Source organism: Streptomyces sp. NPDC107562 (assembly GCF_055657325.1).
Genome location: NZ_JBVKBE010000024.1, coordinates 1 through 55,157, shown reverse-complemented (window position 1 = coordinate 55,157; position 55,157 = coordinate 1). Strand labels below are relative to the sequence as shown.

The following is a 55,157-nucleotide window of genomic DNA, read 5'->3' as shown; positions in this document are numbered from 1 at the left end:
CGGCCGTCGGTCAGCTTGGTGCGGCTCGCCCAGCGCCGCACGTCGTGCAGGGCGCGGATCGCCATGGTGCCGTGCGCGGCGAGGGTGACGCGTTCGTGGTTGAGCTGGTTGGTGATCAGCCGCCAGCCCTGGTTCTCCTCGCCGACCCGGCGGGAGACGGGGACGCGGATGTTCTCGTAGTAGCTGGCCGTGGTGTCGTGGCCGGCGAGGGTGTTGATGAGGGTGCAGGAGTAGCCGGGGTCGGCGGTCGGCACGAGGAGCATGGTGATGCCCCGGTGCGGCGGGGCCTGCGGGTCGGTGCGCACGGCCAGCCAGACCCAGTCGGCGGTGTCGCCGTTGGTGGTCCAGATCTTGTGACCGTTGACCACGTACTCGTCGCCCTCGCGCACCGCGCGGGTCTTGAGGGCGGCGAGGTCGGTGCCCGCGTCGGGCTCGCTGTAGCCGATCGCGAAGTCGATCTCGCCGGCGAGGATCTTCGGCAGGAAGTACGCCTTCTGCTCCTCGGTGCCGTACTGCATGATCGTCGGCCCGACCGTGTTCAGGGCCATCAGCGGGAGCGGTACGCCCGCCTGGGCGGCCTCGTCGAAGAAGATGAACTGCTCCATGGCGGTCAGCCCGCGCCCGCCGTACTCCTCGGGCCAGCCCACGCCGAGGCGGCCGTCGGCGCCGAGCCTGCGGATGGTGTCGCGGTAGAAGCGCTTCTGCGCGGTGGGATCGGCGTGCCGCACATGCGCGTCGTCCGGCACCAGTTCGGCGAAGTAGGCGCGCAGTTCGGTGCGCAACCGCTGCTGGTCGGGCGTGTATTCGAGGTGCACGGCGCCTCCAGGCTCCCCAGGGCCGGTCCTGCCTGACGGCGCACACCGTAGAACGTGTTTCAGAAATTGGGAATGGCGGCGGTGCGGGAAGTCGCGCCGGCCGGACCGGGGAGTGCGCCGGCCCGGGGCGTGCGAGGGCGGATCAGCCCAGCGTGCCCAGGAACTCCGTGCACGCGCGGGCGCAGGCGCGGCACGCCTCCGCGGCCCCCTCGGCGGCGGGGTGGCCGTCGAAGACGTGTGCCGCCTCCAGGCACACGGTGCGGCACCACTCCAGCTGGATCCGCAGTCCGTCCTCGTCCACGAGGGTCTGCTCGGACAGCATCCGGCACGTCGCGTCACAGATCTCCGCGCACATGATTCCCTTGCGGCGCAAGAGTTCCTGGTCCTCGGTGCCGTCCGGGTCCACCAGGCTCGCGCGCAGCGCACACGCGCGGGCACAGTCCGTGCACGCCTGCGCACAGGCGAAGCGGTCCTCCAGGAAGCGGAAGACGTCCTGCTGCGAAGTCGTCGTCACACCGCGCGGGTAGCCCTGGAACGCCCCGCCAAACCCATACGCGCGCGGGCGTTCCCGGTGACCCGGTTCACTGTCCGATTTGAGGGTATTCATGCGATATGAACACTGCCCCCATGCAGCTGGCAGCGCCGAGTGGACTGCTCAGCCTCGTCCTGTTCGTGGTCGCCATCGCCGTCGTCGGCGTGCTGGCGGGAAGTATGTGGCTCGGCAACCGGATCAAGTTCAACGAACCTCCGCGTCCGCGCCCCGAGGAGCAGCCGCACCTGCCGCCGGAGGGAGCCGTCCACGAGGTCCGGCAGATGCGGGAGCCCGACGACGTGCCCGTGATACCCAAGGGCGGCCGCCCGCTCACCCCGTACGAGCTGACCAACATGCGGACCAGGCCCAGTACGTCCACGGACCGGCCCCGCTGGGGCAGGGGCACGACGGGCTCGTTCGGCGGCGGCGGGCTCGGCGCGCACTGACCGCCGCGGCGGCGGGCGGGCCGCCGTGGGAGAACGGCGCAGGCGGCCGCGAGGCTTCGGTCTCGCGGCCGCCGACGTGTGTGTCAGGGCATGGCCCGGATGTCGTCCAGCTGTTCGATGCGGATGACGTTTCCCCGGTCCTCGGCGTCCTCGCTGCGCTCCCCGGCGAACCAGGCGTCGAGGATCTCCTTCAGGACCGGCCCGGAGGTCAGCCGCAGACTCAGCGCCAGCACGTTGGCGTCGTTCCAGCGGCGGGCCCCGTCGGCCGAGTAGGCGTCCGCGCACAGGGCGGCCCGTACGCCCGGCACCTTGTTCGCCGCGATGGACGCGCCGGTGCCGGTCCAGCAGCACACCACGGCCATCGCCGACGTTCCGTCGGCCACGTCGCGGGCGGCCGCCGACGAGCACGCCGCCCACTGGGGGTCGTCGCCCGGGCGCAGCGCGCCGTGGGTGAGCACCTCGTGGCCACGGTCCTGCAACTCCGTGACGAGCAGGCGGGCGACGGGTTCGTCCATGTCCGAGGAGACGGAGATCCGCATGTCTGGGAGCCTACGCCGACCCCGGCTCAGGTGGAGGCCTGGTCGCTGTCCTTCAGGGCGCCCCAGCCGTGCCAGCGCTCGACCGCGACCCAGGCGCTGACCCGGCCGCGCACCCGGTCCGGATAGGCCCTGCCGTTGTAGTGCCGGGACAGCCGGTCGATGTCGGCCAGCCCATCGTCGGCACGCATCTCGGTGACGCGCCCGACGAGGGTGACGTGGGTGTACCAGTCGTCCGCGTCCAGGACGGTGAGCGTGACGCGCGGATCGCGCCGCAGGTGCTTGAGCCGGACCCGGCCCTCGTCCAGGTTGATCAGCGCCCGCCCGTCCTCCCACAGGTACCAGGTGGGCGTGGAGACGGGGGTGCCGTCGGAGCGCAGGGTGGCCATGACGCAGGGGTTGGCACGGGCCAGCAGGGCCTCGGCCTCGGGCGGCAGCGGGGGCTTCGACATGAGCTCTTTCTCTCTCCTCGGTCGCGGGGGACGGGATCGGACGGGGGTGATCGTTCGGGGGGGTCAGGCGGGCGGTGCCTCGTCGAAACTGGCGAAGTAGGCGGCGGCCATGTCCTCGTCGCCGTGGCCCTGCTCGGCGGCGCGGGCCAGCCGCCGCGCGCCGGCGGCGGCGACGTCGAGCCGCACCCCGCTGCGCTCCCCCGCCTCGACGATCAGACGGGCGTCCTTGGCCGCCGTGGTCACCGCGAACTGGGGCGGGGACAGCCGCCCGTCGAGGATCATGCCGCTCTTGACGCGCAGGTAGCCCATGTCGAGCGGACCGCCCGCGATGGCGTCGAAGAAGTGCTGCGGGTCCACCCCCAGCGCCTGGGCCAGGGCGAGCGTCTCGCCGGCCGCGTTGGTCGCGGCCAGGACCCAGCTGTTGGCGACCAGCTTCAGCCGGGTCGCGGTGCCGGCGGCGCCGTCGTCGCCGGTCCACACCGTGCGGGCGCCGACGGCGTCGAAGACGGGCGTGACCGCCGCCCGGCCGTCGACGGGTCCGGCGGCGAGCACCAGGAGCTTTCCGTCCTCGGCGGGCTGGCGGGTGCCGAGGACGGGGGCGTCGTAGAAGACCAGGCCGTGCTCCCGGGCGAAGGCGGCGAGCTCGGCGACGGACTCCAGGCCCGCGGTCGTCGACTGCGACCAGGCGGTGCCGGGGCGCAGGGCGGGGGCGGCCTGACGCATCACGTCCAGTGCGGTGTCCCCGTCGTACAGGATGGTCAGGACGACGTCGGCGCCCTCGACGGCCTCCGCGGGGCTGTCGGCGACGTGCGCGCCGACGGCGGCGAGCGGTTCGGCCTTGGCGCGGCTGCGGTTCCAGGCGCGGACGGTGTGTCCCGCCCCGGCGATGTTCCGGGCCATGGCGGCGCCCATGATGCCGGTGCCCAGGACGCTCACGGTGAGTGTGTCGGTCATGCGTCAACTTCCCTGTCGGTGCGGTGATCGGTGCCCCGCTCGGACTGTCGTTCCCGAAGGTGCCACTCCTCGGTCGCGTCGCGCGCGGCCGGGTACCCCGCGGGGCCGGGGGTGCCACATGGCGATGGTCGCCTCACCGCGCTCACTCCGGCAGCACCAGTTGCCCCGTCTCCCCCGGCATCAGGCGCACGGCCCGGTCCGGGAGGCGTACGTCGACGGGGGTGGCGTCGGACGAGGGCACGGTGACCTCCAGGCGGCCGTGGCGCAGGCGCAGCCGGACGCCCCAGTTGCCCTGGTAGCGCAGCGAGAAGCCGTAGGACGACAGCTCCGGCAGCGGCACCGGGTCCAGCCACAGGGCGCCCTCGCGGGTCTCCAGGCCGGTCAGGCCGCGCTGGACGAGGTCGAGGGTGCCGGCCATGGCGCCGAGGTGGATGCCCTCGCCGGTGGTGCCTCCCTGCACGTCCGCGATGTCGCCGCGCAGGGCCTCCTGCACGAACTGCCATGCCTCGGCCCGCCGGGCCCGGGCGAGGATCCAGCCGTGCACCAGACCGCTGAGGGTGGAGCCGTGGCTGGTGCGGTGGAGGTAGTAGTCGACGGTGCGCTGCCAGGTCTCCTCGTCGAGCCGCAGCCCCAACCGGGCGAACAGGCCGCGCAGTTCGGCCGGCGAGAACAGGTAGCCGAGCATCAGCACGTCGGCCTGCTTGGAGGCCTGGTAGCGGTTGACCGTGTCGCCCTCCGCCTCCAGGATCCGGTCCAGCCGGCGGATGTCGCCGTACTCCGTGCGGTAGCGGTGCCAGTCGAGCTCGTCGAGGGCGCCGAAGCCCTCGAACTGGCTGATCACGCCCTCGTGGAAGGGCACGTGCAGGGCGCGGGAGATCTCCTCCCACCGGTCGAGTTCGCCGTCGTCGAGGCCGGTGCGCTCGGCGAGTTCGCGGCGCCGCGGCTCGGGCAGGCCGCCCAGCAGCTCCAGCGTGCGGGTGAGCACCCAGGAGGCGGTGACGTTGGTGTAGGCGTTGTCGTCCAGGCCGGGCTTCTCCGCACCGGGGTAGGCGTCGTGGTACTCGTCGGGCCCGACGACGCCCCGGATGCGGTACCGGCCGAGGGCCTTGTCGTAGCGTGCCGCGTCGGCCCAGAAGCGGGCGATCTGGAGCAGCATCTCGGCGGCCCAGGTGTGCCGGAACTCGATGTCGCCGCTGGTCTCGCAGTACTGCCACACGTTGTAGGCGATCGCCGAGCCGACGTGGTGCTGGAGGTGGGAGTGGTCCGCGAGCCAGCGCCCGGAGCGCGGGTTGAGGTGCAGCTGCGGGGCCTCCTCACTGCCGTCGCTGCCGCTCTGCCAGGGGTACATCGCGCCCTGGCGGCCGGCGTGCAGAGCGGCGGTGCAGGCCTGTTCGAGCCGGCGGTGGCGGTAGCGCAGCAGGGCCCGGGAGACCTCGGGAAAGTGCAGGTTGAGGAAGGGCAGCACGAAGAGCTCGTCCCAGAAGACATGGCCGCGGTAGGCCTCGCCGTGCAGCCCGCGCGCGGGGACGCCGACGTCGAGGTCGGCGGTGTGCGGGGAGAGCGTCTGCAGCACATGGAACAGGTGCAGGCGCAGGACGCTTCCGGCCTCGCCGGCCACGTCGAGGTCGGCGCGGCGCCACAACTGGGCCCAGGCGGTGCGGTGGCCGCGCAGCAACTCTTCGAAGCCGGGGGCGCGGCCGACCCGGGCCACGGCGGCGTGCAGCGGGTCGCTGATCGCCGGGTCGCGCGAGGTGTGCAGGGCGACGGTCTTGTCGACGGTGGCGGTGCGGCCGGACACCAGGTGCAGCCGGATCCGCTGGGTGGTGCGCGGCCGGGCGTGCCGGACGGTGACGGGCGCGTCGGCGGCGAGCCGGGAGGCCATGCCGACGCGGATGTCGGAGGTGCGGGTGCGGCAGCGCAGCCACACCGTGTCGTGCTCGGCGGTGCCCGCGTGCTCGTGGGTGAGGTGCCGGCCGTCCAGGTCCCGGTAGCGGGCGACCCCGGCGTTGCGCACGCCGCCGTCGAGGCCGGCCTCGACGTGCAGTTCTCCGGAGAAGCCGTCGGCGGTGAACTCGGTGCGCAGCGCCGCGAGATGGGGGTCGCCCATGTGCACCAGCCGCTGCTGGCGCACCGTCAGGGCCCGTCCGTTGCCGAGTCCGAAACGGGTCAGCCGCTCCAGCACTCCGGAGGACAGGTGCAGCACCAGGCGGTGTTCGAGGACGGTGGCGGTGTCCGGGGTGAGCCAGGGCCGGCCGCGCAGCCGGAAGCGCAGTTGCAGCCAGTTGGGCAGGTTGACCATGTCCTCGTTCTCGACCCTGCGTCCGGCCACGTCGGAGCCGAGCCGGTTGTAGCAGCCGGCCACATAGGTCCCGGGGTAGTGCACATCGTCCGCGGAGCACTCGGGGAGAGCGCCGCGGGTGGCGAAGTAGCCGTTGCCGAGTGTGCACAGCGACTCTCGCAGCCGCTCGTCGGCCGGTTCGTAGCCCTCGTACTCCCAGGTCCAGCCCGTCACCTCGGTGCTCCTCCCGCAGCGGGCGGCTCGCCGAGATCGGGTACGGCCGTCTCGGCACCGTGCGGAAGCAGTGTCTCCCCGACGCGTCGCCCAGGCGCGCGGCCCACGCCGGTGACGAGGGGGAACCGCGCCGAAGGGCCCGTCCCTAGGGAGCCGGCTGCGCCACGCCGGCCGGGTCGCGGCGCAGCACCGTGACCCGGTGGAAGTTGCACCCGGCGGACGGGGCGGGATCGCCCGGAGGCTGGTCCTGGGCGTGCAGGGCGACGCTGACCAGGCTCAGCAGCAGGTCGACGTCCGTGTCGCAGTCGAGGTGGACGGTCACCCAGCGGGAGCCGGGCACCAGCCGGATCGCCGAGGAGACGGTGAGGTCCTGGGCGAACCGCCCGACGGCCCGGCTCGTGAGGTTGAGGTCCACGTCGTGGCCCGTGTGGAAGTGGGCGATCTCGCTGCGGGTGGAGCGAACTGCCCGCCCCGTGCCGCAACTGGCCGGTCCCGCCGTGAGGTCGGGCCAGGATGCCAGTTGCTCCAGGGCGCGCTGGGCCAGAGTCATGTCTCCATCGTCACCGCATCACCCCACGGATACCAGTGGTTGGAGACTTCGTAACCCAGGCGTGAGGATCTCACGCGGGCAGCCGCCGTGCCGGACGCGCCCTGCGGGCCGCCGCCAGGGCGTTCAGATGGGCCTCGACGTACGGCACGGCCGCCGTCTCGACCTCGCCGTCGATGAAGGCGGGCTGGACGTTCACCTCGAAGACGACCCCGCCGTTCTCGATGGCGAGGTCGACCCCGGCGAAGGGCAGTCCGACCGACGCGGTGGCCGCCACGGCCAGCTGGGCCAGGCGTGGCGGGAGGTCGGCGGGGGCGATGGGGACGGCGGTGGCGCCCTGGCAGGTGTTGCAGGGGATGTCGGGCTCGGGCTGGAGGTGCTCGCGGGCGTGGATGACACGGCCGCCGAGGACGAAGACGCGGAACTGGTGGCGGGAGCCGTCGGCGGTGACGTTGCCCGCGTCCCGCGACAGCAGCCAGTCGGTGCCGCGGTCGGCGTAGAAGGCGGTGGCCCGCTCCACCCCGTCCTCCGTGGTGAGGTGGAAGGTGTCGCCGCCGCCGGTGCCGACGACGGGCCTGGCCCAGGTGTCCCGGCCGAGCTTGTCGAAGGCGGCCAGCGCCTCGGTCAGGCCGGGCCGGGAGAGCACCACGGTCTCCATGTGGGCGATGCCGTCCCGCCGGAAGCGCTCCACGGTGAGGTCCTTCTCGGTGGCGGTCCGCCAGGCGGCGACGCCGGTGCCGAGCGTCACCACGTCGTGGTGTTCGAGCAGGCGCTGGAAGGCGACCAGTTCGCGGCGGCGGTGCGGGGGGATCTCGTAGAGCACGATGATGTCGGGCACGAGGTCGAGCTGCTCGGCGGGGACGTGCAGCCGTAAGCCGTCCCCGGCCGGGAGGCCGCGCCCGGTGCCGCCGGTCGCGAAGTGCCGGGAGTCGATGGGTACCGGGGCGGCTCCGGTGAGGAGTTCCACCGCGCGGGTGAGGTACTCGGCGCAGCCCTCGGGCGAGGTGGGGTCGGTGATCAGGGCGATGCACGGGCGGGACACGGCGGCCTCCAGTGGTTCTCGACGCGCACGGGTGCCGCGCCACACTCGGTCGCGCGGTCCGAGCGAACTCACGGGGTGATCCCGGTCGCGCGGGCGGTCGGCGGCGGCCCGTGCTGCGGGGGCCACGCGTGCCGAACACCCGGCGCGGACCGGGGCGCCACACTGTAGGCGCAGGGCGGAACGCCACAACAGGGCGCACACCTACCCGCCACCTGCTCCGGTCTCTGCGCCGTCCGCCCCCTCCTGTGCGCCTTGCGGGCCGCGTCAACCGCGGCTGCCGGACGCCGAGTCGGTGAGGTCCTCTTTGCGGGCGACGCACAGCGCCCAGATGACGAACCCGGAGAACGCGATCATCAGGACCGACCACACCGGGGAGTACGGCAGCGAGAGGAAGTTGGCGAGGACGATGAGCCCGGCGATCACCACGCCCGCGACCCGCGCCCACGTGGCCGCCTGGAACAGTCCGACGCTGACGGCCACGGCGACCACTCCGAGCAGGAGGTGGATCCAGCCCCAGCCGGTGAGGTCGAACCGGAAGACGTAGCTCGGTGTGACGGCGAAGACGTCGTCCTGGGCGATCGCCATGATGCCGCGGAAGACGGCGAGTATGCCGGACAGCAGGAGCAGGATGGCGCCGAAGACCATCAGCCCCGCGGCCCACTCGTGCCGTGCGGTGTGGGTGCTCCTGCCCGGGGTGTGTGCGCCCGGCGTGTGCGTTGCGGCCATGTTCTGCCTCGTCTTCCTGTCGTTTCGTGCTCTCAGTGCCGTGCTTCGGTGCCGGTCGCGGTGCCGGTGCCGGTCGCGGTGCCGGCGGGCGGCCCGTAGTCGGCCAGGACGAGCTCCTTGGCGCGGCGGAACTCCTCGTCGGAGATGTCGCCGCGGGAGCGGATCTCGGACAGCTTCGCGAGCTCGTCGACGCTGCTGCGACGGCCGCCGCCGCCCGCGGTGTCCCGGATGTAGGAGTCGAGGGCCTGCTGCTGCGCCCGGGCGTGCTTGATCTCCCTGCCGCCCATCTCCTTGCCGCGGGCGATGAGGTAGATGAACACGCCGAGGAACGGCAGCAGGATGACGAGCACCAGCCAGCCGGTCTTGCCCCAGCCGCTGAGGCCGTCGTCGCGGAAGATGTCGCCGATCACGCGGAACAGCAGGATGAACCACATGATCCACAGGAAGAACCAGAGCAGGGTCCAGAACATGCTCAGCAGCGGATAGTCGTAGGCGAGGTAGATCTGAGTGCTCATCGGTCGTCTCCGTTCGGAGCAGGGCACGACGGGCGTCGCCCGCCGATCCAGACTGCGCGTGACCGCGCGCGGCGGCCTCACCCCGGCGGGGTGAGCCGGGGCCTCGCCCGGGAGTCAGGGCGCGCGGGTGGCGGTCCGCCCGGGGCCGCCGGCCGCCGCGAGCACCGCGAGGACGACCAGGACCAGGAGGACCAGGCCGACGACCAGGGCCACGGCTCCGACCGTCGGGTAGTTCCAGAGCACGAGGGCCAGGGCACCGCCCGCGATGACGATGCCGGTCGTCCACGCGCGGTGGGTCTCCAGCCACTGCCCGGCGCCGCCGGTGCGCAGCCCCCGGCGCCGCAGCGCGTGACCGCTCGCGGTGGTGGCGCGCGCCACCAGGCGGCGCACCCCGCGGGCCGCGCGCCCCGGGCCGTACAGGTAGGCGGCGAGCGCGGTGATCACGGCGACCACGAGCAGGGTGCGCGTGCTGTCGCGCAGGAAGCGCACGAAGGTGTCGTAGATCGCCTGGGCGGCGTCGGGGGGCAGTGTCGAGGGGGGTACGGCATCCAGGTAGACCCTGCGCATGACGGCCAGGCCGATCAGCAGCAGCACCATCATGAGCGCCACGCCCACGGCCGTGACCAGCAGCATCGCGCGGTGTGCCGGGGCGGTCCACACGGCGAGGGCGGCCAGCACGACGGTCAGCACGGGCAGCCAGAGGCCCATCACGTCCAGCAGGCGCATGCCGGCCTGCGCCTCGGAGAGTTTGTCGCTCTCGAACAGGGTGATCTGCCGGTCCGGGGCGGGAATGGCCGAGGCCCGCTGGAAGCCCGCGTCGACGAGCCGCTTCTTGACCTCGTCGACGACGGTCCCGAGGTCCAGGACGACCTTGTCCTGCTCGGCGCGCACGGCCCCGCTCTGGCTGCCGGTGAGGACGTTCACCACCGCCGTGTGGGCGCGCCGGTTGGCGGCGACCCACGCCTGCTCGAAGACCTCGCTGGTGACCACGCGGTTCACGACGCTGTGCACGGCGCTGGTCACGGCGGCGCGGAGCGGCCCGGCGAGCGCCCCGGTCCGGTCGACGACGGCGGGCGGTGCCCCGGCGTCCGTGAGCGCCTCGCCCAGCCACTTCGTGACGGCGTCGACGTTCACCTCGGCGACGACCCGGTCGGTGAGCCGGTCGGTGACCGCCGACTGCACCGCGGGGTCGGAGCCGAGCGGCGCGACGGTCTGGACGTAGCGGTCGGTGTCGGCGACCTCCTCGTCCAGCCAGGTGGCGACGACGGCGAGGGGGGAGAGCAGCAGGGCGATCAGGAGCAGCAGCGACGCGCCGGCGTAGCGGGCCTTGCGGTGGTGCACGGCCGCGGCGCGGCGGAGCCGGCGGTACTCGGCCTGCTCGTCGGCGGTCAGGGTGACCCGGTTCTCCGCGTCGCCGCCGGAGGGTGGGGGAGGTGCGGGGGGCTGGGCCATGGGGGTCTCCTCCTCACGCCTTCGTCGGCGTGCCGGCGCCTTGGTCCGCGGCCGCTCTGCGCAGCGCGGCCCGCCAGGCGAAGGCGACCGCCACCTCGACCAGGCCGAGCAGCACCAGCCACAGGCCGAGCAGCCGGGTCAGCGCGACGGCGGACTCGGTGGGCAGGGCCAGTACGACGACCCCGGCCACGACGCCGAGCGCGCCCGCGCCGAAGAGGACACCGCGGTGGGGCAGGGCCTTGACGGCGAGGGCCGCGTAGGCGGTGAGCATGCCGGTGACGAGCCAGACGATCCCGACGATCAGGGACAGCGCGGCGATCGTCTGCAGCGGATTCCTCAGGCACAGCACCCCCGCCAGCACGTACAGCACGGCGAGCAGCAGCCCGGGCAGCCTCTCGCCGTGCTGTTGGGCGAAGACGGCGACGAACCGGAAGCAGCCGGCCACCAGCAGGTACAGCCCGACGACCACCGCCAGGACGTGCAGTGTGCCGTCCGGCCAGACCAGGAGGACGACACCCGGCACCAGCGTGACCAGCGCCGAGCCGAGGAGCCACGTCCACGAGCCGCCGAGGCTCCCCAGAAGGTCCGCGGGATCGCCTCCCGGGGTGAAGGGCGCCTCGGCATGGCGGCCGGGCCGGGGTCCCGGATCAGGCGAATCGGTCATGGCTCCTCCTCGGGCGTTCCGGCCGGGCGTGTCCGCACCGCCGGCGCAGGGGATGTGTGGTGCCCGCCTGTCGTGCCCACCCGGCCAGCGTCGCGCCCGCCGCCGGGCTCCGGGTCACCCATGACGGGTGATCCGCGGGCGTCGCCGAGGCGATGAGGTGGTTGCGGAGAGGGCACCGGTTCCCGGCGGAACGGAGCGGAGATGAACATGCCGTCGCGTCCCGGCCGTCGACTGGCGCTCATGGCGCTCGCGCGCGGGACGGTCATCACGGCCGGACTGGTGAGCGCCTACTTCCTGATTCCGATGCAGAGCGTCGACGCGGAGACCGTCGCGTGGCTCGTGTGCGGTCTGCTGGCCGTCGCGGTGGTCTTCTCCTGGGAGGTGCGCACGATCATGCGCTCGCCCCATCCGCGGCTGAAGGCGGTGGAGGCGCTGGCCGCCACCGTGCCGCTGTTCCTGCTGCTCTTCGCGAGCGCCTACTACCTGCTGGGCCGCTCCTACCCGGCCGCGTTCAGCGAGCCGCTGACGAGGACGGACGCCCTGTACTTCGCCCTGACGACGTTCGCCACCGTGGGGTACGGCGACATCACCGCCCGCTCCCAGGCCGGGCGTGTGCTGGCGATGTTGCAGATGGCCGGCGGGCTGCTGCTGGTGGGGGTCGCCGCGCGGGTGCTCGCGGGCGCGGTCCAGGCGGGGCTCAAGCAGCGGCACAACGGCGCGCCGGACGGCGCGGGAGGTGAGCGACGATGACCGTGGCGACGGCGTACTCCGTCCCCCTGACCGTGGCGGAACGGGCCGCGTACGGAAGAGCGGCACGCGCCCGCGCCTCGCGCTCCTGCCACGGCTGGTTCGAGGCGGATCAGCAACGGCCCGATCCCGTCGAGGTCCTGGAGCGGCAGTCCGCCACCCGGGTCCCGGAGCTGGTGCCGGTCCGGTACGCACGGATGCTGGAATCCCCGTTCCGCTTCTACCGGGGAGCGGCGGCCGTCATGGCGGCGGACCTCGGCCCGCTGCCCAGCACCGGACTGACCGTGCAGCTGTGCGGTGACGCCCACCTGCTGAACTTCCGGCTGCTCGCCTCCCCCGAGCGGCACCTGGTCTTCGACATCAACGACTTCGACGAGACGCTGTCCGGTCCCTTCGAATGGGACGTGAAACGCCTCGCGGCGAGCTTCGTGATCGCCGGGCGGGCCAACGGGTTCTCCGCCGAGGAGCAGAACCGCGCGGTGCACGCCTGCGTCCGCGCCTACCGCAAGCGGATGCGCGCCTTCGCCGGCATGGGGACACTCGACGTCTGGTACGCGCAGGACGACTTCGGTCACCTGCGCGCGTTGCTGGACGCCCCGTTGGACAAGGAGGCACGGCGGCGTGCCGACCGGGCCACGGCGAAGGCCCGCACCCGCACCCATCTGCAGGCCTTCGAGCAGCTCACCCGGGCCACGGCTCAGGGGCGGCGCATCGCACCCGACCCGCCGCTCATCACGCCGCTGCGCGACCTGGCGCCCGGTACCGGCGAGGACGCCCGGGCCAAGGACCTGGGCGCGCTGCTGGACACGTACGCCCACACGCTGTCCTCCGAGCGCCGCCACCTGCTGCGCCGCTACCGGCTGGTGGACGTGGCCCGCAAGGTGGTGGGGGTGGGCAGTGTCGGCACGCGCTGCTGGATCGCGCTGCTGCTCGGCCGGGACGACGACGATCCGCTGCTGCTGCAGGCGAAGGAGGCCCAGGAGTCGGTGCTCGCCCCGCACACGGGCGGCGAGCGGTACGACAACCAGGGCCGTCGGGTGGTGTCCGGGCAGCGGCTCATCCAGACGTCCAGCGACATCTTCCTCGGGTGGACGCACACGGTCGGCCTGGACGGGCGTGAGCGGGACTTCTACGTCCGTCAGTTGCGCGACTGGAAGGGGATCGCCCGCCCGGAGACCATGGATCCGGGCCTGTTGGCGGTCTTCGGCGGGCTGTGCGGGGGCTCGCTCGCGCGTGCCCACGCGCGCTCCGGGGATCCCGTCGCGATCGCCGCGTACCTCGGCGGCAGCGCCCGCTTCGAACGGGCGCTGACCGAGTTCGCCCAGTCCTACGCCGACCGCAACGAGCGGGACCACGAGGAGCTGCGGGCGGCCGCCCGGTCCGGCCGTGTCACGGCCGAGGGCGTCTGAGCGCGTCTGATCGCGTCTGATCGCGTCTGAGGGCCGTCGTCACTCCGCCAGCCGGCGCATCTCCACCACGGTCAGGCCCAGCGCCTGGAAGCGGGCCAGCAGCCCGTACAGGTGCGACTCGTCCACGACCGGACCGTAGAAGACCGTCTGACCGGCCATCACCACGTGTTCCAGCTCGGGGAACGAGGCGGTCAGCGTCTCCGACACCTGCCCGTCGACGCGGATCTCATAGCGCATGGGCTGCTCTCCCGCGGGCGACTTCGTCCGGGCCGATCTGCGGCCACCCTGCGATCGTGCGCCCGCGCGGCCCGCGCGGCCTCACCCCGTACAGGTGACCTGGCGCATTCCCGCCGTCAGTGCGTCACGGCGAGCTTGAAGCCGACGATCAGCATGCCGATCAAAAGGTTCACGACCGCGGCGCCGGCCACCATGCGCGGCCCGGCCCCGGTGCGACGGGCGGCGGCCACCGACCAGCCCACCTGCCCGGCCACGGCGACGCCGAGCGCCAGCCAGGCGGCTCCGCGCACGTCCAGACCCAGCAGCGGGCTGAGCACCACCGCCGCCGCGGGCGGTACGGCGGCCTTGAGGATCGGCCACTCGTCACGGCACACGTGCCCGAGCACCCGGCGGTTCAGCGGGTGCTGCGCCAGCCGGGCCCCGAACAGCTGGGCGTACACGTGCGCGATCCAGAACACCGCGCCCGTCAGCAGGAGCAGCAGCGCCAGCTCCACCAGCGGGAACGAACCGAGGGTGCCGGCCCCCACCACCACCGAGGCGGCGAGCATCGATCCGTAGACGCCGCCCGTGTAGTCGGCGTGCGCCCGCCGCTCGGCGGCCCGCGTGGCCCGGGCAGGGGTGCGGCGCGGCGTCTCCATCAGGGCCTCCGTTCCGGATCCGTCCCCCCGGCCGTCGGCGCCGTCCCCGACCGGCGCCGGGCCGTCCCGGCGTCCGGCAGATGCCGCGTGACCAGGAAGCTGGCCAGAGTGATGCCGCCGACCGCGAGGACGGCCACCCGCAGACCGCCGAGCTGCGCCTGCGCGTAGGAACTGGTGAGTGCCTCGACCTCGGTCGGGGGAAGCCCGGCCCGTTCGGCGGCCGAGCGCACCTCGTCGGCGGGGACGAAGCTGACCCCGGCCTCCAGGGCGATGCCGGTCTCCTGCCGGGCCTGGTCCGACAGAAGGGGGTCGTCCTCGACCTGGGTCGTGAAGGCGTGGGCCAGCGCACCCACGAGGAGGGAGCCGATGAGGGCCGTGCCGAACGCGGAACCCAGGTTCTGCGCGGTGAACTGCAGCCCTCCGACCTCGCTGCGTTCCTCCTCCCCCGCGCCCGACTGCACGGCGTTGCCGAGCTGCGAGGCGAGCAGGCCCATGCCGACGCCCAGGACGGCCATGGCCCAGAAGAACTGGGCGTCGTCGATGACCGGGTCGATGGTGGCCAGCAGCCAGACGACGGCCACCAGCAGCGTCACGAGCGCCAGCCGTACCACCCTGCGCGCGGCCAGCCTGCGGCCTAGCCGGGCGGCCCCGAGCGAGGTCACGAGCATGGTGACCGAGACCGGCAGCAGGCGCAGCCCGGTCTCGAAGGCGTCGAAGCCCTGTACCACCTGCAAGTACAGCGGGATGGCGAAGAACAGGCCGAGCAGGATGAGGTTCTGGCTCAGCAGGACCATCAGGGCCGACCGCAGCGGTGGCCGCCCGAGCAGGGACAGGTGGACCAGGGGGTCGTCGCCGTGGGCGACCCGGTGCCGCTCCCAGGCGGCGAAGAGGGCGAGCACGACCGCTCCGGCCGCGATGACGAAGAACGTGGGCGCGAAGCCCAGCAGGGTGAACGGGGGATTGCGTGGCTCGACCCATCCCCAGGTGCCGCTCTGCAGCACGCCGAGCACGCACAGCCCGAGGCCGGCCGCCGAGAGCGTGGCACCGAGGAGGTCCATCCGGGGGCGCGGGCCGGCCGGGGCGCTCTCGGCGATCAGCCGGTGGAAGCAGAGCACGGCCACGACGACGACCACCTCGCCGGCGAAGACCAGGCGCCAGGTGAGGTACGTCGTCACCCAACCGCCGAGCAGCGGGCCCACGGCGATCCCGGCACCCGCCAGGCCGCCGATGACGCCGTAGGCCACCGGGCGGTCGCGTCCCCGGTAGGACTCGGCCACCAGCGCGGCCATGGACGGCAGCACCATGGCCGCACCGAGCCCCTCGATCACGGACCAGCCGAGCGCCAGCACCCCCAGGGTGGGTGACAGGGCGGTCACGGCCGATCCGATGCCGTAGACGACCATCCCGAGGAGGAAGACCCGTCGGCGGCCGAGGATGTCGCCGAGCCTGCCCCCGACGACCATGAAGGCGGCCATGACCAGGGCGTACAGCGTGATGACGGCCTGGATGGCGGTGACCTCGGTGTCGAAGTCCTCGACCAGTCGGCTGATGGACACGTTCATGACGGACGTGTCCAGCACCATCAGGAACTGTGCGGTGCCGAGGACGATCAGAGGACCCCAGTGCTTCACGGGTCCATCGCAGCAATCGGCGCCCCGGGCCGCCTCACCCGCTGTGGGCGAGGCGGGCCGGTGGCGGGGGGAGCCGTGCGGGGGTTCACAGGAGCCGCAGTGCGCGGGCGCGGCGCACCGCTTCGCCGCGCCGGTTGACACCGAGCTTGCGGTAGGCGCTCTTGAGGTGCGTCTTCACCGTGTTCACGGACACCTGGAGGTCCGTGGCGATCTCCTCCGTCGACATCATCCGGGCCAGCCGTCGCAGCACGTCGCGTTCGCGTGCGCTCAGTTCCTCGACGACGAGCGCCGTGGGCTCCTCGGCCGTGGGCCGGGTGGCGGGGCCGCCGCTGCCGGGGGCGTCGGTGAGCCAGCCGTAGGTCAGTTCCCGCAAGGGGTCGGCGCGCAGCAGCGGGCGGATCCAGGGGCCGGCCTCCGCGAACGGTCTGCGCAGCCGCTCGCGCCGGGCGTCGAGCAGTGCCCGGGCGACTAGGCGCCGCGCGGTCGCGAGGTCCCCCGCCTGGTGCGCGGCCTGGGCCCGCAGCAGGGTGGCGCGCACGGTCACCGCCGGACCCGGACGGCCGTCGGCGGGCAGGTGGTCGATCAGGTCCCGGGCCTCGTCGAGGCGCCCGGCGGCCAGGCAGGCGCGTGCCGTCGCCACCGCGGACACCGCCCCGTGGCCCGGGCCGTCTCGCAGGTCCTTCAGGGCCGAGTCCGGACTGTTCTGCGCCAGGTGGGCCGCCGAGACGATCAGAGCGACCTGCTCCTGCGCCCAGGGCGAGGGGACGGCGGCCGTGACGGCGCGGCCCGCCGTCTCCAGCGCGGCCCGCGCGTCGCCCTGCGCCAGGAGAAGGCGCCCTTCGGCGATGATCCGTCCCGCCGCGGTCACCGGGTCCCGCGACCCCGGAGGTTCGGCCACCTCCTTGAGCAGCGCCCGGGCCGGGGCCAGTTCGTCACGGTCGACGGCGACGGCCGCCAGGACCAGTCGGCCGATGCCGGAACCGGCCCCCTGCGGCAGGCCGTGCCGTTCCGCCTCGGCCGCCGCCGCCCGCGCCCTGCGCTCCGCCAGGCCCGGTCGGCCGGTCAGGTGGTCGATCAGTGCGAGGTGGCCCAGCGACTCCAGCCGGGGCAACGCCGTCGACGCCCCGCCCGGACACTCGGCGGCGACGCCCAGGGCGGCACGGGCGGCGTCGAACCGGCCGGCCCACAGCCGCGCGCAGCCCAGGTGCGTCAGCAGCAGCGCGGTGAACTCCGGGTGGGCGTCGAGGAGATCCGCGGGTACGTCCGCCCTGGCGTCCTCCGCCGCACGTGCCGCCTCCTCCGCCTCGTCGGGCGATCCCTGCAACCGCGCGGCCAGCGCTTCCAGCAGGGCACGGCTGAGCCGGAGCGCGGCGGATCCGGGGTCCGGGGCGAGGTCCGCTCGGGCTCTGCCGAGGGCGGCGAGCGCGTGCGGGAGGTCGTGCCGGGCCAGCGCGAGGGCCGCGCGGACGAGGTCGGCGGCCGGGCCCGCTGTGGTGGGGGGCATGCGCTCGAACAGGACGCGGAGGTCCTGGGCGCGCAGGCCGGTGAAGAGCTGCCCGATCGCCAGGTCGTCGACGAGGGCCCGCGCCGTGAACTCCCAGTCGTCCGCCGCCGCGCCCTGGGCCAGCGCTTCGGGCAGGGCCCCCGAGCCGCGGAGCCAGCGCGCGGCCCGGCGACGGAGTTCCGGCTCCAGCCCGGGCGACCGCTCGCGCAGATGAGCCCTGAGGATCTCCGCGAACAACGGGTGCAGGCAGTACCAGGAGTGGCCCAGTTGCTGGAGGAACGCGTTCTCGCGGTGCAGCGCCGCCAGGTGGGCCTCCGCGTCGGTCCGCAGCGTCAACGCGTTCAGCAGATCGGGGCAGAACCGGTCCAGGACCGCGGCGCGCAGCAGCAGGTCCTGTCTCTCGGCGCCCTGCTGGTCCAGCACCTCGGCCAGCAGGAAGTCGGCCACGGTGCTGCGGCCGGCCTCGAACTCCTTGAGGTAGGTCTGCGGGTCCGGACTCTGTCCGGCGGCCAGCGCGCACAGCCGCAGCCCCGCCGCCCAGCCCTGGGTGCGCCGCACCAGCGCCCGCACGGTGCTCGGGGGCAGGGAGAGCCCGTGCAGCGTCAGCAGCTGCGCGGCCTCCTCGGGGGTGAAGGCGAGGTCCGCGTTCCGGATCTCCGTCATCCGACCCGAGGCGCGGTACCGGTGCAGCGGCAGCAGCGGCTCGGCGCGGGTGACGAGAACGAGCCGGAGCCCGTGGTCCGCGTGGTCGAGGACGAAGCGCAGCTGCTGCGCGACGTCAGGCGTGGTCACACGGTCGTACTCGTCGAGGACGAGCACCACGGGGCGGTCCCGGGCGGCGAGCCCGGCGGCCAGGCGGGCCAGCAGCCCGCCCTCGACGCGTCCGGCCGCCGCGGGGCTGCCGATCTCGGACGTCACCGGCATGCCGGCGCCGTGCAGTGCCTCCAGCACGTAGGCCCAGAAGACACCCGGAGCCCGGTCGGCGGCGTCGCAGGTCAGCCAGGCGACGGGGTGCCGCAGGCCGGCGGCCCAGTCGGCGACCAGGAGGGACTTGCCGCCGCCGGCCGCCCCGTTGACCATGGTCAGCGGCACGGAGAGAGCCTGGTCGAGGCTCCGGGTCAGGCGCTCCCGGCGCAAGAACGTGGCGGGCCTCGCGGGCGGGGTCAGCCGGGTGCGCAGATACGGCATCCCCGCGGGATCGACGCGCGCGGGCGTCGACTCCTCGTCGTTGTCTTTCCTCACCGTCACGGCGCTCACCACCGTCGTTCGCCAGGTGGTCGGGGCAGCGCTGGCCCCCTCATGATCCCAGCGTTCGCGCGCACCCGCATGCCCGGCCGGTCCGCTCGCCGCGCCCGCCCGGGTCAGGCCGGTGCGCTCAGGCCGTCCAGGCGGGCGTACTGATCGAAGGACAGTTCGAGGCCGGCCGCGGCGACGTTGTCCTCCAGGTGGTCGACGCGTGCGGTGCCGGGGATGGGGCAGATCACCGGCGAGTGGGCGAGCAGCCAGGCGAGCGCCACCTGGGTCGGTGTGGCGCCCAGTTCGTCCGCCACAGCGGCGATCTCCGTGTGCGCGCCCGACGTGCCGTGCGCCACGGGGCGCCAGGGCAGGAACGCGATGTCCGCCGCCTCTCAGGCCCGCAGCACCGGCTCGTGCGCGCGGTCGAGCAGGCTGTACCGGTTCTGCACGCTGACGACGTCGACGACGGCGCGCGCCCGGTCGAGCTGGTCGACGGTGATCTCGGACAGGCCGATCCGGCCGACCTTGCCCTCGGTCTGCAGCTCCCCCAGCGTGCCGAGTTGTTCGGCGAGCGGGGTGTCCGGGTCGACGCGGTGGAGCTGGAGCAGTTCCAGCCGCTCGACGCGCAGTCGATGCAGGGCCTCGTCCACCTGGTCGCGCAAGACGGCCGGGCGGCCGTCGAGGCGCCACTCCCCGCCGGCGCCGGTGCGAGCGACGCCGACCTTGGTGGTGACGAGCAGGTCGTCCGGGTAGGGGTGCAGTGCCTCGGCGAGGAGTTCCTCGTTGGCGCCGCCGCCGTAGAGGTGGGCCGTGTCGACCAGGGTGACACCCAGTTCGACCGCACGGCGGGCCACGGCGAGGCCGGTCCGGCGCTCGGCGGCGGGCTCCGTCGGCAGGTGCATCGCCCCGAAACCCAGTCGCCTCACGGTCAGTTGCCCGCCGATGCGGAACACGTTCGGCACCATGCGCCCCTCCCCCCTCGTCCGGGTCGGAACACTACCGACCGCCCAGCACCTGAGGGGCGTTGTCCTTGAGGTGGGCGTTCGCCCAGCGCAGTTGGCGCAGGGTGTCGGGGTGACACTGCCGCACCAGGTCCAGCAGCCGTTCGTCGGCGCTCGCCTGGGCCGCCTGGGCGACCAGTTCCCAGTCGAGGCTGACCTCCGACGCCCGGACGTGGACCTCGCGCAGGTCACGCAGCAGGAGCAGGCCCGCGTCCGGTTCGCCCTCCTGGGCGTGCCGGCCGTGCGCGGGTTCCTGGTCCTGGACGAGGTCGACGCCGTAGCGTCCGCCGACGGCGGCCAGTTCGCGCAGATGACGACGGGACCAGGCGGCCAGGTCGAGGGCGAGATGGTGGACGTCGTGGGCGGACCGGTGGTGCTCCGCCGTACGCAGCAGGGTGCGCACCAGTTCCACCTCGGCGTCGTGCAGTTCGTGTAGTGCCAGGCCGATCCTCATCAGCGGTCTTCCGTCCCTTCCCGTCCAACGTCCTCGCCGGCCACCGCCGCCGTGCCGCCGTGTGCGGGCAAGGAGCGGCGAGCCCGGGGTCGTTCGGCCCGCCCGCCCCTGATTTCCCCCGCCCGTAAGGCGTCGCCGGGCGCGTCCCGGTGGGAGTGCGGCACCGGGGTCGAGCGCGGGCCCGCCCGACGTCCTCGGCCGGGCGCGGGTCGGCCCTCGACACCATGTGCCGGGGCCGGGTTCCCCACGCGGCGGTGCCGAACCACCTCCCGGCTCAGCGGGCCGCCGCGCGCCCCTCCAGCCGCCGCAGCGCCAGCTCGCACCAGCGCAGGTTCTCCCGCTCGAAGGACATGCCCCGCAGCAGCGTGAGATACGGCCCGATCCGCGTCGCGTGCGCGAAGTACTCGTCCTCCGTGCGCCCGTCCAGCAGCCGCTCCTTGGTGCGTTCGTAGCGGGCGAGCTTGGCGGCGGACCACTCACGGCGCCCGGTGATCGCCGCGCGCACGGCCTCCGGGTCGCCGACGTCCGCGCACTGCACCTTGACGAGCAGTTCGTCCCGGATCGCGGTCGGCCGGGCGGGGGGCTCGGCGACGTAGTCCCTGACGGCGGCGAGCCCGGCCTCGGTCAGGGAGAAGAGCCTCTTGTTGGGGCGCCGCTCCTGCTCGACCACCCGGGCGGCGACGAGGCCCTCGGCCTCCATGCGTTCCAGCTCCCGGTAGAGCTGCTGGGGCGTGGCCATCCAGAAGTTGGCGACGGACGCGTCGAAACCCTTGGCGAGGTCGTACCCGGAGGCCTCGCCCTCCAGAAGCGCGGCCATCACCGCGTTGCGCAATGCCATCGCGCCAAGCTAGCACCGCGTTGACCAGTCAACGAGTTGACTATGGGCTGAGCCCTGGACAAGCGCGGCGCGGCGCCCGTAGCCTCGCAGCCACCTATTCAATTCGTTGACTATCTCGTCGACTACCCGAGTGCCCGAGGTGAGCCGGATGCATCCCTTCCGTCAGGCGGTCGAACGCAAGGACATGGACGCCGTGGAGGCCCTGTTGGCCGACGACGTCGTCTTCACCAGCCCGGTGGTCTTCAAGCCGTATACCGGCAAGGCCGTCACCGCCGCGATCCTGCGCAACGTCGCCGAGGTCTTCCAGGACTTCACCTACGAGCGGGAGATCGGCGCTCCCGGCGCCCGCGACCACGCCCTCGTCTTCACCGCGACGGTCGACGGGAAGCAGCTCCAGGGCTGCGACTTCCTGCGGGTGGACGAGTCCGGGAAGATCGAGGAGCTCATGGTCATGGTCCGCCCGCTGTCGGCCGCCAACGCCCTGGCCGCGGCGATGGGCGCCCGCTTCGACGCCATCGCACGCGAGGCGGCCGGAACCTGACACGGCGTCCGGGTCCGGCGCGGCTTCAGGACTGGTAAGGCTGCTGCTGCGGCTGTCCGTTCGGCCGGCCGCCCTGACCGCCCTGCCCTTGCTGACCGCTCGCGGCCTGCGCCGGCAACTGCTCCGCCTGCTCCTTGGTCACCGGCTGTTCCGCCCCGCAGAAGGTGCACTGCGTCGCGTACTTGGTCGAGAACGGGAACAGCGGGACGAAGAACAGGGTGAACTTCGTGACCCGCTTCCTGAGGGTGTGCGCGGCGGGGTTGCCGCACCGACCGCACAGCAGGGTCAGTATCGCGAGCTGGTACAGGTATCCCTTGGTACCGAAGATGATCATTCGGTCGTTCCTTCCCGGGGCGGCGACGGCGGGCGGCGAGCGGCACGGACTGTTCACCGTACACACAGGGTGCGTGTTCAGGACGGTTCGGGGAACGCGATCGTGGACCGCACAACCGTGACCTGGGAGATCCTCATGATGATCGCCGGCATCGTCGTCGCCTGCGTGGTGCTCGCCGTCCTCGCATTCCTGCTCCCCCGCCTGTCCAGGCATCCCCAGAACGGCGCTCAGCGCACCCTCGGCTTCGGGTCGCGCGCCGGTTCGAAGGCGCCGGGCGTGCTGGGGCGGCTGTTCAGCAAGCCGTTCCAGTCCAGCTCCCGGGCGCTCGGCCGCAGTGGATCGGCGGGCCGCCGGGCACGCGGCCGTATGCCGTTCTGACGTCCGGCCCGCGCCGCGATGTCCGGGAGGGTGCTGTTAACCCGCCCTGATCGGGTACTCGCCGCACGTGCCGAGATCCGCACGGCAGGCCCGCGGCCTGCCGCACACGATCGCCAAGGAGGTCGGACATGAGCACCGTCAAGGAAGCAGTCGAGGTCGAGGTCCCCCTGCACACCGCCTACAACCAGTGGACGCAGTTCGAGGAGTTCCCCCAGTTCATGGAGGGCGTCGAGGAGATCAGGCAGCTCGACGACACCCACAACCACTGGATCACCAAGATCGGCGGCGTACGCAGGGAGTTCGACACCGAGATCGTCGACCAGCTCGCCGACGAGCGGATCACCTGGCGCACGACGTCGGGTGACACCCACCAGAAGGGCACCGTCCGTTTCCAGCGCCTGGACGACTCGCACACGCGCGTCGAACTGGTCATGGACGTCGAGCCCACGGGTGTCGCGGAGAAGACCGCGGACATGGCCGGTGTCATCGACCGGCGTGTGAAGGGCGACATGCGGCGTTTCAAGGAGTACATCGAGCACCGCGGCGGCGAGAGCGGAGGCTGGCGCGGGCGCGTCACGCCCGGCCCCTCCTGACCCCTGCCGACCAAGCCCCCGAGGTGGCCCGCCGTACGACGCGCGCGGGCCGTCTCGGGGGCCTTCGCATGCCCGCGGACGCGGCCCGACGCCGACGGGTGACACTGCGTGATCGCCGGGTGCAACCTTCCCGGGGTCCCGGGTGTCATAGGAGATATCGGCAACATGCAGACGTTGGGGGATGCAATGGCGCGAAAAGGGACTGTGAACAGGACGACGAAGGGGACGGTGTGGGTGACGCTCGCGCTGGTGGGCGCGACGTCCGCGGTGGCGGTCACCCCGGCACAGGCCGCCCCGGCGGCCCGCGCGGCGACGACGGCGTGCCCGACCGGCTGGGGCAGCACGGTCGAGTCCCGTACCGCGGGAACGACCGAGTCGGTCACGAACGTCAGGACCGGCCGTCAGGCGTGCTACGACCGGATGGTCGTCGACGTCCCCGGCGCCGGCACCAGCGGGCTCGGCTACTGGGTGGGCTACGTCGACCGGCTGCACCAGGACGGTTCGGGCACCGTCATACCGGTGGGCGGCGGCGCGATCCTCGAGGTGCGGGTCACCGCACCCGCGTACGACCCCGAGACCGGCGCCCCGACGTACCCGGCCCGCGCGGGCCGCCCGCTGCCGGGCGTGGACCTCACCGGCTACCGCACCTTCCGGGACGCCCGGTTCGGCGGCAGCTTCGAGGGCGACACCCAGATCGGCCTCGGACTGCGGGCGCGGCTGCCCTTCCGGGTGCTCGTGCTGAGCGACCGCGTCGTGGTGGACGTGGCGCACAACTGGACAGGCGCACGCTGAGACCGGCGGCCCGCCACGGCGGGCCCGTCAGTCCGGGCGAAGCCCGCCCGACTCCACGAGCGCGGCGAGCTTCGCCAGCGCCATCCGCGTGCCGGTCTCGTTGTCCGCGGCCGGCACGGCGTCGGGGATGCCCTCGTGCACGACGAGGACCTCGGTGCCGCCGTCGGCGTCGGTGAGCGTGGTGGTCAGCGTCATGACACCGCGCAGGGCCGGATCGGCCGTCTCGAACTCCAGGACCTCCACCACCTGTTCGTCCGGCACGAGCCGGGCGAAGTGACCGTGGTAGGTGTCCGTGTGCGCCTCCGTCTTGCCGGTCCCGTCCGGCATCTCGTACGTGAGCGACACCCGGAACCGGCCGCCCTCCCGGGCCTCGAACTCGTGCACCCGGCCGCGCATCCCGTCCGGCACCCGCCACCGGGCGACGGCCCGCCCGTCCACGAGCGCCCGGTACACCTGCGCGCGCGAGGCGTCGACCCGACCCGAGACCCTCGTCGCGTACATGGCCTCAACATACGGGGCAGGACACCTCGCCGCAGTGCGGCTCGGGGTCGGATGCCCCTCCCCGGCCCCCCGTGACACCTTCGGCGACCCGTACGAAACCCATGTCCGTGCCGTCTGCCACCACGCCCTGCGGCGGACCCGTCACCTCGCGGCCTGTTCCGCGTGTGTCATACTCGGCGGCATTCTGCATGGTCCAAGTCGGGGGATCTTCGGTGAGTTTGCGGTGTGCGCGCTCGGTCGCGGGCGCGTGGTGCGAGTGCCAGGACCGTGCCGGATGAGCGGCATAGCCCTGGCCGCGCCGTATCTCGACACCGACGCCGACCAGTTGTCGTTCGCCCTCGGCCATCCCCCCTGCCCCGCGCTCGCGGTGCGGGATCTGACGGTGGGGGGACTCGACGTACAGCTCAGGCTCCTCGGGGCCTCGCACCAGGTCTTCGCGGGGCCGGTCCGGGAGACCGTGGCCTGTCTGCCCGGCGTCGAGGGGGGCCTGCCGGAGGCGGCGGATCACGAGGCGGACGGCTGGAACTACCGCTTCGGCGCCCGCGTACTGCGCCTTCCCGAGCGCGAGTTCGGCGCGCGGGTGGCCGACATCCGCGGCCGGGCGGAGGCACACCCGCACGCGCTGTGCGGGATCTTCCCCGGCTCCCCGGAGGCGGTCACCGCGCTGACCGTCGAATGGCGCGGCACCGGACCGACCTGGCGTACCTGGCACACGTATCCGCAGAGCCGCACGATCGTGGCGACGCACACCCGGCTGGAGGTCCGTTGAAGACCGCGCGACGCCTCGGCGTCCTGATCCTCGCCACCGCGGCGCTCGCCGCCTGTTCCGACGACGGATCCGGCGGCGGATCCGGCGGCAACGCCGTTCCGTCGAGCTGGATACGCAAGGAGTACCGGGCGGGCGGCGGGGGTTACCTCGACCGGACCGACCCGGCGACCACCGTGGCGAGCGAGATAGACAAGCACACCTCGGCCCAGGACCGCACCACCAGCGGCTCCATGGTCTTCCTGCGCTACCGGGACGACATCGTCGCGGTCAGCCCCTACCGGGGCGGCAGCCGGATCGAGATGGACGACTACCGCAGCGGCTACCACCGCTGGCGGACACACCTGGGCTCGGTGTGGCCGAATCCCGACAGCGACTCGTTCCGCGGCGGAGGCCCCGGCTCCGGCAAGTAGGGCCGCACCGGCCGCCGTCACGCGCGCACGCACGCACCACAAGCCACCGCACCACACCCCTCCGAAGTCCCCGAAAGGCACCCCGTGGCAGAGATCTTCGAGTCCGCAGGCACTGCCCTGCTCTACGGTCTGGTCGGTTTCGTGGTGATGGCGATCGGGTTCATCGCCCTCGACCTCGTCACCCCCGGCAAGCTGGTCCATGTGGTGTGGACCGAGCGCAACCGGGGAGCGGCCGTCCTCCTCGCCGGCCAGACGGTCGCGATCGGTCTCGTCATCGACCAGTCCATCCGGGCCAGCGAGTCCGAACAGGGCCTCGGCCACGGCCTGTTCAGCACCCTGCTGTACGGCCTGGCCGGTGTCGTCGTGATGACCCTGATCGCGTGCGTGGTCGGACTGCTGACACCGGGCCGCCTCGGCCACACCCTCCTGGACGACCAGGACGGGCGCCCGCATCCCGCCGCCTGGGTCCAGACGGCCATGTACATCGGTACGGCCTTCATGGTCGGCGCAGCGGTCTCCTGAATCCGGCACCGTGAGTACCACCCTGGATCGCGCCGATCCGGCCGTCGCACCTCCGCCCGCGGGACACTCGCGGGCGGCGCGTTTCCTGCTCCTGCTCGCGGTGTTCGTCTGTGCCGCCTGCGGTCTGGTCTACGAACTGGCGCTGACCGCGCTGGGCAGCTACCTCATCGGCAACTCCGTGACGCAGACCTCCGTGGTCATCTCCGTCATGGTCTTCGCCATGGGGATCGGCTCCCTGGCCGCCAAGCCGATGCAGCGGCGCGCGGTCGGCGCCTTCGCGCTGCTGGAGGGCGCGCTGGCACTCGTCGGCGGCCTGTCCGTGCTGATCCTCTACGTCACGTTCGCCTGGCTGCGCATCTACATGCCGGCCATGGTCGCCGTGTCGTTCGTCGTCGGACTGCTCATCGGGGCGGAGATCCCGCTGCTGATGACGCTGCTCCAGCGGATCAGACGGCAGGAGGCGGGCAGCGCGGTCGCCGACATGTTCGCCGCGGACTACGTGGGGGCGCTCGTCGGCGGGCTGTGCTTCCCGCTGCTGCTCCTGCCCACCTTCGGGCAGCTCCGGGGGGCCCTGGTGGTGGGCGCGGTCAATGCCGTGGCCGGGGTCGTGGTCGTGCTGTGGATCTTCCGACGGGAGACCAGACGCGCCGTGCGCCTGTCGCTCCTGGCCGGGGCGGCGGCCGTGCTCGCCGTGCTCGGCACGGTCTACGTACTGGCCGACGACATCGAGGTGACGGCACGCCAGCAGCTGTACCGGGACCCGATCATCCACGCCGAGACGACTCCGTACCAGGACATCGTCATCACCCGGTCCACCGCGTTCACCGGCCGTGCGGACACCCGGCTGTTCCTCAACGGGGACCTCCAGTTCTCGTCCGTGGACGAGTACCGCTATCACGAGGCGCTCGTGCATCCGGCGCTGTCGGGCGAGCGCTCCTCGGTGCTGATCCTGGGCGGCGGCGACGGCCTCGCCCTGCGCGAGGTGCTGCGCTACGAGGACGTCGAGGAGGTCACGCTGGTCGACCTCGACCCGGCGATGACGCGGCTCGCCCGTACCTTCGGGCCGCTGTCCGAGCTCAACGGGGACGCGTTCGGCGACCCCCGGGTCCACGTCGTCCACGCCGACGCCTTCAACTGGCTGCGGGACGCGGGCCGGCGCCACGACGCGGTGATCATCGACTTCCCGGACCCGGACACCGCCGCGCTGGCCAAGCTCTACAGCGTCGAGTTCTACCACCTGCTCCGGCACACGCTGAAGCCCGACAGCCGGGTGGTGGTGCAGGGCGGCTCCCCGTTCTTCGCCCCCAAGTCGTACTGGTCCATCGCGGCCACCGTCGAGAAGGCCGGGTACCGCACCACCGAGTACCAGGTCGACGTCCCCAGTTTCGGCAACTGGGGGTTCGTCCTCGCCACCCCCGGCACCGCGGGGCCGGCGCCCGCGCTGGAGCTGGCCGAGGACACCCCTCGGCTGCGGTTCCTGGACGACGCCGTGCTGGCGGCCGCCTCCGTCTTCCCGGTCGACCGCCGCCCCCAGGACGTCCGGGCGAGCACCCTGATGGATCCCGCGGTGCTCGAGTACTCGCGGCACGAGTGGCAGAACTACTGACCGCGGGTACTCGGCATGCCTGGAGGTGAGGCATGGACGACGGCGCTCGCACTCCGGTCCGCCCGAGGGCGGTGCCAGCACGACGGGTCCGACTGCGCTTCGACGGCTGGATCGCGGGCCTCGGGACCTCGTCCGGCACCCGGATCGTCCTCGGCCACTGGCCCGGTTCCCCCTTCGGGTCGTTCAGCGACGTCATGATCGAACGGCCGGACGGGCACCGGATCCTGCTGGCGCCCTCCCCGGACGTCGCGCGGTTCGTCGCCGCGACCTACGTCTTCGACGACGTCCAGGTGGCCCCGGTCCGGGTGCGCGTCACCGGGGCCGAGTGGAGCGTGGCCGCGGCGGCGCTGACTCTGCGTTTCGGCACCGGCCGCCGCGGCCCCCTCGGGCACCTGCTCGGCGCGGTGCCCGCGGCCCTCGCCGCCCGTCCGGCCTGGGCCGCGGTCATGGCGCCGCCTGCCCGGCTGCTGGGCCTGCGTACCCGCGGCAGCGCCCGCGACGGCCGGCGCGAGTGGTACGGCGCGCGGGACCTGCACAGGATCACCGACGCCGCCGCCACCTACGAGGGCGAGGACCTCGGCCGGCTCGCCCGGGTGGAACCCCCCGTGCGTTTCGGTTTCGGCTCGACCCCCCGCAGGCCCTGCGTCGTACGTGTCACCACGACGGTGGCGCTGCCCACCGGCGCCCGGGACACCGCGGACCTACGGTGTGATGCGCAGGGCGTCCACCATCCCCACCGAGGTGCTGCGGTTGACGATGCGTAGGGTGTGCGTTCCCCGCGTCAGCCCGCCGCGTTGCCAGACCGTCTGCTGCACCTGGCGCGGGCCGGAGACCCGCAGGTCCACCGTCGCCTGGAGTACGCCGTCGAGGTACACGTCGACGGGTCCCATGTCGCCGTTGCGTTCCGAGAGATAGGCGACCCCCGTCCCGGTGAAGGTGTAACTGGCCGCGGCGTTCGGCGTGGTGCTGTGGTGGGTGTCGTCGTTGTAGTCGCCGTAACCCCGCCCGTTCGTCAGGTGCCAGTTCGCGTCATAGGTCAACTGGGTGTTGTTGACCATGGGGTTGGGCGTCCGTGCCATGCCCAGGGTGGAGCTGGTGCCGCTCAGTGCCTTCTCGCCCTGGTTGGCGGAGCCCGTGAGCCTGACCTGGCTGTAGGAGGACAGCGGCTTGGCCGTGCGCTCCACCACGTAGACGCTTCCAGCGGTCGTGGGCAGGTCGAACTCCGCGGCGCTCGTCGTCAGCACGGTCGTGCCGCGGGTGACGTCCCGGACCCGGAGTTCCTGGCTCCCCCACGGGTTCACGACCCGTGTGCTCTTGCCGTACAGGCTCTTGAGGCCGATGTACTTCACCTCGCCGGCCTCGCGCTCCGAACTGACGGTGAAGCCGCCCTTGGCCAGCAAGGTGAACCGTCCGACGAACGACGCGTCGCTCGGCGCGGCGGGGAAGACCCGGATCTTGTCGTTGTAGGACTGCAGCAGCGACTCGTTCAGGGCGGCGAGGTGGACGCCGAGGTATTCGAAGACGCCGTTGGTGTTGTCGGTCATCCCGTTGGGATAGCTCTGGTACTTCCGCAGCATCGTCTTCATGCCCTGGTACGCCTGGTCGCCCAGACCCAGCCGGGCGGCCTGCACGGCGTCGTTGGCCCAGACGTTGCCGTAGGGGAAGGGGCGTGCGTTGAAGGTGTTGACGGCCTTCTGCTGGTCCGGGTAGCCGATGCCGGTGCGGTCGTAGGGCCAGATGATCTCGGACGCCACGTTCTCCCCGTTGCGGGTCTGGGCGAGCGGTGGGGTGTGCGGCAGGTAGACGTCCGCGGTGGAGGGATAGGCGATCAGGTTGTCCACGATCCGCTGCCACTGCGGCCGCAGACCGGCGTCCAGGCCGAGGGACTGGGACGCGCTGATCGTGAGGGGGAAGAGGGTGCGTATCGCCGCGAGGTCGGTGATCGCGTTCGGCACGTTCCAGTACGTCTCGTGCGCGTGCGAGCTCGCCACGAAGTACTTGCCGGACGCCGAGTCGTAGGACAGCTTCGCGGCGTAGAACTTCACCACGTCCCGCATGAAGGGGTACGCGGTGTTCCGCAGATAGGCGGAGTCGTCGGTGTACGCGTACTGGAGGTACATGTTGTACGCGGCCTCGGTGCCCGTCGACCAGATGTTGTCGGTGAAGTCGCTGTTGACGGTGCCCCGGGCGTTGCCGTCCCAGCCCATGGTCTCCGGCACCCACAGCCCGTCGACGTTGTAACGGGTCCGCGTATAGGCCTTCAGAGCCGTCGAGTTACGGCTGTAGAGGCGGTTGAAGCCGGCAAGCAGGTCGACGTGGTTGGAGGCCAGGAACGAGTTGTAGACGTCACGTTGGTTCCAGAACCAGTAGGCGTTGCTCCACTTCGTCTCGTCCCGTGTGGCCCGGAAGACGCCGTTGATGAAGTGGAACGGATTGGTCCCGTAGCCCCCGGCGGCGATCATGTACGTGCTCAGGTAGTAGATGTTCTCCAGGTAGTCCGCGTCCCCGGACAGTCCGGAGTACTGCACGAACGACTTGCCCCAGAAGTCGTGCCACCAGGACTTGAAGGCGTTGAGCTGCGTGCTGTAGCCACGGCTCTTGGCCGAGGCCAGGGCACGCTTCGCCTCGGCCACCGAGTCGTGGGAGGGCGCGTTGAGCCGGCTGCTCGCGGTGAACCAGATGGTGTAGCTGGAGGACGGGGTGATCGACAGCCGGACCGTGCGGCCGTCGACGACCCGCGCGGTGTACGGCGTTCCCTCCACCGTGGCCGCCAGGGTGTAGCCGAAGTTCTGCGGGTCGGACTGCCCGCGGCTCAGTCCGGCGCCGGTGGCGTCCGCGTACGTCGAGACCGTCTTCCAGGTGTTGAGGTCCGGCACGTCACCGCTGTTGCCGAGTTGGCCGGTGTCCCACAGGCTCAGATCGAGGTTGACGGCCAGGACCCCGGGGCGGGTGTCCTCGACGTGCACGCCCATGACCTCGGAGTTCGGTACGCCCATCACCGTCACCGTGCGATTGGCGTCGTACTTTGTGGTCAGGGTGCCGTCGTGGAGCGACAGGCGCTGCTGGAAGGTGCTGTAGCCGCTCTCCAGGGCCGGGGTCGTGGACAGGTTGAGCAGTCCCGCGCCGAATGCAGTCTGCTGTGAGGTGTCGACGCCGGAGACCTGCATCGACAGCCCGTTGCTCTGCCAGGCCATGGCGCCCGTACGGCCGTTGCCCACGGTCAGCCCGTGCAGGGGGTTCGTGGTGGGCCGGTTGTAGACGAGGTCGTGCTTGGACAGGTACGCGGCACGGTCCACGTTCAGAGTGCCGGTGGCGGAGTCGAACGCGGCGTCCGTCGGCGCCGCCGCGGCGGGCGCCGACAAGCCGACCGCCGTCACGGCGATGATGGAGACGGCCGCGAGCGCGGCCCGCACCAGTCTGAGCGGTCCCATCGAATGTCCTCCCTGCGGGTCCTGGTGGTACCGACCGGTTCCGGAATGCTGGGCTGGAGTGCACCGCGTGACGTGGAGCGCGATTGATCCGATGATTGCCCCTCAGGCACGGCGTGCGGATCTGCTCGACGACGTCATGAACGCGTCACGGGCAGTGAACATCGGATGTATGCGACGGTCAACCCTCGACGCAGACTTCGACCGACTCGCGGGCAGGAGGCGGCCGGTGGCCTCCGTGACTCAGGTGGTGACCGAGTAGGAGTGCGCGCCGGTTCCGGCGAGAGCGCCCCCGTCGACGATCAGGTACTCGTCGCGGATCGGACGGCCCGCGAACCAGCACTCCAGGATCTCGCGGGTGCCGGCCGCGTAGCGGGCCCGCGCGGCCGGGGAGGAGCCGACGGCGACTTCGGCGCCGGATCGCCCGGTCCGGCAGCCTCCAGTGCGGCGGCGATCGCGGACGGGGCCTCCCGCGCGAGGTGCTGGACGACCAGGACACCGGCCGGCTCGGCCCGACTCACCGGGCGCTCCCTCCCGTTGCCGGGCGGGGGGCAGCCCGGTCTCACGCCCACGAGGTGTAGCCGCCGTCGACGCGTATGGCGTTGATCCCGCTGATGTGCCGGGCGCCGCAGCGGTCCTGCGGCAGGACGAGTTGGGGACCGGCGCCGTCGAGTGCGGTGTCGTCGACGGTGGCCGCGAGCAGGACGGGGGCACGGCCGAAGTCGGGGTCGATCTCCGCCCAGGACAGCAGGACGTGGTGGCCGTCCGAACCGGAGACCGCGATCAGGAAGCGCAAGCGGTCCTTGCGGCGGGCGGGGTCGAATCCGGGGCCGAAGTCGGCGAGCACGTCGTGCAGCAGGGGGCCGGTGAAGCGGTGATGCTGGATCCCGCTGGTGGCGCACTCGAAACTGACCTCGGCCTCGTGCTGCGGCCAGGTGAGCAGGTCGGACACGGTCAAGCGGGCCGGACGCGTCAGATCGCCGGTGAGGACGACTTCCGCCGCCGCGCCCACCGCCGTGCCGGCGGCTGTGCAGGCCTGAGTCACTGGCTACCACCTCCTTGAGGACCGTACCCGGACCCACGTGCCGTACAAACGCACATGCCACCCCTGGCGATCACTATGGCGGCTCATGCGAAGCCACAGTAGGCTTTCTCCTCGCATCTGCGGCAGTATGGTCAGCGCATGCCCACCTACCGGACCGGGGGCGCCCGGTGGACGGAGGACCGCAGGTGATCGTGTCCGTCAGGGCCAGAGGGAGTGGACTCGTGATGACCCGTACCGCGCGCCGGAACCGCCGGATTCCGCAGTGGGCCGGCGCAGGCGCCGCCGCGCTGCTGGCCCTGAGCGCCTGCTCGTCCTCCGACGACTCCTCTTCGACCGGCTCGGGCTCCTCCGCGTCCGCCTCGTCCTCTTCTGCGGACCAGGTCTCCGGCACGGTGACCGTCTTCGCCGCGGCCTCGCTGAAGGAGAGCTTCGAGAAGCTGGGCGAGCAGTTCGAGCAGCAGCACCCGGGCACGAAGGTCACCTTCAGCTTCGGCGGCAGCGACTCCCTGGCCGCGAGCATCACCGGCGGAGCCCCGGCGGACGTGTTCGCCTCCGCCAGCCCCAAGACCATGAAGATCGTCACGGATGCCGGGGACGCCGCCGGAACCCCCGCGACCTTCGTGCGCAACCAGCTGGAGATCGCGACCCTGCCCGGCAACCCCGACAAAGTCGGCTCCCTCAAGGACCTCACGAACCCGGACCTGAAGGTCGTGCTGTGCGACGAGGCGGTGCCGTGCGGCGCCGCCGCGCAGAAGGCGCTCGACGCGAGCAAGCTGAAGCTGACGCCGGTCTCCTACGAGGAGGACGTCAAGTCCGCCCTGAACAAGGTGGTGCTGAAGGAGGCGGACGCGGCGGTCGTCTACAAGACCGATGTGCAGGCGGCCGGTGACAAGGTGGAGGGCGTGGAATTCCCCGAGTCCGCCGACGCCGTCAACGACTACCCCATCGCCCTGCTCGAGGACGCCCCCAACGCCGCCGCCGCGAAGGCGTTCATCGCGCTCGTGCAGTCCCCCGAGGGCCGGCGGGTGCTGACCGAGGCCGGGTTCCTCGAGCCGTGACCCCGACCGACAGGACCGATGCCGCGACCGGCACCCCGCGGGGCGGGCCGCGGCCTCGGCGGGCCCGGACGGGTGAGGGTCGCGGCGTGCCGCTGCCTCTCCTGCTGCCCGCGCTGATCGGCCTGGCCTTCCTGGTCGTGCCGCTGATCGCCCTGCTGGTCCGGACGCCGTGGCACAGCCTGCCCGAGCTGCTGACCAGCGCCGAGGTCTGGCAGGCACTGCGGCTGTCCCTGGTCTGCGCCACCGCCGCCACCGCGGTGAGCCTGGTCCTCGGTGTGCCGCTCGCCTGGCTGCTGGCCCGCGTCGAGTTCCCCGGCCGGGGGCTGGTGCGGGCGCTCGTCACACTCCCTCTCGTCCTGCCGCCGGTGGTCGGCGGTGTGGCGCTGCTGATGGCGCTCGGCCGCAACGGCGTCGTCGGGAGGTGGCTGGACGCGTGGTTCGGGATCACGTTGCCGTTCACCACGACGGGGGTCGTGGTCGCGGAGGCGTTCGTGGCCATGCCGTTCCTCGTCATCAGCGTCGAGGGCACCCTGCGTGCCGCCGATCCGCGCTACGAGGAGGCGGCCGCCACGCTGGGTGCCTCCCGCTTCACCGCCTTCCGCCGCGTCACGCTGCCCCTGATCGCTCCGGGCATCGCGGCCGGCGCGGTCCTGGCCTGGGCGCGCGCGCTCGGCGAGTTCGGCGCGACCATCACGTTCGCCGGCAACTTCCCCGGACGGACCCAGACCATGCCGCTGGCCGTGTACCTGGCCCTGCAGAGCGACCCGGAGGCCGCCATCGCCCTCAGTCTGGTCCTGCTGGCCGTGTCCATCACGGTGCTGGCCGCGCTGCGCGACCGATGGGTGGCAGCGGGATGACGGGGATCCACGACGTCGTTCGCGAGGTCCGCACCGAAGTCTCCGAGGACGGGCTGGATGCCCGCCTCGTCGTCGAGCGCGGTACGTTCCGCCTCGACGTGGCGCTGAGCGTCGCGCCCGGCGAGGTGGTCGCCCTGCTCGGCCCGAACGGCGCCGGAAAGACCACGGCCCTGCGCGCGCTCGCGGGGCTGACGCCGCTCAGCGGCGGCCATCTGCGCCTGGACGGGGTGGCGTTGGAGCGCACCCCGCCCGAGTCCCGGCCCGTCGGCGTCGTCTTCCAGGACTACCTCCTCTTCCCCCACCTCACCGCACTGGACAACGTGGCCTTCGGCCCTCGCTGCCAGGGCGCCACCAAGGCGGAGGCCCGCGCGTGGGCTGCCGAGTGGCTCGACCGTCTGGGCCTCGCGGAGCACGTCGGCGCCAAACCGCGCAGACTGTCCGGCGGCCAGGCCCAGCGCGTCGCCCTGGCCCGCGCGCTGGCCACCCGCCCACGCCTGCTGCTCCTCGACGAGCCGCTGGCGGCGCTGGACGCCCGTACCCGCCTGGAGGTCCGCGCTCAACTGAGGCGGCACCTGGTGGAGTTCGAGGCCGTCGCGGTCCTTGTGACGCACGATCCGCTGGACGCGATGGTGCTGGCGGACCGGCTGGTCGTCGTCGAGGACGGCCGGATCGTCCAGGAGGGCGGCCCGGCCGACATCGCCCGGCATCCCCGGACCGACTACATCGCCCAGTTGGTCGGCCTGAACCTCTACCGGGGCGAGGCCGACGGCCACACCGTCCGTCTCGACGCGGGCCCGCCCGTGACCACCACGGAGGCCCTGACCGGACCGGTCTACGTCGCCTTCCCTCCCAGCGCGGTCACCCTCTTCCGCGACCGCCCGACCGGCTCCAGCGCCCGCAACCTCTGGCGCTGCGAAGTCGGCGGCATGGAGACCCACGGCGACCAGATCCGCGCCGTCCTCGGCGGCGAACTCCCCCTCGCCGCCGACCTGACCGCGGTCGCCGCCGCGGAACTCGACCTGCGGCCGGGCGCGGAGGTCTGGGCGACGGTGAAGGCGGCACAGACACACGCCTATCCGGTCTGAGCGGGCGCCCCCGAGGGAACGTACTCGGAGCACGGTCCGCGCGTTACGACCCCTCCGTGAACGCGGCGGCGTGGTCGGCGGCCCACTGGTGAAACGTCCGCGGCGCCGTCCCGAGGATGTCGGCCACCGCGGTGGTGAGGTATGCGGGCTGTCCGACCGCCGCGCGCCACGCGGCGAGCAGCATGTCGACGACCGACCTGGGCGCCGCGCCCTCCGCAAGGCTTTGGAACTCGTCCGGCGCCATCTCCTCGAATGCGATCCGGCGCCCCAGGGCGTCTCCGATGACGCCCACCTGCGCGGCCTGGGTCAGCGACTCAGGGCCCGTCAGCACGTAGTCGCCTGCGGCATGTCCGTCCTGACAGAGCATCCGCGCCGCGACGGCTGCGACGTCCCGGTCGTCGACCGGTGCCGTCTCGGCAGCGCCGTAAGGCCACCGGACTACTTCGCGAGCCCGGATCGCGGGTGCCCACCAGGCCAGCGCGTTCGACGCGAGCATCCCGGGTCTGATGACCGTCGACTTGAGTCCGGTGGCCGCGATGAGCCGCTCGATGTCGGCATGCAGCGCCGCCATGGGGTTCGGCTGCTGGAACAAGGGGTGCGGCGTCCGGTGCGGGGAGGAGAGGAGGACGACGTGCCGCACGTGGGCTGCCAGCCGCTCGACGACGGCCGCGGCGGTCCGCGGCGGGGCGGTCCAGACGAGGAAGACCGCATCGACGCCTCGCAATGCCGGGTCGAGCGACTCGGGCACGGTGAGGTCGCCGGTGAAGACCTCGACCTTCGCCGGCAGCGCCGCCACCGCCTCGGAGCGACGGGTGAGGGCACGGACCGGCACGCCCGCGTCAAGGAGCCGCCCGGTGACGAGGCGGCCGATCCGGCCCGTCGCCCCGGTGACGAGCACAGGAGGAATGTCTTTCTTGTTCACGCCACCCATGGAAACGTTACTCGGTTAAAAAAGCAACTCGGTTACGAATGTTACTGTGGTCAGATGAGCGAGCCGACGGGACTGCGGGCCCGCAAGAAGGAGCGGACGCGCGACGCCATCAGCGACGCGGCCGTCTCGCTGTTCCTGGAGCACGGTTTCGACCGTGTCTCGGTCAACGACGTCGCCGCGGCGGCCGAGATCTCCAAGCCGACCCTCTTCCGGTACTTCCCCACCAAGGAAGACCTGGTGCTGCACCGGTTCGCGGACCATCAGGGCGAGGCGGCACGCGTCGTGCGGGACCGCGGGCCCGGCATCGCGCCGGTGACGGCGCTGCACCGGCACTTCAGGGCCGGCCTCGATCGGTACGACCCCGTCACCGGCCTCAATGATCACCCCGAGGTGGTGGCGTTCCATCGGCTGGTGTTCACCACACCGAGCCTGGCGGGACGGCTCACGCGGTACCGCCTCGAGGACGAGGAGGCACTGGCGGACGCTCTCGGCGAAGGCATCCAGGCCCGCCTGCGAGCCGCCCAGGTACTCGCGGTCCAGCGGGTGCTCGCCCGGACCAACTGGCAGAGGATCGCCGACGGTCGAACCGCCCACGACGTCCACCCCGAGGCACTCGCCGACGCCGACCTGGCATTCGGCCAACTGCGGTGACAGGCGACCCTCCCGGCCGCAGAGGACTCCGTGGCCGTCAGCCGACCCGTCCGTGGGCTGGCGCCGAGTCCTGCCCGGCGACCGCCAGGCGGCGGATCGCGACCACGGCCGCGTCGTCGTCGAGGTGGCCGTGGACGTGGGCCAGCAGGTCGTGCTGGAGACGGCGCAGCAGTTCGTCGGGGTCCTCGGTGGTCCACTCCCCCAGCCGTTCGGTGAACGGGTAGAAGACGCCGTCGGCGTTGCGCGCCTCGATGACACCGTCGGTGTGGAGGAGGAGCAGGTCTCCGGCCTCGAAGGGGAAGGTCTGCACGGCGTAGGAGGTGGCCCCGAAGGCCCCACCGAGCCCGATCGGAAGGTTGCTCTCCTCGCCGGTGAGGGCGGTGAGCCGATTCCCCCGGAGCCGGAGCGGCGGGGGGTGGCCGCAGGAGATGAGGTGGACGACCGGTTCCTCGTCGGGGATGTCGAGCAGGAGCGCGGTGGCGAAGTCCTCGTCGGTGTCCTCCGCCGTCTGCGCACGCCACTGGCTGCTGTCCCAGCGGAACGCGCCGTCCAGGTGGACGGCGAGACGCGGCAGCGGGGCCTGACGGTGCGCGGCGGCGCGGAACGCGCCCAGCAGCAGGGCGGCGTGGTCGATCGCCGCCAGGCCGTTGCCGCGCACGTCGCCGATGAGGAGCCGCGTGCTGTGGTGGGCGGTGCGTGCGGCCGCGTACAGGTCTCCGCCCAGCTCGGCCTCCTCCTCGGCGGGGAGGTACAGGCCCGCGATCCGCAGTGGCCCGGCGCGCGCGGGCAGCGGCCGCAGCAGGACGCTCTGCGCCGCCTCGGCCACGGACCGCACAAGGTGCAGCTGTCGCTCGCGCCGGTCCCGCAGGACGCAGACGACGACGCAGACGCTGGAGACGACGATCAGCGCGGCGATCTGGGCCTGGATGTTCGCAGTGGTCAGGACCCCTCTGAGGACACCGATCAGCACCTGGGCCGCCACCGCCAGCGCGCCCATCAGGGCCGTGACGCGGGCGCCGGCGAACGCCACCGTGATGGCGGGGGCCGCCACCAGCAGGGGACCGAGGTGGATGTGGGGCGGAGCCAGCACGTCCACGACACAGACCGTGACGATCAGCCCGAGCGGGATGACGACCAGGGCGGGTGCGTAACCCGGCCGCCAGGAACCGCGCCAGTCCAGCCATGGTCGTCGGGCCATGCCCCAAGCCTTCCACCTACCCCCGCGTAGCGGAGGCCGCGGCCCACCGTGGCGCGCCCCTGACGTTCTCGCGCGTGACCTTCACCGAGGCAGGGTCGATGCTGCGAAAAGAGGCGTTCCGGCCGGGCCGCTCGCCCCGACGAGATGACAGGCCGTGACCGCCCAGGGGGGCGACGCGCGCCTGAAGTGACGGCCGGTGATGACGAGATCATGGCTGGCGAGATCCGTGACCTGATCGAGGCCGCCGCCCCGGGTACGGCCGTCGCGCTCGTGCTTGCTCAGTCCTGGGAGGGCGACGTTAGAGGGCAGTGGCAGAGGGTACCGATGACGCGCGATGTGCCGGGTCGTCCGGGAGTCGGGGCAGGAGGCACGTATGAGCGCGTCGGTGGATCGGATCGCGCAGCCGTGGGGCAGCCGTACTCCGTACGGCCGGGACGAGCCATGGCCCGACCGCGTCGACACCTTCCTGGACCAGGGCGTCGATCCGGAGGCGGTGCAGCGGTGGGTGCAGACCGCCTCGATCCTGCACTCGGACGGGGACGCGATGGACATCGCCGTCCTGGACGGGCGGATGGTGGGCGTCCGAGGCCGTGCCACGGACCGGGTCAACCACGGCCGGCTGGGCCCGAAAGACCTGTTCGGATGGCAGGCGAACGCGTCCCCGGACCGGCTCACCAGACCGCTCGTCCGGCAGGACGGGCGTCTCGTTGAATGCGACTGGGACACCGCGATGCAGCGCGTCGTTGCAGGCTCACGGGAACTGCTCGACGAAAGGGGTCCCGGCTCGATCGGTTTCTACACCACCGGGCAGCTGTTCCTGGAGGAGTACTACACGCTCGCCGTGCTGGCCCGGGCCGGAATCGGCACCAACCACCTGGACGGGAACACCCGACTGTGCACGTCCACCGCCGCCGAGGCGCTGAAGGAGTCCTTCGGCTGTGACGGACAGCCCGGCAGCTACGACGACATCGACCACGCCGACGTGATCGCGCTGTTCGGGCACAACGTCGCCGAGACACAGCCTGTCCAGTGGATGCGGATCCTGGACAGGCTGGACGGCGACGCCCCTCCCCGCCTGCTGTGCGTCGATCCCCGCCCCACGCCGGTGGCCCGCAGAGCGACCGTGCATCTGGCTCCGCGGACCGGTACCAACCTCGCGCTGCTCAACGCGCTCCTCCACGAGATCATCCGTAACGACCACGTCGATCACGACTACATCGCGGCCCATACCGTCGGCTTCGAGGAACTCGTCTCCCGGGTGCAGGAGTGCACACCCCGGTGGGCTGCGGACATCTGTGACGTGCCGGCCGCGCGGATCGGCCAGGCCGCCGAACTCCTCGGCACGACCGACCGGCTGCTGTCGACGGTGCTCCAGGGGATCTACCAGTCCCACCAGGCCACGGCCGCGGCCGTACAGGTCAACAACCTGCATCTGATCCGCGGGATGCTCGGGCGACCTGGTGCCGGAGTGCTCCAGATGAACGGCCAGCCCACGGCGCAGAACACCCGTGAGTGCGGAGCCGACGGCGACCTGCCAGGATTTCGCAACTGGCAGAACGACAGCCACGTCGCCGATCTCGCCCGCGTCTGGAACGTCGCACCCGAGACGATTCCGCACTACGCCCCGCCCACGCACGCCATGCAGATGTTCCGCTACGCCGAACAGGGCTCCCTGCGCATGCTCTGGATCAGCGGCACCAATCCCGCGGTCTCCTTGCCAGAGCTGTCCCGCGTCCGCTCGATCCTCGCGCAGGAGAGCCTGTTCGTCGTCGTGCAGGACCTGTTCCTCACCGAGACCGCCCGCTTCGCCGACGTCGTGCTGCCGGCCGCGACCTGGGGCGAGAAGACCGGCACGTTCACCAACGCCGACCGCACGGTCCACCTCTCCGACAAGGCCGTCGACCCGCCCGGCGAGGCCAGGCCGGACCTGGACATCTTCCTGGACTACGCCGCCCGCATGGACTTCCGCGACAAGGACGGCGCCCCACTGATCAAGTGGCACGACCCGGAGTCCGCGTTCGCGGCATGGAAAGAGTGCAGCGCCGGCCGCCCGTGCGACTACACCGGCCTCACCTACGCCAGACTGCGCGGGGGAAGCGGGATCCAGTGGCCGTGCACCCCTCAGGCTCCGCACGGCACAGAACGCCTCTACACCGACGGCATCAGCTGGGCCCACCCGGACGTCTGCGAAAGCTACGGCAAGGATTTGGTGACCGGCGCGGCGGACGAGGTCGTCGACTACCGCTCCCGCAACCCCGACGGCAAGGCCATGATCAAAGCGGCCGGCTACCTGCCACCGCACGAAGCACCCGACGACGACCACCCGTTCCAGCTGACCACCGGCCGTACCCTCTACCACTTCCACACCCGCACCAAGACCGCGCGGGCACCGCAGTTGAACGAGGCCGCCCCCGACGTGTGGGTGGAAGCCTCCTCCTTGGACGCCGACAGGCTCGGCCTCGAGGAAGGGGACCTGGTCGAGGTGACGACCCGCCGCGGTGCGGTACGAGGGCGCCTGCGCCTGACCGACATCCGACCTGGCCTGCTGTTCCTCCCGTTCCACTACGGCTATTGGGACACCAGTGCCGGCCGCGGTCCGAATGACGGGACACCCGGCCGCGCCGCGAACGAGACGACCGTCACCGACTGGGACCCGGCCTCCAAGCAACCACTGTTCAAGACCGCGACAGCAGCCCTGCGCCGCGTGGAACGTGGCGCCGGCCGCGCAGCGCCGGCGCCGAGCACCACCGCGTCCGCTCCCGCCCGCACCGACGCCGCGGCGGTGACCACGGGCGGCCCGGCCGCCATGGTCACCGAGTCGATCGGCACCACGCAACGCGGACACGGCCGTACGGAGGGGGCCAAGTGAACGGCTCCGACCTCATCCTCCGCGCTCTCCACCGCGGCGAAATCTGGCTGGCCAGGGAACTCGCGTCGGCGGCAGAACGCCATCGCACCGACCACGAGGTCCACCACGTCGCCCTCGACCTCGCCGGTTGGTCCCGCGAGCACGCACGGCGCCTGGCCGACATCGGCGAGATCGGCGACACGCCTCACGTGCATGCCGGCGGCGGCGTCGCGGGGGAATCCCCCTCGGATCTGATGCCGGCGCCGGCAGAGCCGTCGGCCGAGGCACAGGGACATCGTCCCGAGCCCGGCCTGCTGCTCCTGCGCGATCTTCGGGACCTGCACCTGCGCGCGGCACAGAACTCCCTCTACTGGGAGATGCTCGCCCAGGTCGCCCAGGCCACTCGGGACAACACAATGCTGGCCTTGGTTTCCGCCTGCCATCCCCGGACGCTCCGGCAGATGCGGTGGACCAACACCATGATCAAGAATCTGGCCCCGCAGATCCTGACGAGTCTGTGACTCCAGAAGTCCGCTACATCACCAGGCAGCAGGCTCCGCATGCCTTACAGGAGTGTGGGAACACGCGGTGATTGAGCAGACGATCTGGTTCGAGCGGCAAAGGAGAGCGTCATGCCGGCAGGTTCCAGTCCCAAGCGGGAGCGTCAGTACGAGCACATCAGGGAAGGCGCGCAGGAGCGGGGTGCGTCCCCCAAGCGCGCCAAGGAGATCGCTGCGCGCACGGTCAACAAGGAACGTGCCAGGTCAGGGGAGTCTCAAAGCGCGAGCAAGACCTCCACACGTGACAAGAAGTCCGCGTCCCAGCGCGGCGGCGAGCGTTCCCACAGCGGCGCCCAAGGGCCTACACGGGACCAGCTCTACGAAGAGGCCAAGAAGAAGAACGTCGAAGGGCGCTCGTCGATGAACAAGGAGCAGTTGCGCAAAGCACTGAACCGCTGACCCCGCAGCGCGGTGACTCGAACTCCGGGCCGCCTGAACCTCCGGTACGGCACCGCTGTCGAGGCCCGAGCCGCATCGCACCACGGCGCATCCGGTCGGCTCACGGCCCGGGTCTGAGCGATCTGCGGTGCCGAGTGGGCCGCGGATCGCGCGAACCACTCGTCGAGACCGGATGTGTGGTGCCGTCCGACGGGCGGCGCGCGCCGCCTCGCCGGACGGAGCCCGTCAGAGCGTGTTCAGCACGGCGAAGGGATCGAGCGCGGTCCGGTTGTCGACCGCTGTGATCCGGCGGCGCAGGGTGTAGTCCGCGCCGGGCTGGATCGTCACCTGTCGCTGGGTCATCGCCCAGATGTCACAGGCGTACGCGGTGAACGCCTGGTCCTCGTAGATGAGACCGTACGTCTGGCTGTCGGAACCGGTCATGCCGATCCAGGGGCCCTCCGGCAGGTAGTCGGCAGGCGCACCGCTCGTGATGGTGCCGTGGCCGGGGACACCACTGCGCTGCCCCGCCCCGTCGTGGTCGATCACGTCGCCGATCCACAGGGTGCGGTCCACCGTGCCGCGGTTGGTGAAGACGCTCTCGGCGGTGATCCAGCGCTCGCCCTCGCGGACGGAGAAGTCGGTGACGACCGAGACGTCCGGGAAGGCGGTGCTGGCGCCGGTGGCCCTGATGCGGGCTTCGGCGCCGGTCGAGGAGACGACCTCGACGGAGGTCGAGCGCACCGTGCGCTGCTGCCAGGCGCCCGTGCCGCGCGGCTGACTCGCGGACGCGTACGGCAGGTTGAGCCAGTCGATCTGGTCCAGGTGGCCGACGGCGGCCATGTCGCGTGGCTTGCCAAGGGTGACGGGGGTCAGCTGTGAGTCCTCGGAGCCGGCCGAGATCGCCAGGGCGAGGTGGTCGTTGGAGATCACCAGGTCGGAGGTGAGGCCTTCGGCCACGGGGCCGGGAATGGTGGTTCCCGTGCCGGCCCGTGCCCGTGCGCGGTCCGCCCGCAAGGTGACGCGGGTCTGCGTGCCGTCCTGAACGGTGGCTGAGACGCCGACGGGGTCGTAGCCGACTCCGTCGGCCTGCACGGTGTAGACGCCGGGGACGGCGAAGGCGAGGAACTCGCCGTCGGCGCCGGTCGTGCTCGTCACGATGGCCTTGCCGGTCGAGTCCAGCACCCGCACGCGCATGTTGGCGAGGGGCGTTCCTGTCCGGCTGTCGGTCAGACGGCCGGACAGGCCGTCGCCGACTCCGTCGAGACGCCGGGCGCCGGGGACGCCGTCGAGTACCTCGAACGCGGCGATCGTGTACGCAGGAGAGCCCGCGTCGCCCGCGTTCAGCACGATCCGGAGGTCGGCACGCCAGCGCTTCGGCGTGATGTCGCAGATCACATAGCCGCGGTAGGTGCCGTTGTAGAACTTCACGTGCGGGTTGGCCGCAAGACCCGCCCGCACGTCGGCGTCCCAGCCGGCACCCGAGGAGATGGAGGTGCCGACGAACTCGGTCGCGACGGTGCGGGACGTCGCGTCGTCGAAGTCCTTCTTGAGGTCGTTCACCCAGTGGGTGTGCCAGTCGCCGCTGAGCACCACCGGGTTCTCGGGGCGCTTGCGGTCAAGGAAGTCCAGGATCCGGGAGCGGGCGGCGGGGTAGCCGTCCCACTGGTCGAGGTTGACGATCTCGGACGGCCCCAGGTCGTAGTCGAACGCGGCCATGATGGTCTGCTGGGCGATGACGTTCCACTGCGCGCCGGACCGGCCCAGGCCCCTGAGCAGCCACTGCTCCTGCTCCGGACCGGTGAGGGTGGCCGCCGGGTCGCCGGCCGCGTCGCAGGGTGTCTTCCGGCCGTCGCCGCAGGGCTGGTCGGTGCGGTACTGGCGGGTGTCGAGGATGCTGAACTCGGCGAGCCGCCCGAAGGCGAACCTGCGGTACATCAGCGCGTCGGGGCCCTGCGGCTTCTGCTTCCGCCGCAGCGGCAGGTGCTCGTAGTACGCCTGGTAGCCGTTGGCGCGACGCTCCAGGAACGGCCGTCCGTCACCGGCGCCGCCCGGGACGTCGCCCGCGTAGTTGTTCTGGACCTCGTGGTCGTCCCAGGTCACGAAGAAGGGGAAGCGGGCGTGCGCGTCGCGCAGTTCGGGGGCCGTCTTGTACTTGGCGTGCAGCCGCCGGAACTCCGTCAGGCTGCCGTCGGTCGTCTCGTAGATGTAGTCGCCCAGGTGCATGACGAAGTCGAGGTCCTGCTCGGCCAGATCGCGGTACGCCGCGTAGTGGCCGCCGACCCAGCTCTGGCAGGACACGAAGGCGAAGCGCAGATGATCGGTCCTGGCCCCGGCGGCCGGCAGGGTTCGCGTACGGCCGGTGCGGCTGTACACGCCGTTCACCTCGAACCGGTACCAGTACCAGTGGTCGGCCTTCAGGCCACCCGCCACGACGTGGACGCTGTGCGCGGACTCAGGTAGAGCGGTGGCCTGCCCCTCGTCGACGACGTGACGGAACTCCTCGTCCTTGGCCAACTCCCAGCGCACCTTCACAGGTTCGGGGGCGATTCCGCCGGTCTCCGCGTCGAGCGGGTCGGTGACGAGCCGCGTCCACAGCACGACGCTGTCCTCGTGCGGCTCGCCGGAGGCAACACCGAGCAGGAAGGGAGCGGGGTCGGCCACGGCCGCCGCGGTCCCGGTCTCAGCGGCGGAGGCCGCGCCGCCGGCGAACTGGTCGGCAGCAAGCACACCGAGGGTGGTGCCGCCGGCAGCCGCGAGGAACTTCCGGCGGTCCAAGGGAGCGAATTCTGGTGTATCCATCATGCGCCGAGGGTGGCCGTTTGATACGCCCGGTCGGTTAAGTGATCATGAATGGATTCCGCACGGCAGATCATCCTGTGACGTCACCGGTCGTCTTCCGGCCGGGCGGCGCGCGCCCTTGCGGATCGCGCAGGACAGTGGAGCGAGGGGCGGCGCGCGCCGGGACGCCGGCATCCGGCACGCCCTGGGCGGGGCCGAGGCGCGCCCAGGGCGTTCTCGCACGTGACCTTCGCTGCCGCAAGGTCGATACTGCCGACAGTAGGAGCCCGCTTCGGACCGCCGTGGAACATCACGATCACCAACAGCCTCGAACCCATCTTGACCAGCACAAACACAGGTCGAGGACTCGCCTGCCACACTTCCCAGGAGGTACCCATGAAGATGCTCATCAACGTCCCGTAGTTTGGCGCGGCCGCAGGTCATGACCATGCTTGGAGGTCCTTGGTCAGCAAACTTCCAGCATGAATCAGGAGACGTGTACTTGGCGACCCAACTCGTCCGGGGAATGGGCAGCTTCTTCAAAAGTTGCGTCTGCGCCCGCCAAAGCCGCTGTACACATCCGTACGCCATTCGCTACCGCGATGCAGCCGGGCGGCAGCGCGAGGAGACGGGGTACGCGACACAGCAGGCGGCACTCGACCGGCTGACCACGGTCTACGAGGAAAAGCGGACCACTCCTCGCCTCCAGGCCGAGCTCAAGCGGGAGATCGGCAAGCAACGCTTCGGGCACTACGCCTCCCTCTGGCTCACCCGCCAGCGTCACTACACGCCCGGCAGCGTGCGCACCGTCAACCAGATACTCACCCGACAGATTCTGCCCGCCCTCGAGTCTCGGCGGATCAACACGTTCACGACGACGGTGGTCGACGACTTCATCATGTCCATGGAAGAACGTTCCGTCGGGCCGGCAGCGCAACAGAATGCGTTCGACACCCTCAAGAAGATCCTTCTCGATGCGCGACGGCGGGGCGGTATCAGCGAGGACCCGTTCGAGGGTGTCATCCCGCCGGAGTACATCCCTCGAAAAATCACCATCCCGACCTTGGAGGAAATCCGTTCCCTCAAGGCCGCTGGCAGTGACGGTCTCGGGCTGGTCATCGACCTCATGTCGGGATGCGGTCTCCGCAACGGTGAGGCGTACGCGGCCAATCTGGACCGGATGGTCGCCGACGACGTCTATCGGATCACTGAGCAGATCGAGGGCAAAACTCGCGAACGGGCCCCTCTCAAACATCGGAAGCCCGGAGAGTTCCGAGAAACTCCAATGCCATCGACCGTCCGAGACACGCTGCTCCGCCATGCGAAGGAACACGGCACCGACACGAACGGCTACCTCCTTCGAACCCAGCGCTCCCCTTACTGGGCCCACACAACGCTCGAACACCAATGGGGCGCCGCCAAGAAGCGCGCAGGTATCACCAGGAGGCTCACCACCTACTCATTGCGCCACTTCTTCGCATCAAACTGTCTGTCCAGAGGAATACCCATCACAGACGTCGCAGAATGGATGGGTCATAAGAACATCAACATGACATTCAAGATCTACCGGCACTTGATGCCTGCATCGATCGGCCGGGCGGCAAAGCTGCTGAACCAAGGATTGTGACAGGAGGGGGGCGGGTTGGGTACCCCCGCCCCCTCATTGAGGTCTTTCAGCGTTGCCGCTGCAGGGTGAGGATGGCCGCGGCGATTGACGTTATTCGATTCGGGCTGCATCGGGAGCAGCGGAAGCTGCGCCAGGACTTCAGGCGTGCGATGCCGCGCTCGTCCGGCTCGACCAGCGCCAGCGTTGCCGGCCGCAGTCCCGGATCGAGATCTGCGACTCTCTTGCGACCTCCGCCCGGCCGCCGCACCCGCCCCAGGGGCTCCTCGCCGCCCTCCAACTCGAACAAGCCCTTGCGGACCGTGGTCTCACTCACCGAGGCCGCCCGCGCGACGGCCCGAACACCACCGTGTCCCAGGACACGGGCCTCTGCGGCCATGAGTAGCTGTCGCTGCCGCTCACCCAAATGCGACGTCGATGAGGCGAGCGTCGTCGAGGCGGTGCAGGACGGCCTCGAGCAGACGGCGTCCACCTGCGCCGACGGGCGTAGCCTGCCGCTTGCCTCAGCCGATGAGCCCTGTGAGCTTCAGTTCCCTCTCCAGCAACGGAGTCAGCGCTGCCGCGTACGATTCCGCCACATGGCTCTCGTCGCGGTAAACGAACGTGTCGCCCACGACGAGCGGGCAGCGGCCGCCCAGGATGCAGAACCAAGGCATAGGGTCCAGCAGAGAAGCCCTGGTCTGCCGGGCCGCCTTGCGGCTCGCCTCCCTGAGCACCGGGTTCTTTACGGCCCTCCGGCGGCTGTGCTCGCAGGTCGACAGGTCCAGTGGACGGCTCGATGCGCATTCCACTGCGTCGGTACGGGGCCACGGATTGTCGAGGAGTACGAGAAGGTGTTTGGAATAGCGGGCCAATTGCTGGTAGACGCGTTCGTACCCCGCCTGCCACTCTCTCGCTGGCTCCATCATCCGCTGGGCCGGGGTGGCAGCCTCGGACGAAGAGGTCACGACCAGTTGCGGCTGCAACTGCTCTATTCGATTCAGGGCGTCCTCACGCCACCTCTCGCATGCCCGGTAGGGGTGGTTCTGGACGACGATCATCACGTCGGCGGTCTTGCACGACGACTTCGTCAACGACACAAGTTTCCACCCGTGCCGGAGACTGAGGCTCTCCAGCGCGGGGAACCACTGTGCGGCATGGGAGTCACCGAAGAGGACGACTACCTTCTTGGAGGTCCTGTCTCCGTAGACGCACCTGGGCGACTTCTCTCCGGCGTAGCCGACGTGGCAACCCTCGCGATAGGCGGCCGAACGCTGCTTCTTTATCTCGGTGAGCCGAGGTGACAGGTTGCGGGGCAGGCTCGCCCCCGCCCCAGCGACGAGTTTCTCCAATTCAGCACTGGGATCGGCGGCCGTCGCAAGTGTCCTGTTCAGTTCCGGGGCCCGCGCGGTCGAACTAATTGGTGGTGGGAAGCACGAAGCGACCAGGGAACCCGCTACGAGGGTCGCCGTCAGGCCAAGGCCGAGGGTGAGGGCGACGGTCGGCCGGCGGCGGAGGGAGGGGCGATGCCGGATCGGGTTTTCAACCAGGTGCAAGGTGATCCAGGCTAGAAGCAGTGCGACTAGGGCCAGCAAGAGGGAGAGGTGCGGTGTGGCTGTGCGGTTCAGAGCAGAGGGGCCGAGCATGAGCACGGGCCAATGCCATAGATACCAACCGTAGGAGATGCCCCCCACCCAGGTCGCCAGCGGCAGGGAAAGCAAGCGTGACGCAAGTGACTGGGACGTACCGCAGCCACCCGCGATGACGAGGACCGCTCCAGCCACGGGCAGCAGCGCGTGGTACCCGGGGAAGGGAGTGTGTTCGTCGTACAGCAGGACGGAGGCAAGGATCCCAACCAGACCGAGCCAGCTAGCGGCTTCGGTCAGATGGCGCGGAACGCGAGCGAGCGCTGAGGTGGCGAAGGCGAGCAAGCTTCCGGCGCCCAGTTCCCAGAGCCGTGTGTGCGGCCCGAAGTACGACCACGACGGTGATGTCTCAGTCATCCCAACGGACAGGGCGAGGGAGATCAGACACAGCACGCCCAAGGGCAGCGCCTTCAGCCAGGGCCGTCGAAAATACTTCCAGCTCACCAGTAGGAGCAGCGGCCACAGGATGTAGAACTGTTCCTCCACCGACAGCGACCAGAAGTGCTGGAAGGGCGATGGGCTGGCACCTTCGCGAAGGTAGTCGGTTCCGGAAGTCGCCAGGTCGACGTTCATGAGATGGAGTGCGCCAGACAGCGCGTCGTTCGTGAACTCGATGAAACGGATCTTGGAAGCGAAGAACCAGCAGCCGGCCATCGTGGCGACGGCCACCAGGGTGGCCAGCGGCAGGATGCGCAGCACTCGCCGTGCATAGAAGCGTCGCAGCGACACAGATTGCGAGCTCTCTGTCTCCCTTAGCAAGCCCCCAGTGATCAGAAATCCGGAAATGACAAAGAAGACGTCAACGCCGATGTAGCCGCCGCTGACGAAGGGCATCTCGGCGTGCGCGAGCACGACGAGTGTGACAGCCAAAGCGCGTAGTCCCTGGATGTCCTTGCGCAGCGTTGGTTGCGGTGAGACGGCTGCGCGGTGGAACCGTGGCTCGCGTTCTGGGGCTGATGGGCGACCGGGCTGCAGGATCGAGTCACGTTGCTGATCGGCGTGCGAGGTGATGAGGGAGCGGTGGGTCACACTCTCATCTGTCCGTTGCGTCGCGTCGGTCCTTGTGAGAGCGGCCACAAGGCTGCGATCTCCCCGGTCATCGGACCCGCCGAACCCGCCATGCCTGGTGTCACGATCGAGCTAGGGATCTAGACACCACGCGGTGATCAGGCGCGCGGTTAGATTGGACACTGCGTCCAACACCTCGTCCCGTAGGCTGTGAACCGTTCGCTCACGCGACCTCCCGCCCCTTGGGAATACCTCCCGAAGGAACTGATGTCGCTAGCGGCCTCCCCTTCCCCGGAACGAAAAGCCGAAAGTGACCACGGTCACCGAGACCACTCACGGCGCGCGGACAGGACAAGACATGGAAAACTCCCTACGCACCCGCATCAGGGCAGGAGACGAAGAAGCCTTCGCGCAACTGTTCCGCGCGCACGCTGCGGCCGTGTACAGCTACGCCGCACGTCTCACCGGCGATCGCAACACTGCGGAGGACGCCGTATCGCTGACCTTCCTAGAAGCCTGGCGGCTGCGCCAGAAACTTCTCCCGGATACGGAATGGCCGGGCCGTACGGCCGGTCCCCCCAAGGACGGCAGCAGTGTTCAAGGTTCGGCAGACGAAAGCCTGCGTCCATGGATCTTCGGTATCGCCACCAATGTGCTGCGCAACATGCAGAGAGCTGCCCGGCGTCATAGCGCAGCAATAAACCGTCTGCCTCGTCAGGCACCTCAAGATGACTTCTCCGATGACCTGGTGGCCCGCATCGAGGACGCGGAACGACTGGATGCGGCCCGTACGGCTCTTGACCAACTGCGAAAGCGTGAACGCGAGGTCTTCGCCCTGTGCGTGTGGTCTGATCTGAGCTATGCGGAGGCCGCAGCTGCCCTCGACGTGCCGGTCAGCACCATCCGGTCGAGGCTCGCACGTGCCCGGCAGCGCCTGCGACGGCTGGCCGATAAGGAACTGCGCCAAGGCTCTGTGAGCCGTAATGAGGGGAAAGCGAGACCTTCCGCACCGAGCGGACAGGTGGGCAGCACCGACGCGGCCCGGCTGGCACAGTGAAAGGCACAGGAGAAGCACCGATGAATTCAGCCGAACGTGAAGAACTGACCAGGCTTCTGCCCAGCCCCGCGGACCCGATGCTCACGCCCGGCCGCAAGCTCGAGCTAGAGGCGCACTTCGTGCAGGAAATCGCCCGCCAGTCGGCCGCGCAGGCAGGCTCACAGAGCCCCGGCGCACACGAGCATCTCGGCGGCCTACCGTTTCCGTTCCGCGGCCGACGCGGGTTTGGACTGACGGCGTTGCCGTTGGGCCTGGCCGCGGCCGTCGTCGTCGGGGCAGTCGTAGCGTCAGAACTCAGCGCGGGCCAAGAAGCGCCGCAGAGGAACGAGGAGGCGATCGTCATGCTGAACCGCATCGCTACAGTCGCCGCGTCGCAGGAAACAACGCCGGTCCGTGATGACCAATACATCTTCACTCAGGTGCAGGGTACTCAGCAGATCATGGATGATGGCGAGGACATCTTTCGCCGGTCGGACTGGCATTCTGCGGACGGCAATCGACGCGGTTTGGCAAGAATCACAGTCCTCTCCGGCCCGTCCGGGAAGGGCACCAGGGACATGAGCCTGGCTGCCGACCCGGGCGTCACCTCCTACCGCGAGCTTCAGTCCCTGCCGACGGACCCGGACCAGCTGTACGACCTGGTTTGGCAGCAGACAGAGGGCCAGGGGCCGACCCACGAAGACGCGGCACTCGAACACATCGGTTCGATGCTCCCGGGGGCGACTCTCCTTCCCAAACTCGACGCGGCGCTCTATCGCGCGGCGGCCAAAATTCCGGGCGTGACGCTGGTGCAGCACGCCGAGGATGCGGCCGGCCGGCCGGGTATCGGCTTCACTTTCGGCTCCGGGGACAACCGCGACGTCTGGGTCTTCGACCGCAGCAGCCTCGAGTATCTGGGCTCGAACGACGTGGCTCTGCTGAAGACCGGTGTCGTCGACGCACTCGGTGAGGCACCAACCGACTGAGCACTGGCCCGCGGACGAGGGCCATGAGCTCGCTTGCAACCCGTTGTCGGCGTACAGACTTCTCTGGCCCTGGCAAGATTTCCGCGAAACTGGGGTGGGCCACTGTACGCCGGTGACGCTCCGTCACAGGTGACGGCAGTGTCAGCGAGTGTGACTGCTCCGTAGGGATTGTGCCTCCACACCTGGATACGGTGCGAGTGGAACGGGTGTGGGCGGAGGCCGACACTGTGCATATGGCCGCCCGTACCCGTGAGTTGATAGTGGCGTGTCCGGAGTGCGGTCACGCGTTCCGCCCGGGTTCACAGAACCTTTTTCAACCTGCTGTTGCAGTCAGCTAACTGGCTGACAAACGAGTGAAGCCCCCTGGTAGACGGGTGCACGACCAAGATTACTCGTTCCGCCAAAAGGCTTCTCGTGCCTGCCTATCCTTCCGGACTGGACCTGTCCAGTTCACACCTTCGTTTCCGCACCGCCCGCCTCTGTGAGCGCCCTCGTGCGATTGGCAGCCGGTGGCGCCGACTCAGCGCCAGCCGCCAGGCCCTGCTCGCCCTCCCCCACCTGCGCAACGGGCACCCCTATGCCCAACTGGCAGCAGGGTTCGGTATCGGCACGACGACGGCCTACCGCTACATCGCCGAAGCCGTTGGCCTCCTGGCGGCCCTCGCACCCCAGGGTCTCTTGCGTGATCGAGGTCTGTCCGGGTTCATCCGGTGATGCCGAGGGCGGTCAGGGGTCTGCGGCAGTCGCGGGCGGTGTGGCGTAGGGCGGCGGCGATGTTGGTGTGGCCGTCCTGACGGTGGACGCCGATGGCGAGATTGCGCAGGCCGGCCATGACGCGCGGGAGATGCCCGGCATGGATCTTGGAGTCGTCCTATCGGAACGTGCGGTCGCGAACGTGGTGGAGCTGGTTCTCGATCTTCCAGTGGCCTCTGATCCAGTCGGCGAGCTGGGCGCCGGTGGCCGCGCCGGGCGGCAGGCTGGTGACCAGGTAGACGCGTTCGATGGTCAGTTTGCCGTTGGTGAAGTCCTTCCTCCAGCGCACGACTTGCAAAGCCTGTCGGGCGTCGGGGTATTCGATGTGGGCGATGCGGCGGTCTTCAGCCGCCGGATCTCCAGGCGGTGGTGGGCGCGGGTGCGGTCGTGGTGGTCGAGTGTGATCTCGCGCCAGGGCAGGCGGCGGAGGCGGTCGAGCAGTCCGGGATGGTTGGCCTTGACCTGGGCGATGTAGTGGGCACCGCGCCGGCGGAAGTAGGTGCCGTGAGCGTGCTGGGTGTGCAGCGCATCGGCGGTGACGCGTGATGGCGCTCTTTGAATCTGGTTCTGACTGCAGTTCCGTGAATTCCTAGGTCAGCGGCGGCATGCAGGAACGATCCTCTGTGGGACATCCTGTGCATGGGGGTCGAATCGCTCGCTGATGTTCTGTTCTCCGGTTTCGATGTGCGGTTGACGCACGTCACCGAGGCCGCCGCAGGGCTGGTTGTCGAGGCGGTCGCATGCGGGCCGCCACCACGTTGTCCGGGATGCAACTCGCAGGCATCGAGGGTGCATTCGTCGTACGAGCGGTGCCTGGCCGGACTGCCGGTGAACGGCCAGAGCCTGACCGTGCGGTTACGGGTCCGGCGGTTCTTCTGCGACCGCAGCCGGTGTCCAAGGCGGACGTTCGTCGAGCAGGTCGCCAATCTCAGCGAGCGGTACCGCCGCTGCAGCCTCGGACTGAAGCAGTGGCAACACGCGGTCGCCGTCGAGCTCGGTGGCCGTCCCGGCCAACGGCTGTGCCGGCGGCTGCAGCTGAAGGCGGGCCGGACCCGATTGCTGGGCCTGCTCACGGAGCCGGCCGTCCCAGAACGGGCGCCGCGCGTCCTCGGTGTCGACGACTTCGCCTTCCGGAAGGTAAAGCGGTACGGCACGCTGCTGGTCGACGTCGAGTCCGGCCGCGTCGTCGACATCCTGCCCGACCGCGAGTGCGACACCTTCGCCGCCTGGCTCACCGCGCATCCCGGCGCCGAGATCATTTGCAGGGACCGCGCCACCGCTTACAGCAAGGCTGTCAAAGAGGCCGCACCGGACGCCCTGGAGGTCGCCGACCGGTGGCACCTGCTGCAGAACCTCGGTGCAGCCGTGGAGAAGACCTGCCACCAACACCGCTCCTGCCTGCGGAAACACACAGAGGAGGATACCGATGTGCCGGTGTCGGCGACCGTCACGATCACCGAGTTGCCGCCCGCCGAACTGCCCCGCACTCAGATCATCGAGCGGACCCGGGAGCGTTACGCAGACGTCCATCGGCTCGTGACTGCCGGCTGGACCATCAGCGCCATCGCCCGCCGCCTCCACCTGGACCGCAAGACCGTACGCCGCTTCCGCGACACCGACCTCGACGTCCTCCTCGTCTCCGCCCGCGACCGACGTCCCACCGGCGTCCTCGCCCCGTTCAAGGCATACGCCACCGCCCGCCTCACCGACACCGGCGGAAGCGTCACCGCACCCCAGGTTCTCGCTGAGATCCGGGCACAGGGCTACCGTGGCAGCGTCCAGGCCATCCGCAAACACTTCGCCGCCCTCCGCGACGGCACCGCCGAACCTGTGCGCGCCGACATCCCCAGCCCGCGAAGGATCACCTCGTGGATCATGTGCCGTCGCGAAGACCTCGCGCCGAAGGATAACGAGCGACTTCTCCAAGTCCGGCTCGCTTGCCCGGACATCACTCGCGCCTGCGACCTGGCCCGTACTTTCCACGACCTCGTCACACACCGCCGCGGACACATGCTGAAGGACTGGATCCGCCAGGCCGAACAAAACGCCCCCGCACCAGTCCGCGGCTTCGCTGGCTTCCTCCGCCATGACCTCGACGCCGTTACTGCCGGCCTCACCCTCGAATGGAGCTCCGGAGTCGTCGAAGGCAACGTGAACAGAGTGAAAACGATCAAGAGGAGTATGTACAACCGGGCGTCCTTCAGACTCCTCAGAATCCGCATCATCACTCGACCGTGAGCTTCACGGCTTCCAGGCTGAGCTCCATCGAGAGAGCGGTTCGGGCTAGAAAGGAGGCTGCCAACCATGCCAGTTCGGTGCGTGCCCGGGCGGGGGCCAGTGTTCTGAATGACCCGGGTAGGTCCACTGGCGGCCCACCCATTCGCATTCCGGGATCGCGCCTTCCCAGTCGTCGGTGCACCTGTCGGCCCAGGCCTGACCCACCATGACCGGCCGAGTCGCCACACCGGATGCGACCTCCTGTACCCGCACGACCAGACCGAGCCCGTTGGCTCCAGGGTTCCCTCGCGGACCGTAGGACACGTCGATCACCCCGCACTCGTGAGCTTGCAAGAGGAACCGCTCCAGATCAGCGGGCACGCAGCCGGTCAACTCCCTGCCTCAGAGCGATACCTGGGGTCCCCGGACCGCTTCGACCGCGACGCAGAACAACAGGCTGTCAATGAAGTAGGCGTACACGGCAGGTTCCGAAGGCCCTGCACCGAACTCCAGGCCCAGGATCTCCCGAAACGATGGGTCTGCCTGGAACCGACGTAGCTCGATCATGTCCGGTAGCGCTGCGGCAACCTCAGCCATATCCATGCTGAAAGACAGCGGCCCCACGCCTTCCAGGGGCATCAGGTCCCAGGCCGCTCGCGCCGACCCCATCACAGCACTCCCAGGCTCTGCCGCCACCATCTTTCCGCCCGTCCCCGCCCACTGAGCTGGCCCGGTGCCCGGCGCTCGACACCACCCTGGCATTACACCAGACCCAAGATCATTCACGGAAGCGCGGCCAGAACCAAAATTCGAGATCGGCATCAACCGTGCCGGTCAGGTCGACGCTGTCCAGTAGGGGCCGGAAGGCGGGGATCTCGTTGCTCTTGTCGGCGACTTGGCGCTGGGCCAGGACGGCCGGTGTGATCCATCGCGGCGAGCAGGGCGACGTAGGTGGTGGTAGCGGTGCGTGAGCCGCGCAGGGCCTTGCCGTCGACGGCGATCGCACGCAGTCCGGGACCGGCCGGGGTGGCGCGAGTGGTGAGGAAGGCGCCGATCGCCCGGTCCAGGGCGTCACCGTCGAGCTGAACGAGCAGACGGCGCAGGGTGTGGGGGTGCGGGACGGACACCGTGCCGGAGAGAGGGTCGGTGGGGAAGCCGAGAACCCGGCAGGCCCACGCGGGCGCGTCGCTGATCCACTCCGAGATCGCGGTGAGCGAGCGGGCACCGGCCAGGACACTTGCCGCGGCTGCGGCGACCAGGGCGGACAACCGGTAGCGGCGGCCGCGAACGCTTCGCGGGTCGGGCACCAGGTCCAGGAAGCCGGACAGTGTGACCGCGTCCGCAAGCGGGGCCGACGCGGCAGTCCGGCCCAGTTGGGCCAGTGCGGTGGGCATGAGGGAAGATGCAGGAGCAGGCACGGACTCGCCATGTGTTCATGGGACTTCGACACTCACATGATCACTGAGACCGTGCCTGCACCGCGTCCGCCCCCCTGCCCGAACCGGGGCGTTCCCTCCAAGGACGGGCCAGCACGGCACTCCGGACGAAACGCAATCATGCAACAGCCCCTGGGATTAGGCACTGTTTCTCGGATCTCCTGCCGTGAGTGGGGTGTTGGGGGCAGGCTGACTGCATGGGACGTGGAGATCTGACGAACGCGGAGTGGGATCGGCTGGAGTCGTTCTTACCTCGCGGTGGTGCGCGTGGGGGCCGGTGGAGTGATCACCGCCGGGTGATCAACGGGGTGCTGTACC

54 protein-coding genes and 4 pseudogenes (1 of these 58 running past the window's edge) are annotated in these 55,157 nt (G+C 70.8%); 25 read left to right on the top strand and 33 right to left on the bottom strand.

Annotated elements, in window-relative coordinates:
• Both ACZ7LV_RS37740 and ACZ7LV_RS37735 read right to left on the bottom strand, forming a co-directional pair.
• On the bottom strand, positions 1-815 hold the 5' portion of the coding sequence (locus ACZ7LV_RS37740) for an acyl-CoA dehydrogenase family protein (RefSeq protein ID WP_471945881.1). It extends 364 nt beyond the left edge of the window; only the first 815 of its 1,179 coding nucleotides appear in the window; the start codon lies at positions 813-815; the stop codon falls past the left edge of the window.
• 142 nt (positions 816-957) lie between these two features.
• Positions 958-1,329 (bottom strand): four-helix bundle copper-binding protein, encoded by a 372-nt coding sequence (locus tag ACZ7LV_RS37735; RefSeq protein ID WP_471945880.1) that lies wholly within the window; start codon positions 1,327-1,329, stop codon positions 958-960.
• 113 nt (positions 1,330-1,442) lie between these two features.
• On the opposite strand from ACZ7LV_RS37735, the gene ACZ7LV_RS37730 reads away from it, so the two are divergent.
• On the top strand, positions 1,443-1,793 hold the full coding sequence (locus ACZ7LV_RS37730) for a DUF6479 family protein (RefSeq protein ID WP_471945879.1): 351 nt from the start codon (positions 1,443-1,445) through the stop codon (positions 1,791-1,793).
• 83 nt (positions 1,794-1,876) lie between these two features.
• On the opposite strand, the gene ACZ7LV_RS37725 is transcribed toward ACZ7LV_RS37730, so the two are convergent.
• The 10 genes from ACZ7LV_RS37725 to ACZ7LV_RS37680 all read right to left on the bottom strand — a co-directional run bounded on the left by ACZ7LV_RS37725 (position 1,877) and on the right by ACZ7LV_RS37680 (position 11,193).
• Positions 1,877-2,332 (bottom strand): RpiB/LacA/LacB family sugar-phosphate isomerase, encoded by a 456-nt coding sequence (locus tag ACZ7LV_RS37725; RefSeq protein WP_471945878.1) that lies wholly within the window; start codon positions 2,330-2,332, stop codon positions 1,877-1,879.
• Positions 2,333-2,358: 26 nt separating this feature from the next.
• Positions 2,359-2,781, bottom strand: coding sequence for a PPOX class F420-dependent oxidoreductase (locus ACZ7LV_RS37720; RefSeq protein ID WP_471945877.1), 423 nt, complete (start codon positions 2,779-2,781; stop codon positions 2,359-2,361).
• 63 nt (positions 2,782-2,844) lie between these two features.
• A complete protein-coding gene (locus tag ACZ7LV_RS37715; protein ID WP_471945876.1) occupies positions 2,845-3,735 on the bottom strand; it encodes an NAD(P)-dependent oxidoreductase in 891 nt (296 codons plus the stop codon).
• A gap of 142 nt (positions 3,736-3,877) precedes the next feature.
• A complete protein-coding gene (locus ACZ7LV_RS37710; RefSeq protein WP_471945875.1) occupies positions 3,878-6,247 on the bottom strand; it encodes a glycoside hydrolase family 65 protein in 2,370 nt (789 codons plus the stop codon).
• A gap of 145 nt (positions 6,248-6,392) precedes the next feature.
• Positions 6,393-6,797: a luciferase domain-containing protein gene (locus tag ACZ7LV_RS37705; RefSeq protein ID WP_471945874.1), complete on the bottom strand. Its 405-nt coding sequence runs from the start codon at positions 6,795-6,797 to the stop codon at positions 6,393-6,395.
• Positions 6,798-6,867: 70 nt separating this feature from the next.
• Positions 6,868-7,836, bottom strand: coding sequence for an ATP-grasp domain-containing protein (locus tag ACZ7LV_RS37700; protein WP_471945873.1), 969 nt, complete (start codon positions 7,834-7,836; stop codon positions 6,868-6,870).
• Positions 7,837-8,100: 264 nt separating this feature from the next.
• On the bottom strand, positions 8,101-8,562 hold the full coding sequence (locus ACZ7LV_RS37695) for a DUF7144 family membrane protein (protein ID WP_471945872.1): 462 nt from the start codon (positions 8,560-8,562) through the stop codon (positions 8,101-8,103).
• Positions 8,563-8,594: 32 nt separating this feature from the next.
• Positions 8,595-9,077, bottom strand: coding sequence for an SHOCT domain-containing protein (locus ACZ7LV_RS37690; protein ID WP_471945871.1), 483 nt, complete (start codon positions 9,075-9,077; stop codon positions 8,595-8,597).
• 114 nt (positions 9,078-9,191) lie between these two features.
• A complete protein-coding gene (locus tag ACZ7LV_RS37685) occupies positions 9,192-10,529 on the bottom strand; it encodes a hypothetical protein (RefSeq protein ID WP_471945870.1) in 1,338 nt (445 codons plus the stop codon).
• 13 nt (positions 10,530-10,542) lie between these two features.
• Positions 10,543-11,193 (bottom strand): HdeD family acid-resistance protein, encoded by a 651-nt coding sequence (locus ACZ7LV_RS37680; RefSeq protein ID WP_471945869.1) that lies wholly within the window; start codon positions 11,191-11,193, stop codon positions 10,543-10,545.
• 207 nt (positions 11,194-11,400) lie between these two features.
• On the opposite strand from ACZ7LV_RS37680, the gene ACZ7LV_RS37675 reads away from it, so the two are divergent.
• Positions 11,401-11,943, top strand: a complete 543-nt coding sequence (locus ACZ7LV_RS37675; RefSeq protein ID WP_471945898.1) for a potassium channel family protein — start codon at positions 11,401-11,403, stop codon at positions 11,941-11,943.
• Positions 11,940-13,349, top strand: coding sequence for a DUF2252 domain-containing protein (locus ACZ7LV_RS37670; protein WP_471945868.1), 1,410 nt, complete (start codon positions 11,940-11,942; stop codon positions 13,347-13,349). The genes ACZ7LV_RS37675 and ACZ7LV_RS37670 overlap by 4 nt, the downstream gene beginning before the upstream one ends.
• Before the next feature lie 39 nt (positions 13,350-13,388).
• Here ACZ7LV_RS37670 and ACZ7LV_RS37665 read toward each other — a convergent pair whose 3' ends face one another.
• The 7 genes and pseudogenes from ACZ7LV_RS37665 to ACZ7LV_RS37635 form a co-directional block, all read right to left on the bottom strand.
• On the bottom strand, positions 13,389-13,586 hold the full coding sequence (locus ACZ7LV_RS37665; protein ID WP_401671143.1) for a hypothetical protein: 198 nt from the start codon (positions 13,584-13,586) through the stop codon (positions 13,389-13,391).
• 116 nt (positions 13,587-13,702) lie between these two features.
• Complete coding sequence (locus ACZ7LV_RS37660) at positions 13,703-14,224, bottom strand: hypothetical protein (protein ID WP_471945867.1); 522 nt, start codon at positions 14,222-14,224, stop codon at positions 13,703-13,705.
• Positions 14,224-15,855: an MFS transporter gene (locus ACZ7LV_RS37655; protein ID WP_471945866.1), complete on the bottom strand. Its 1,632-nt coding sequence runs from the start codon at positions 15,853-15,855 to the stop codon at positions 14,224-14,226. Before ACZ7LV_RS37655 ends, ACZ7LV_RS37660 begins: the two co-directional genes overlap by 1 nt.
• Before the next feature lie 85 nt (positions 15,856-15,940).
• Positions 15,941-18,547 (bottom strand): winged helix-turn-helix domain-containing protein, encoded by a 2,607-nt coding sequence (locus tag ACZ7LV_RS37650; protein ID WP_471945897.1) that lies wholly within the window; start codon positions 18,545-18,547, stop codon positions 15,941-15,943.
• 173 nt (positions 18,548-18,720) lie between these two features.
• Positions 18,721-19,560, bottom strand: a pseudogene (locus tag ACZ7LV_RS37645) (aldo/keto reductase).
• Positions 19,561-19,591: 31 nt separating this feature from the next.
• Positions 19,592-20,050, bottom strand: coding sequence for a hypothetical protein (locus ACZ7LV_RS37640; RefSeq protein ID WP_471945865.1), 459 nt, complete (start codon positions 20,048-20,050; stop codon positions 19,592-19,594).
• A gap of 274 nt (positions 20,051-20,324) precedes the next feature.
• The gene (locus tag ACZ7LV_RS37635) at positions 20,325-20,888 is read right to left on the bottom strand and encodes a PadR family transcriptional regulator (RefSeq protein WP_471945864.1); all 564 of its coding nucleotides are present in this window, start codon (positions 20,886-20,888) and stop codon (positions 20,325-20,327) included.
• A 148-nt stretch (positions 20,889-21,036) separates the two neighbouring features.
• On the opposite strand from ACZ7LV_RS37635, the gene ACZ7LV_RS37630 reads away from it, so the two are divergent.
• A complete protein-coding gene (locus ACZ7LV_RS37630; RefSeq protein WP_401671162.1) occupies positions 21,037-21,429 on the top strand; it encodes a nuclear transport factor 2 family protein in 393 nt (130 codons plus the stop codon).
• A 25-nt stretch (positions 21,430-21,454) separates the two neighbouring features.
• Here ACZ7LV_RS37630 and ACZ7LV_RS37625 read toward each other — a convergent pair whose 3' ends face one another.
• Positions 21,455-21,763, bottom strand: coding sequence for a zinc-ribbon domain-containing protein (locus ACZ7LV_RS37625; protein ID WP_471945863.1), 309 nt, complete (start codon positions 21,761-21,763; stop codon positions 21,455-21,457).
• Between the two features lie 135 nt (positions 21,764-21,898).
• On the opposite strand from ACZ7LV_RS37625, the gene ACZ7LV_RS37620 reads away from it, so the two are divergent.
• The 3 genes from ACZ7LV_RS37620 (at position 21,899) to ACZ7LV_RS37610 (ending at position 23,526) form a co-directional block, all read left to right on the top strand.
• Positions 21,899-22,141 (top strand): DUF6411 family protein, encoded by a 243-nt coding sequence (locus ACZ7LV_RS37620; protein WP_401672328.1) that lies wholly within the window; start codon positions 21,899-21,901, stop codon positions 22,139-22,141.
• Positions 22,142-22,269: 128 nt separating this feature from the next.
• On the top strand, positions 22,270-22,734 hold the full coding sequence (locus ACZ7LV_RS37615; protein ID WP_471945862.1) for an SRPBCC family protein: 465 nt from the start codon (positions 22,270-22,272) through the stop codon (positions 22,732-22,734).
• Positions 22,735-22,938: 204 nt separating this feature from the next.
• Positions 22,939-23,526: an AMIN-like domain-containing (lipo)protein gene (locus ACZ7LV_RS37610; protein WP_471945861.1), complete on the top strand. Its 588-nt coding sequence runs from the start codon at positions 22,939-22,941 to the stop codon at positions 23,524-23,526.
• 27 nt (positions 23,527-23,553) lie between these two features.
• Here the strand turns inward: ACZ7LV_RS37610 and ACZ7LV_RS37605 are convergent, their stop codons facing one another.
• A complete protein-coding gene (locus ACZ7LV_RS37605; RefSeq protein ID WP_471945860.1) occupies positions 23,554-24,027 on the bottom strand; it encodes an SRPBCC domain-containing protein in 474 nt (157 codons plus the stop codon).
• Between the two features lie 274 nt (positions 24,028-24,301).
• On the opposite strand from ACZ7LV_RS37605, the gene ACZ7LV_RS37600 reads away from it, so the two are divergent.
• The 5 genes from ACZ7LV_RS37600 (at position 24,302) to ACZ7LV_RS37580 (ending at position 28,098) form a co-directional block, all read left to right on the top strand.
• Positions 24,302-24,796, top strand: coding sequence for a DUF2617 family protein (locus ACZ7LV_RS37600; RefSeq protein ID WP_471945859.1), 495 nt, complete (start codon positions 24,302-24,304; stop codon positions 24,794-24,796).
• The gene (locus ACZ7LV_RS37595) at positions 24,793-25,206 is read left to right on the top strand and encodes a DUF4247 domain-containing protein (RefSeq protein WP_471945858.1); all 414 of its coding nucleotides are present in this window, start codon (positions 24,793-24,795) and stop codon (positions 25,204-25,206) included. The genes ACZ7LV_RS37600 and ACZ7LV_RS37595 overlap by 4 nt, the downstream gene beginning before the upstream one ends.
• Before the next feature lie 84 nt (positions 25,207-25,290).
• The gene (locus ACZ7LV_RS37590) at positions 25,291-25,728 is read left to right on the top strand and encodes a DUF350 domain-containing protein (protein WP_471945857.1); all 438 of its coding nucleotides are present in this window, start codon (positions 25,291-25,293) and stop codon (positions 25,726-25,728) included.
• A gap of 10 nt (positions 25,729-25,738) precedes the next feature.
• Positions 25,739-27,334: a polyamine aminopropyltransferase gene (locus tag ACZ7LV_RS37585; RefSeq protein ID WP_471945856.1), complete on the top strand. Its 1,596-nt coding sequence runs from the start codon at positions 25,739-25,741 to the stop codon at positions 27,332-27,334.
• A gap of 32 nt (positions 27,335-27,366) precedes the next feature.
• The gene (locus tag ACZ7LV_RS37580) at positions 27,367-28,098 is read left to right on the top strand and encodes a hypothetical protein (RefSeq protein WP_471945855.1); all 732 of its coding nucleotides are present in this window, start codon (positions 27,367-27,369) and stop codon (positions 28,096-28,098) included.
• Here the strand turns inward: ACZ7LV_RS37580 and ACZ7LV_RS37575 are convergent.
• From ACZ7LV_RS37575 to ACZ7LV_RS37565, 3 genes and pseudogenes are all read right to left on the bottom strand, one after another.
• Positions 28,036-30,765, bottom strand: a complete 2,730-nt coding sequence (locus tag ACZ7LV_RS37575) for a glycosyl hydrolase family 95 catalytic domain-containing protein (RefSeq protein WP_471945854.1) — start codon at positions 30,763-30,765, stop codon at positions 28,036-28,038. The two genes, ACZ7LV_RS37580 and ACZ7LV_RS37575, sit on opposite strands and share 63 nt — an antisense overlap.
• Positions 30,766-31,005: 240 nt before the next feature.
• Positions 31,006-31,161 (bottom strand): annotated as a pseudogene (locus tag ACZ7LV_RS37570) (NAD-dependent formate dehydrogenase); the annotation flags it as partial.
• 163 nt (positions 31,162-31,324) lie between these two features.
• The gene (locus tag ACZ7LV_RS37565; protein ID WP_471945853.1) at positions 31,325-31,807 is read right to left on the bottom strand and encodes a molybdopterin-dependent oxidoreductase; all 483 of its coding nucleotides are present in this window, start codon (positions 31,805-31,807) and stop codon (positions 31,325-31,327) included.
• A gap of 224 nt (positions 31,808-32,031) precedes the next feature.
• On the opposite strand from ACZ7LV_RS37565, the gene modA reads away from it, so the two are divergent.
• Genes modA through ACZ7LV_RS37550 form a run of 3 tightly spaced genes read left to right on the top strand, consistent with a single transcriptional unit; the run spans position 32,032 to position 34,807 of the window.
• Positions 32,032-32,865, top strand: coding sequence for a molybdate ABC transporter substrate-binding protein (gene modA, locus ACZ7LV_RS37560; RefSeq protein WP_471945852.1), 834 nt, complete (start codon positions 32,032-32,034; stop codon positions 32,863-32,865).
• Positions 32,862-33,722: a molybdate ABC transporter permease subunit gene (gene modB, locus ACZ7LV_RS37555; protein ID WP_471945851.1), complete on the top strand. Its 861-nt coding sequence runs from the start codon at positions 32,862-32,864 to the stop codon at positions 33,720-33,722. Before modA ends, modB begins: the two co-directional genes overlap by 4 nt.
• On the top strand, positions 33,719-34,807 hold the full coding sequence (locus ACZ7LV_RS37550; RefSeq protein WP_471945850.1) for an ABC transporter ATP-binding protein: 1,089 nt from the start codon (positions 33,719-33,721) through the stop codon (positions 34,805-34,807). Before modB ends, ACZ7LV_RS37550 begins: the two co-directional genes overlap by 4 nt.
• A gap of 43 nt (positions 34,808-34,850) precedes the next feature.
• Here ACZ7LV_RS37550 and ACZ7LV_RS37545 read toward each other — a convergent pair whose 3' ends face one another.
• On the bottom strand, positions 34,851-35,738 hold the full coding sequence (locus ACZ7LV_RS37545; protein ID WP_471945849.1) for an NAD(P)H-binding protein: 888 nt from the start codon (positions 35,736-35,738) through the stop codon (positions 34,851-34,853).
• A gap of 54 nt (positions 35,739-35,792) precedes the next feature.
• On the opposite strand from ACZ7LV_RS37545, the gene ACZ7LV_RS37540 reads away from it, so the two are divergent.
• Positions 35,793-36,389 (top strand): TetR/AcrR family transcriptional regulator, encoded by a 597-nt coding sequence (locus tag ACZ7LV_RS37540; RefSeq protein ID WP_471945848.1) that lies wholly within the window; start codon positions 35,793-35,795, stop codon positions 36,387-36,389.
• A 37-nt stretch (positions 36,390-36,426) separates the two neighbouring features.
• On the opposite strand, the gene ACZ7LV_RS37535 is transcribed toward ACZ7LV_RS37540, so the two are convergent.
• On the bottom strand, positions 36,427-37,587 hold the full coding sequence (locus ACZ7LV_RS37535) for a PP2C family protein-serine/threonine phosphatase (protein ID WP_471945847.1): 1,161 nt from the start codon (positions 37,585-37,587) through the stop codon (positions 36,427-36,429).
• 373 nt (positions 37,588-37,960) lie between these two features.
• Between ACZ7LV_RS37535 and ACZ7LV_RS37530 the strand changes: the two genes are divergently transcribed.
• The 3 genes from ACZ7LV_RS37530 to ACZ7LV_RS37520 all read left to right on the top strand — a co-directional run bounded on the left by ACZ7LV_RS37530 (position 37,961) and on the right by ACZ7LV_RS37520 (position 41,394).
• Entirely contained in the window at positions 37,961-40,456 is a 2,496-nt protein-coding gene (locus ACZ7LV_RS37530; protein WP_471945846.1) for a molybdopterin oxidoreductase family protein, read from the top strand.
• Complete coding sequence (locus tag ACZ7LV_RS37525; protein ID WP_471945845.1) at positions 40,453-40,956, top strand: hypothetical protein; 504 nt, start codon at positions 40,453-40,455, stop codon at positions 40,954-40,956. The genes ACZ7LV_RS37530 and ACZ7LV_RS37525 overlap by 4 nt, the downstream gene beginning before the upstream one ends.
• A 111-nt stretch (positions 40,957-41,067) precedes the next feature.
• Positions 41,068-41,394 (top strand): plasmid stabilization protein, encoded by a 327-nt coding sequence (locus tag ACZ7LV_RS37520; protein WP_471945844.1) that lies wholly within the window; start codon positions 41,068-41,070, stop codon positions 41,392-41,394.
• Positions 41,395-41,619: 225 nt separating this feature from the next.
• On the opposite strand, the gene ACZ7LV_RS37515 is transcribed toward ACZ7LV_RS37520, so the two are convergent.
• Positions 41,620-44,151, bottom strand: a complete 2,532-nt coding sequence (locus ACZ7LV_RS37515) for an alkaline phosphatase D family protein (protein WP_471945843.1) — start codon at positions 44,149-44,151, stop codon at positions 41,620-41,622.
• Between the two features lie 499 nt (positions 44,152-44,650).
• Between ACZ7LV_RS37515 and ACZ7LV_RS37510 the strand changes: the two genes are divergently transcribed.
• Positions 44,651-45,781 (top strand): tyrosine-type recombinase/integrase, encoded by a 1,131-nt coding sequence (locus ACZ7LV_RS37510; RefSeq protein ID WP_471945842.1) that lies wholly within the window; start codon positions 44,651-44,653, stop codon positions 45,779-45,781.
• Between the two features lie 151 nt (positions 45,782-45,932).
• Here ACZ7LV_RS37510 and ACZ7LV_RS37505 read toward each other — a convergent pair.
• Positions 45,933-46,157 (bottom strand): annotated as a pseudogene (locus ACZ7LV_RS37505) (ISAzo13 family transposase); the annotation flags it as partial.
• Between the two features lie 124 nt (positions 46,158-46,281).
• On the bottom strand, positions 46,282-48,432 hold the full coding sequence (locus tag ACZ7LV_RS37500) for an acyltransferase family protein (protein WP_471945841.1): 2,151 nt from the start codon (positions 48,430-48,432) through the stop codon (positions 46,282-46,284).
• A 289-nt stretch (positions 48,433-48,721) separates the two neighbouring features.
• Between ACZ7LV_RS37500 and ACZ7LV_RS37495 the strand changes: the two genes are divergently transcribed.
• The 3 genes and pseudogenes from ACZ7LV_RS37495 to ACZ7LV_RS37485 all read left to right on the top strand — a co-directional run.
• Positions 48,722-49,468 carry an RNA polymerase sigma factor gene (locus ACZ7LV_RS37495; protein WP_471945840.1) on the top strand — a complete coding sequence of 249 codons (747 nt, stop codon included), beginning with the start codon at positions 48,722-48,724 and terminating at the stop codon, positions 49,466-49,468.
• Between the two features lie 20 nt (positions 49,469-49,488).
• A complete protein-coding gene (locus ACZ7LV_RS37490; RefSeq protein WP_471945839.1) occupies positions 49,489-50,433 on the top strand; it encodes a CU044_5270 family protein in 945 nt (314 codons plus the stop codon).
• A gap of 414 nt (positions 50,434-50,847) precedes the next feature.
• Positions 50,848-51,102: pseudogene (locus ACZ7LV_RS37485) on the top strand (helix-turn-helix domain-containing protein); the annotation flags it as partial.
• A gap of 34 nt (positions 51,103-51,136) precedes the next feature.
• On the opposite strand, the gene ACZ7LV_RS37480 reads toward ACZ7LV_RS37485, so the two are convergent.
• Together ACZ7LV_RS37480 and ACZ7LV_RS37475 are read right to left on the bottom strand one after the other, a co-directional pair.
• Positions 51,137-51,265 (bottom strand): hypothetical protein, encoded by a 129-nt coding sequence (locus ACZ7LV_RS37480; protein WP_471945838.1) that lies wholly within the window; start codon positions 51,263-51,265, stop codon positions 51,137-51,139.
• Between the two features lie 39 nt (positions 51,266-51,304).
• Complete coding sequence (locus ACZ7LV_RS37475; RefSeq protein WP_471945837.1) at positions 51,305-51,475, bottom strand: hypothetical protein; 171 nt, start codon at positions 51,473-51,475, stop codon at positions 51,305-51,307.
• Positions 51,476-51,825: 350 nt separating this feature from the next.
• On the opposite strand from ACZ7LV_RS37475, the gene ACZ7LV_RS37470 reads away from it, so the two are divergent.
• Entirely contained in the window at positions 51,826-53,424 is a 1,599-nt protein-coding gene (locus tag ACZ7LV_RS37470) for an ISL3 family transposase (protein ID WP_471945836.1), read from the top strand.
• A 381-nt stretch (positions 53,425-53,805) separates the two neighbouring features.
• Here ACZ7LV_RS37470 and ACZ7LV_RS37465 read toward each other — a convergent pair whose 3' ends face one another.
• Positions 53,806-54,072, bottom strand: a complete 267-nt coding sequence (locus ACZ7LV_RS37465) for a hypothetical protein (protein WP_471945835.1) — start codon at positions 54,070-54,072, stop codon at positions 53,806-53,808.
• A 152-nt stretch (positions 54,073-54,224) separates the two neighbouring features.
• Entirely contained in the window at positions 54,225-54,797 is a 573-nt protein-coding gene (locus tag ACZ7LV_RS37460) for a transposase family protein (RefSeq protein ID WP_471945834.1), read from the bottom strand.
• A 239-nt stretch (positions 54,798-55,036) separates the two neighbouring features.
• Here ACZ7LV_RS37460 and ACZ7LV_RS37455 point away from each other — a divergent pair.
• On the top strand, positions 55,037-55,157 hold a 121-nt coding region (locus ACZ7LV_RS37455), incomplete at its 3' end, for a transposase (protein WP_471945896.1).

Coding starts and splice junctions, on each gene's coding strand:
- ACZ7LV_RS37730 (WP_471945879.1), top strand. CDS start 1,443: ATGCAGCTGGCAGCGCCGAGTGGACTGCTCAGCCTCGTCCTGTTCGTG.
- ACZ7LV_RS37725 (WP_471945878.1), bottom strand. CDS start 2,332: ATGCGGATCTCCGTCTCCTCGGACATGGACGAACCCGTCGCCCGCCTG.
- ACZ7LV_RS37720 (WP_471945877.1), bottom strand. CDS start 2,781: ATGTCGAAGCCCCCGCTGCCGCCCGAGGCCGAGGCCCTGCTGGCCCGT.
- ACZ7LV_RS37715 (WP_471945876.1), bottom strand. CDS start 3,735: ATGACCGACACACTCACCGTGAGCGTCCTGGGCACCGGCATCATGGGC.
- ACZ7LV_RS37705 (WP_471945874.1), bottom strand. CDS start 6,797: ATGACTCTGGCCCAGCGCGCCCTGGAGCAACTGGCATCCTGGCCCGAC.
- ACZ7LV_RS37695 (WP_471945872.1), bottom strand. CDS start 8,562: ATGGCCGCAACGCACACGCCGGGCGCACACACCCCGGGCAGGAGCACC.
- ACZ7LV_RS37690 (WP_471945871.1), bottom strand. CDS start 9,077: ATGAGCACTCAGATCTACCTCGCCTACGACTATCCGCTGCTGAGCATG.
- ACZ7LV_RS37685 (WP_471945870.1), bottom strand. CDS start 10,529: ATGGCCCAGCCCCCCGCACCTCCCCCACCCTCCGGCGGCGACGCGGAG.
- ACZ7LV_RS37680 (WP_471945869.1), bottom strand. CDS start 11,193: ATGACCGATTCGCCTGATCCGGGACCCCGGCCCGGCCGCCATGCCGAG.
- ACZ7LV_RS37675 (WP_471945898.1), top strand. CDS start 11,401: ATGCCGTCGCGTCCCGGCCGTCGACTGGCGCTCATGGCGCTCGCGCGC.
- ACZ7LV_RS37670 (WP_471945868.1), top strand. CDS start 11,940: ATGACCGTGGCGACGGCGTACTCCGTCCCCCTGACCGTGGCGGAACGG.
- ACZ7LV_RS37665 (WP_401671143.1), bottom strand. CDS start 13,586: ATGCGCTATGAGATCCGCGTCGACGGGCAGGTGTCGGAGACGCTGACC.
- ACZ7LV_RS37660 (WP_471945867.1), bottom strand. CDS start 14,224: ATGGAGACGCCGCGCCGCACCCCTGCCCGGGCCACGCGGGCCGCCGAG.
- ACZ7LV_RS37650 (WP_471945897.1), bottom strand. CDS start 18,547: ATGCCGTATCTGCGCACCCGGCTGACCCCGCCCGCGAGGCCCGCCACG.
- ACZ7LV_RS37640 (WP_471945865.1), bottom strand. CDS start 20,050: ATGAGGATCGGCCTGGCACTACACGAACTGCACGACGCCGAGGTGGAA.
- ACZ7LV_RS37635 (WP_471945864.1), bottom strand. CDS start 20,888: ATGGCATTGCGCAACGCGGTGATGGCCGCGCTTCTGGAGGGCGAGGCC.
- ACZ7LV_RS37630 (WP_401671162.1), top strand. CDS start 21,037: ATGCATCCCTTCCGTCAGGCGGTCGAACGCAAGGACATGGACGCCGTG.
- ACZ7LV_RS37625 (WP_471945863.1), bottom strand. CDS start 21,763: ATGATCATCTTCGGTACCAAGGGATACCTGTACCAGCTCGCGATACTG.
- ACZ7LV_RS37620 (WP_401672328.1), top strand. CDS start 21,899: ATGATGATCGCCGGCATCGTCGTCGCCTGCGTGGTGCTCGCCGTCCTC.
- ACZ7LV_RS37615 (WP_471945862.1), top strand. CDS start 22,270: ATGAGCACCGTCAAGGAAGCAGTCGAGGTCGAGGTCCCCCTGCACACC.
- ACZ7LV_RS37605 (WP_471945860.1), bottom strand. CDS start 24,027: ATGTACGCGACGAGGGTCTCGGGTCGGGTCGACGCCTCGCGCGCGCAG.
- ACZ7LV_RS37600 (WP_471945859.1), top strand. CDS start 24,302: ATGAGCGGCATAGCCCTGGCCGCGCCGTATCTCGACACCGACGCCGAC.
- ACZ7LV_RS37580 (WP_471945855.1), top strand. CDS start 27,367: ATGGACGACGGCGCTCGCACTCCGGTCCGCCCGAGGGCGGTGCCAGCA.
- ACZ7LV_RS37575 (WP_471945854.1), bottom strand. CDS start 30,765: ATGGGACCGCTCAGACTGGTGCGGGCCGCGCTCGCGGCCGTCTCCATC.
- modA (WP_471945852.1), top strand. CDS start 32,032: ATGACCCGTACCGCGCGCCGGAACCGCCGGATTCCGCAGTGGGCCGGC.
- ACZ7LV_RS37550 (WP_471945850.1), top strand. CDS start 33,719: ATGACGGGGATCCACGACGTCGTTCGCGAGGTCCGCACCGAAGTCTCC.
- ACZ7LV_RS37545 (WP_471945849.1), bottom strand. CDS start 35,738: ATGGGTGGCGTGAACAAGAAAGACATTCCTCCTGTGCTCGTCACCGGG.
- ACZ7LV_RS37540 (WP_471945848.1), top strand. CDS start 35,793: ATGAGCGAGCCGACGGGACTGCGGGCCCGCAAGAAGGAGCGGACGCGC.
- ACZ7LV_RS37535 (WP_471945847.1), bottom strand. CDS start 37,587: ATGGCCCGACGACCATGGCTGGACTGGCGCGGTTCCTGGCGGCCGGGT.
- ACZ7LV_RS37530 (WP_471945846.1), top strand. CDS start 37,961: ATGAGCGCGTCGGTGGATCGGATCGCGCAGCCGTGGGGCAGCCGTACT.
- ACZ7LV_RS37520 (WP_471945844.1), top strand. CDS start 41,068: ATGCCGGCAGGTTCCAGTCCCAAGCGGGAGCGTCAGTACGAGCACATC.
- ACZ7LV_RS37490 (WP_471945839.1), top strand. CDS start 49,489: ATGAATTCAGCCGAACGTGAAGAACTGACCAGGCTTCTGCCCAGCCCC.
- ACZ7LV_RS37480 (WP_471945838.1), bottom strand. CDS start 51,265: ATGGCCGGCCTGCGCAATCTCGCCATCGGCGTCCACCGTCAGGACGGC.
- ACZ7LV_RS37470 (WP_471945836.1), top strand. CDS start 51,826: ATGGGGGTCGAATCGCTCGCTGATGTTCTGTTCTCCGGTTTCGATGTG.
- ACZ7LV_RS37465 (WP_471945835.1), bottom strand. CDS start 54,072: ATGGGGTCGGCGCGAGCGGCCTGGGACCTGATGCCCCTGGAAGGCGTG.
- ACZ7LV_RS37460 (WP_471945834.1), bottom strand. CDS start 54,797: ATGCCCACCGCACTGGCCCAACTGGGCCGGACTGCCGCGTCGGCCCCG.